Raw genomic sequence first — 57671 nt, 5'->3', positions numbered from 1 at the left:
CAGCCGGGGCAGAAGTCTCCGAGACAGTTCGCGCCTCGCTCAGCGATGCAGTCAGGGAGCGCTGGGTGACCACGACCTTGCCGATCTGACGGGCCTGCTGCATATAGCGGAAGGCTTCCACCACCTGGCTGGCATCGAAGGTGGTGTAGGGCAGTGGCGCCAGGGTGCCATCCTCGAACAGCGCCATCATCTCGCGGAACAGACGCGTGGTCAGGCCCGGGCATTCCTTCATCAGCTGATCGGAATCGATGCCGAAGTAACTCAAGTTGTTGCGGAACGGACGTAGCCCCATCGGGGTATTCTCGTAGAAGTCGCGTTTGCCCAGCTCACAGAAACGCCCGAACGGCTTGAGTACGCGCAGGTTCTGGGCGATGGCTTCACCGGCCAGCGAATTGAGCACCACATCGACGCCACGGGCATCCACGGATGGATCGCGCTGCTGACGCTTGGCGAGATCGGTCAGGATGTCTTCCGCGAAGCCGTGGCTGCGCGAGTCATAGACGTTCTCGATGCCCATCAGCGCGAGGAAGTCACGCTTGGCCGGTGAGCCGACGGTCGCGAACACCTCGGCGCCCAGCCACTCGGCGATCTGCAGCGCCGCGATGCCCACGCCGCCGGCGGCGCCGTGAATCAGCACCTTCTCGCCGGCTTCCAGACGCGCCAGATGCTTGAGCGCGTAGTAGACGGTGAAGAAGGTGGTCGGGATGGTCGCCGCGGCTTCCAGACTGACGCCGTGGGGCACATGAGCCAGAGCGGTATCCGCGATCACCAGACGGTCCGAGAAGCTGGCCGGGCCGAAGCCGACCACGCGCTCGCCGACCTTGAATTCGGCATTGGCGCCAGCCTGAGCGACGACACCTGAGAACTCGAGCCCCAGGCTCGGGCCGGAGAAGCCGTGTTCGATGGCCTCATCCGACAGCAAACCGAGGGTGTACATGACATCGCGGAAGTTGAGGCCGGTCGCCTCGACACGCACTTCCACTTCACCGTCTGCCACGGCGGGCAGCATGCGTGGCTGCCATTCCAGATTGCGCAATTGGCCGGGCTGGCTGAAGCCGAGGCTGACGCCGTGTCGCTGAGCGCCTGACGACTGCGAGCCTGAGATCTGCGAGAGGGAGCTCTCGCTACCAGCGGCCTGCTGAGGCGCCGCTACCTGGCGCAGACGTGTCGCGAAGCGCGCGCCAGTGGCATCCAGCACCACTTCCTGTTCATGGTCTGGCGCTTCGAGTTCCTGTACCAGCGCGTCGAACAAGGCCGGCGTGCTGGCGGCGTCGTGCTCCAGCGTCGGCGTATCCAGCAGGCGGATGGCCAGCGACTGGCTCTCGTTGGCCAGACTGCGTGCAAAGCCCCAGCTGGCCGCATCCGCTGGCGTCGTCGCTGCGGGCGCATTCTCTGTCTGCCACAGCGTCGCCACGTCATGGGTCAGCACCCACAGGGTTGGGGCGGGACGGCTGTCGTCCTGCTCCTGGGCGCTGTCAAAGGCCTGGGCGATCTGTGCCAGCAGCTGCTGACGCGCACATTGGAGGGCATTGGTGCTATCCGTACCGTTCTGCTCATCTGTCGCCGCAGCACCGGGCAGCGCGATCAGGTGGTCAACGTCGCCAAGCTGCTCGATCAATGCGCAGGCGTCCGCGGGCAGGCTGGCTGACAGGCGCTCATGGCTGACCTGATGACCGCGCGCGGCCAGCGAGTCGCTCAAGCTTGTCAGCAATGCCTGATTCGCCGGTGCCTGCGGGCTATCCAGCAACGCGATGGAGAGCGTGGTGGCTTGGTTTCCCACTGGCTCACTTGCCGCCGCCTGGTCTTCAGCGGTTTTCGCAAGAGCCGCAAGTGATGTCTGAGCCGCGAGCGGTGCCTGAGCGGCAAGCGTCGCGGACAGCCACCAGGCGCCTGATGTTTCAGTACCCAGGTGATCGCTGGCCAGACTATCGCTGGTCAGGTTATCGCTGACAGGCGCCGGTGAATCGATATCGAGGCCCAGCTGGGTCAGGAGACGTTGCCATTGCGCGATGCCCGGATGACTGCGCAGCTGCTCGCCATCATCGAGGGCCAGAATCGGGCCAGCCCAGGCCGCCGGTTCACAGCCACACAGCAGCAGCTGCGCGCCGGGTGCCAGACGGGCGATCAGCGCTGTCAGCAGCTCGCGCGCCTGTGACGGTGCCTCGAAGTCCAGATGCACGATGGCGAGCTGAGTCTTGCCAGTCGCGGCGGTATCCTGGAAGGCCTCGCCCGCGATCACGTCGATCAGCGGCAAGTCATCCTGCAGACGATTGGCTTCACTGAGGGCGCCGGTACTGGCGGCCACGAAGCGATAATCAAGCAACCCATAGTGACCTTTGCGTGCATCCGCCTCGCGCAGTGTCGCGAGGCGCTGGCCCAGCCAGGGGCCGCCGGCACCCAGCTCCAGCACATCAAGGCGCTGGCCGGCCGGCAGAGCGGCAAGTGCGCTGCTGATGCGCTGATCGAGCTGGGCGCTCAACCACTGCCAGCCGGCATTGCCGACCGCCGTCTTGAGCAGCGTCGGGATCAGCGGCTGGCGCAAGTATTCGAGCGCGGCACTGGCGTCCGTCGAGAGCAGCGCCTCGCGGTCTGCTGCCGCTTCATCGTCCTTGCTATCCGGCGTGGTCCTGTCACCCAACGGAGTGCCGTCCAACGGCATGCCGCGATTAAGCCATTCGTCCAGATGCAGACGCAGGCGACCGGCGGCGTGCGTCAGCGGGAACTGGCCCGGATAGTCACGTACCAGCAGCTGCCAGATGTCATTGGCGGCGGGCAGGTCCAGCGAGTTGATCTGCCAGTCGCCGCTGTCGAGTGCTTCCGTCAGGCCTTGTGATTCAGCCCAGTCGAGCAGGGCACGGCTGAACAGTGGACAACGGCGCTGCCAGCGCGACAGCGCCTCGTGATCGAGATGAGCCAGTTCCGGGTCGCCCGGTGCGGCGTGACGCAGCAGGGTCTCGTGGACGCTGGCGAGCATCAGGCTGTCGAGCAGCGGCTCCAGCTCATCGCGGAAGCATTGGCTGTCTGCCAGCGGATGAGTGGTGTCGTCGCTGCAGGCAAGCTCGGGCGCCATCGCCTCGGCGACCAGCGACTCCAGCGCCAGGGCGGCGGCAGGGCGCGGACTCAGCGGATGCGGTGCGGCAGTCAGTTCGATATCCAGGTAATCCAGATGCGCCGTGCCATCACGTCCCAGGCGTACGGCGCGGAAGCGGGCCTCTTCGGCAACCGCTACGGCGCGGCCTTCGGCGTCGAACAGCTCGAAGTCGGCGCACAGGGAGTGCGGGCCACGCGAGCGCAGCACCACACGTGCGGTGACGATCTGTGAGGCGCGTACCTGCTCACGCACCTGCAGGCGTCCGACGCGTACCGGCACGAAGGCCATGCCGTTGCTTGCCGCCATCTGGCCCTTGAGCACGCCCAGCAGCGGAATGAACAGCTGGAAGGCGCTGTCGAGCACCCCGGGGTGCAGGTGGAAGTCGGCGTCCTGGCTGGCCATTTCCTCGGTCAGCGAGAAACGGGCCAGCACCTGCGGACGCGCAGTGCCCGCTGCGTGATGGTCGGTGCCCGCGTCGATCCAGATCTGCTCGGCGGCGCGGAAATGCGGGCCGTAATGCAGGCCGAGTTGCGCGGCAGCCGCCACGTGCTCATCGCGACCGAAATCGGCGGCGCGAGTCGGCATGACCGGGGCGGCTCGCTCCAGCAGGCGTCCACGCGTGGCGGTGAAGGCGCGCGCCACGGCGTGCAGATTCCACTTGTCGGCATCTTCGGCGCGTGTCTCACGACTCTCCAGACGCATGGCGCCATTGGCGCTGTCCAGTGACAGACGGGTCAGGCGCAGCGTGCTGTCATCGAGCAGCAGCGGGGCACGAATCTCGAAGTCTTCCAGGTCCAGCACATCAGGTAGATAGTCTGCGTCGGCGCTGGCGGCCTGCCATTCGTGGGCGGCGGCCAGGCACTGCTCCAGATAGCCGGCCCCCGGGAAGACGGCGCTCTCGCCGACCTGATGATCGGCCAGCCACGCGACCTTCTGGGTATCGAGCTGGGCTTCCCAGGTCAGGCGTTGCTGGGCGAGACGATAGCCGAGCAGCGGGTGCACATAATGACGGTCCAGCAGCCGCTGGCTTTCGCTGGTGGTCTGGATCCAGCATGGGCTGCGTTGCCACGGGTAGCCTGGCAGCTCGACGAATTGACCGGCGACCGGGAACAGCTCGGTGATGTCGACGGCGCCGGAGACCAGTACGCGACCGCGCAGATGCTCCAGGGCGTCTACCCCGGCATGGCGACGGTCGAGACTGGCGAGTACCTGGCCGGCGGGCGCCTCTTCACTGCGCGCCTTGAGAATGTCGTTCAGATAGCTGCGCAGGATCGGGTGCGCGCCGATCTCGACCAGCAGGCGATGGCGGCCGAGGGCAGCGTTCTCTTCCGTCTCGGCGTGCCAGTTGACCAGCGACGTGACGGCGGCCTCGAACATGACCGGCTGACGGATGTTTTCCCACCAGTAGCGCGCATCCAGCTGCTCGCCGGCAATGACGCTGCCGGTGACGGTGGAGATGAACGGGGTATGCGTGGCGCGGGGCGTCAGGCCGTCGAGGGATTCGAGCAGGCCAGGCTTGATCGGGTCCATCGCCGGGCTGTGGAAGGCGTAATCCAGTCCCAGCACTCTTGCGAAGGTGCCCTGGGCGGAGAGCTCCTTGCTTAGCGCTTCCAGCAGCTCACGCTGACCCGCCAGGGTGGTGCCACGCGGGCCATTGATGCCGGCCAGTGACAGCGAGGCCCACTGCGGCTGCTCCAGCCATTCGCGCATCTCGCACTCGCCGAGACCGACGGCCATCATCGCGCCAGTGCCACGGGTGCGCCCCTGATGATAGCTGCGCTGGAAGATGACGCGGGTGGCCTGTTCAAGCGTCAGTGCGCCACTGGCCCAGGCGGCAGCGACCTCGCCGACACTGTGGCCGGTCACGGCAGCGGGGCGGATGCCACGCTCGATCAGCCACTCGGTGACCGCGACCTGCAGCGCGAACAGCGTCGGCTGGGCAATCTCGGTAGCATCCAGGCGGTTCTCGCCTTTCTCGCTCAGGCTGCCGTCCAGTTCCTTGAGCAATTCGAAGCCATTGAAGTCACGGAAGGCGGCATCGAGGCGCTCAAGACAGGCGCGCACGCTGGCGGACTCTTCCATCAGGGCACGGCCCATGCCGGCCCACTGGCAGCCATTGCCGGAGTACACGAATACCGGGCCACGCTCCTGTACGGGAGTCGGGGCATTCGGCGTGGCGCGCGGTGATGCACCATTGTCACTGGCGCTCGGCAATGACGGCAGACGGTCCGCCAGAGTGATGCGCGGATGGTCGCCGAGATCCCCTTCGCTACCGAGGGTATCGAGGTCCTCAAGCAGGGTGGTGAAGTTATCCGCGCTGAGCAGGGCACCATGCACATGATGCTCACGGCGGGCAGCCAGCTGCCAGGCGAGATCGTAGAGGCTGGGTGCCATGTCGTGGGCGGCGAGCTCACGCAGATGCTCTGCCAGTTCCAGCGCGGACTGCTTGAGCGCTTGTGGGGAGCGGGCGCTCAGGCGCAGCGGCGGGGTCTGTTCACCTTCAGCAGTCGGTTGCGCTACCGATTGTTCGGGGGCACTTTCCAGCAGCACATGGGCATTGGCGCCGCCGAAGCCGAAGGAGTTGACTCCGACCACCAGACGCCCGTCTGCCTTGAGCTTTCGCGGCTGGGTGACGATATCCAGATTCCACTCGTCAGTGCGAATCTTCGGATTCAGGCGCTGGATCTTGATCGTCGCCGGCACTTCACGATGCGCGATCACGCCTAGTGCCTTGGCCAGGCCTGCCACGCCAGAGGCGGTTTCCAGGTGACCCATGTTGCTCTTAATCGAGCCGATCGGCAGAGGGGTAGTCCGCTTCTGACCGATGGCGGCACCGATGGCGCGGGTTTCCAGCGGGTCACCGACCGCGGTGCCGGTGCCGTGGGCCTCGAGATAGTCGATCTCGTCCGGGCTGATGCCGGCCTGCTCGCAGGCCTGTTCCATCAGCTGGATCTGCGCCGCCGGGTTGGGCACGGTCAGGCCGGACTTGTAGCCATCGGTATTGACCACGGAAGAGGCCACCACGGCGAGGATACGATCGCCATCGGCGATGGCCTGGTCGAGATCCTTGAGCAGGAAGACGCCGCCGCCCTCGGAGCGTGCGTAGCCATCACCGGCTTCATCGAAGACCTGACAGCGGCCGGTCTTCGACAACATCGTGGCCTTGGAGAAGATCAGGAAGCCGTACGGATGCAGATGCAGGCTGATGCCGCCGGTCAGCGCCATGTCAGTCTCACCGCTTCTGATCGACTGGCAGGCCTGGTGGAAGGCGACCATTGAAGAAGAGCAGGCGGTATCCAGCGACAGGCTTGGGCCGTGCAGGTCGAAGGCATACGACAGACGGTTTGAGGCCACGCTGGAGGTATTGCCGGTCGCGGTATTCGGGCCGATGGCGCTCAGGTCATCCGCCATGCGGTAGGAGTAATCCAGGCTCGCGATGCCCATGAAGACGCCACAGCGTGAGCCGCGCATCTTCTCGGCGGGGATACCGGCGTGCTCGATGGCTTCCCAGCTCATCTCCAGCAGCATGCGCTGCTGGGGGTCCATGCTGGCGGCTTCGCGCGGGCTGATACCGAAGAAGGCGGGGTCAAAGCCCGTGATGTCGCCCAGCGAACCTGCGGCGAAGCTATAGCTCATGCCCGGGGCTTTCTTGTCCGGGTGCGAGAGAGACTCCTTGCTCCAGCGGTCGTCGGCGACTTCGGTCACCATGTCCTTGCCGGCCAGGAGGTCGTCCCACAGGGTGGCCTGAGTGGTGCCGGGGAAACGGCTGGCTGCGCCGATGATGGCAACGCGTCGGGTCATGACAAGCTCCTGAACTTCTGAGTCACGGCACTGTGGCGAGCATGTTTCGCAGTCGCCTTCAGCAGCGCACTTCCTAATGTATCGATATTGATGACGCGCGGATCGCCCTTGCGGCATTGCTCGTCAGTCTTGAAGGGCCCTTCACAATCGAGGGCCCACTCCATCAGCTCCGGGTCCTTGTCGCGCACGGCCGCCATGGTCTGGCGGGCGGTGTCGTCGGACTCCGGCAGAGCGCTGGACCAGATGAAACTGTCGGTCACGCCATTGGGCTCGCCCAGGGTCGTATAGACCTCGGGCATGATCGGCACATGGTCTCCATAGAAACACAGCAGCCCGCCGCGCGGCAGTCGCGCCAGCGCGGTGGTGAGCTGATCGATCATCGCATCGGCATTCACCAGATGCCGCAGATAGATGCCCAGTTCCTGGCACTTCTCTGGCAGGTCTCCGTCATACCACTCCGGCAGACGTGCGCTGTCGAAAGTTTCCAGATGCAGCGGGCCATGATTCTCCATGGTGATCACCTGGATGAACAGCGGGGTATCGCCGGCCTCCAACAGGCAGTCTTCCACCTTGGCGGCCACGGCGGCATCGCTGATGTACTGGCCGCTCTTGTCGGCATCGCTGAAGTGGGCGATGTCGAGGAATTCATCGAAACCGAGCTGTTTCAGCACCTGGTTGCGCAGGTAGAAGGTGCCGGGATAGGGATGGATGCACAACGTGCGATAGCCCATTGCCTTGTAGCTGGCGGCGAGATTCGGCACGGCGCGATGCGCCAGCTGATGGTAGGGGTTGAACTGGTGCACGCCGAGTTCCTCGGCGGTCAGTCCGGTCAGGAAGGCGGTTTCGGTGCGTACGGTGTTGGCACCCCACGCCGGCACGGCCAGACGACCGCACGGCAGTCCCTGGGCCAGGGCGGTGAAGTGGCAGCGGTCCAGGTTCGGCAGCAGATCGTCACGTACCCGAGGATAGACGCGGCGGGCGTCGAAGAAGGATTCGCTCTGCACGCTGACGACATGGGGCAGCGCCTTGATGGCGTCCTCGTCATCGAGTTCGCGCAAGGTATCGTCGAGTTCGCGCTGTGCCTCCTCCAGGGGATTTCGCAGTGGCGCCAGTGGGCGGCGCGCCAGACGCGCATAGGCCAGCAGGTAGGGCACCATGCCCAGCTCGCTCAGGTCGAACTCGGGTACCAGCATCACCTTGCTGGCCAGACGGTTGCCCAGGGCGTAGACCAGGAGGCTCGCGCCGAGCAGTACGCTGATCAATGGCACCAGCCATAGAGCGGCATTGCCTGAGTAGGTGGCTGAGAAGCCCAGTGCGGGTTCGAGCCAGAGTCCCAGGCCGATCGCCAGCGCCCCTGCCGTGGTCGCGGCGATGGTCAGCCCGATGCCGAAGAAAGGGATATACAGGCGCGGGTGCTTGATGGCGTCGGTGAAGTACTCGAAGTCCTGGCTGAGGAAGGGTTCACGCAGCGACACGTACTTGGTGTGGCTGACCTGCAGCACCACCAGCCACAGCGCATTGACGACGATCAGCGAGAACCAGGGCCGCTGGGTGATCAAGGTGCACAGTGACCAGCTGGCGCACCAGTACCCGACATGTGCCAGCCTGGCACTGACGGGGCGACGCCAGAATGCGGCTGGCGGTGTCGTCATCTGTTTCAGCAGCAGATGCTCAAGCCCCAGCGTCAACCCGAGGCCGACCAGCAGTGGCCCGGCCATGAAAGACACAAACGCAATGACAAACTCCATGTAATGCCGACCTCGTTAGCCTCTGCCGTCGCAGGGGCTGTGTAGTGTCCGGTCGAGTACTCGACCCTGATCAAGATCCATGGCGACGAGGGGAGTGACAAGTCGGCCCCTCGCCGCAGTATTTTCAGGTGCTCTGGTGTCCAGATCCTGATCGTTCCAGCGTGTTCAACTATCGCTATGGCGTTCCCTGCACTCGCTATGGCGTTCCCATCACTGTCTATCCCATCGATTCTGCACGATGTACTCCAGTGGCAGGTACTGGGGTATTACGCTAACTCATTGTCATGACAATGGAAAAACGCTGAGCCATCGCCTGCTGCTCATGACGGCCTGGCTCACGACTCAGGTGCATGGTTAATGAAGACGCAAGCCTGCACCGTGGCGCGTGGGAAGCATGTCCCAATCAATGAGTGTAATTGAACCACCCGAGCAGGCGCTGGGAGATTCCGGCGGGCAGGACACTCAACCACCAGCACCCGAAGTTGAGCGGGAAGGGGAAGCTGATACGCGCCCGGTTACGCGCCGCGCCCTTGAGGATGCGGCGTGCGGCCTTCTCGGGTGGCATTTCGAAGGGCTTGGGTCCTGGCATGGCCTCACACATCGGCGAGGTGACATAGCCGGGCATGACGACGGTGACCCCCACGCCATGGGGCTTGAGCCAGCTGCGCAGGCCTTCGCCATATGCCTTGACCGCTGCCTTGCTGCCGCTGTAGCTGGGCGTCAATGCCAGTCCATGCCACGCCGCGAGGGAGCTGAGCAGTACCAGCTGCCCACTGCCGCGTTGCTTCATCGCCATGGCCAGATGATGGGCCATGCCCAGTGTGCCGATCACGTTGGTCTGCAGCAGGCGGCGTGAATCCTCCCAGCGCTCTCCGTTGCCCTGGGGGCCGATATCGGTATTCATGCCGGCATTGGCGATGGCGATGTCCGGCACGCCGCGCGCGCAGACTTCATCCAGCCAGGTGAGCAGGGTCTCTTCATCACACAGATTGAGTACCGTGCATTCCACCTCGGCACCCAGCTTGCGGCAGTCGCTTGCGATCGCATCGAGCTTGCGCTGCTTGCGGCCGGTGAGGATCAGCGTGGTGCCCGTCTCGGCATAGGCGCGCGCCAGGGCGCCGCCGATCTCGCCCGTGGCACCGGTGATCAGGACGCGCCGCAGGCGGCTGGCATCCTGCGCTGCTTTCGCACTGGAGTCGCTCTCTGCAGGTCGATGATCTGCTGGTCGATGATCCGCTCGGTGAGTGCCGGCGGCGCGCTCAGCGTCGGTAGGCTCTGGCTGCTGGGGGGGCATGGCCGTCATCTTTGGTCTCCTTGAATCCCGACACCGAAGGTCGGCAGTTCCCTTGCGTTTCTCGTTATGGTCGGGTGAGAGAGGCTGCCATCATTGGCGTGTCTCACCGATGTTGCGTGGTCCAGCAGTCTTTTCGCATGTTCAGCAGCGGCTCAACATGTTCTCCAATGGCGAGCGTTCGGCGCAGAGTATCTTGGACGCGCCCAACACGGCCAGTTGCATGCCCGGCTTGCAGTAGAAGCCGCCATTGAGCTGCACGGTATGAATCACCGTATTGCGGAAATGTCGGAAGAGCGTGGTGTCGGGGCGCTGGCCCTGGGTCCAGAAATCATGCAGCGAGCCCTGGAAGGTCAGGCCGGGCAGGTTGAAGATCGGGTCGCCCATGCAGTAGGTCGGGCAGCGATACTGCAGTGCCACGTTGCCGGTCGTGCTGTTGACCGTGATCATGCCCTTGGCCTGCTGCAACAGCTTCTCCAGGTTGCCGCTCTCCAGGTAGACGATACGCCCGATCAGGTCGTAACGGCGCTCCAATGAGCGAATCAACCCCGGGTAATCCACCAGCCCCATGTCGAGGGGGTGGTTCTTGATGACCAGGCGCGCACCGCGTGGCGCATTCAGGGCGAAGCTCTTCATCACCCGCTGGATGACTTCCTGCATGTTGGCGAAGCGCGAGTGATGACGTATCTGGGCATCGGTATTCAATTGCAGCGGCAACATGTAGTAGGGCGCGCCACTGCCCATCAGCTGATCGATACGCTTGGCATCACGCCGCTTGTACCAGCGCATCAAGGGCAGCCGTGTCGCGTAGCCCGCGTATTCCTGCACGGCGTGGATGCTGTGTGGCCGATAGCGCGGGAAGAGCAGCGGATTGGCCGCGCCCGCCAGGTGGTAGGTGATGTCATGGCGCGCACGCTCGCTGAAAGGCGCCTTGAAACGTTGCGGCGTGGGGGCATCTTCAAGGTGCTTGCCTGCCTCACGGAACCAGTCGGGGTCGCGTGGCAGCAGGGAGTGGCCATTGACGCCTTCGCGTTCCAGTGTCACCCAGTAGGGGCGAAAATAGCCCTCCTCGAACACGTGGGTACGAATACCGAGATATTCCGCCTTGAGCACGGCATCACGATGTACCGGGCGACGGTCGCCGAACAGCACCTGATCCGTGACGTGGTGCTTGCGCCAGAGTTCGGCGATCCAGTCACCGAGGTCCTCGAGCTTGCCGCGATAGGCATACGCCTTGTCGTGGCGCCAGTAGAAGCTGTCGCCGCTGTTGAAGTTGACCTTGATGACCTCATGGCCATCCTGCTTGAGCTTTTTCGCCAGATGCAGGAAGAAGGGCGAGCACACTCCCTGAAGCAACATGAAGACACGCCTGCGGCCGCCCCCCGGTCGGATGTGAGCCGACGGTGGCTGCGCTGGAGGAGTGTGCAATTCAGCGCCACGCGAGACGTCGGGCTGAACTGACGGGCGTGTGAGAACGGCATCATCCGACATCTTGAGCAGACGCAGCTTTTCGATCGCGCTAGCCACGGAGGTTGCCGACGAGAGTCCTTGTCTCCCAATGCTCTCTTGCGCTCGTGCGTCCGAGGGCATGAGGGCGGAAGCTGGAGTGGTGAAAGGCAATGCCAGACGTCCATGTGACATGATTCAGTGCTTCCCGATGAATAAGGCGCGATAGCCTCGATAAAGACGGGTTTTCCAAGGCAATGCAGGCATCAAGGTGCCTCTGCGAAGCTTGTCACGTTGTTGTTCCAGGATCGTGACGACTGTCTCGGCATTGCATAAGTGACCGTGCTCAGGGGCCACATACACGGGGTACTCGATCAAAGCGCCAGCCACCAGAGCATCCACACTCAAGGTTCGTGTCCGTCTTGGGCAGACGATCTGGTCATTGGTCAATCCCCAGCCGGCATAGAAGGGCAGGCCATGGGTCGTGACGGGCACACCTCGTATCAGGGCTTCAAAGCCGGCGAGCGAGCAGAGCGTGTGAACGTGATCGACTTGCTCAAATAACCGACTGATATTGCCGCTGATCAATTCGAGATCGTACGCCCCGCCTTCAGTGGCCACCTTGCCATTACGTCCCCCTGTCACAACGTCGGGATGCGGCTTGTAGATCACGTAAGCTTCAGGATGCAATTCCCGCGCCGCCTCAAGCAAAGCCTGGTTGGTACGAATGCCGGGGCAGGCATGGCGTATCGAGGCATCTGATTCCACCTGACCGACGACCAATATCACCTCACGGCCCTTGGCCATCGCGCGAAGGTCCGGCAAGTCATCACCTTCCGAATTGTACTTGCTCAATCCCAATCTAATCAGACGCTCGCGCAATTGGCGCGCGCGGCCTAACTCGGCATCGGTGAAATCATGATGCATCAACCACTGCTCCAGTGCGCTTGAGCGACTGGCGTCAAAATGCATGCCGAGCGGATCGAGGATCAATGAAAGTGGCCGCGTGAGATCCACCCCCAGGCCGACTGAGCGCAAGAAGCCGTCCTCGATTCGCCACAGAGCGCCCCCTTGTGCAATGACCGAAGCTTCCTGCTCTGTTGTAGTCCTACTCGCCCAACTCAGTACCCTGGGAGGGTGTGCTGCCTGCTGTTTGCACTGCCACAATGCTTGCGGATCATGCGCGGTGGCAGCACCAACTTTCTTCTGCAGCCTTTGCAGTGCGATGGCGTCGCTTTTGACGAAGTCGCAGTGCGCCAATGGCCCGAGGAAGCCGGGCAGGAAGTTACGCTTCCAGCGCGAGTATCCCGGCGCTATCCAGTCGCCTGCCAATCTCTCGGCCTGGCGCTTTTGATCCGCCAATAACTGGATGATCTCTTCGAGGGTCGCGGCCTGCTGGGTATAGGGGTTGGCATAACGGCTGTATTCGAGATAGGCCGCGGCAAACACCTGATACAGCGTGCGTGACTGGCCTCTGCGCGGGGATTGCTGTCGGTCATCCGTCAGGCCCCAGCCGGCATAGAACGGCATGCCGTGGCAGGTCACCGGCAGGCCTGCCATCAGGGCCTCGAACCCAAGCTGGCTGGTCACGACATGGACGCCATCGACCTGTTCGAACAGGCACCAGGGATTGATGTCGTCACTCAGTAGCGTGCAGCCAAGCTTGCGTGCTTCCTCCAGTAGATAACCGCGCTTCTTGCCGGCGATCACATCCGGATGCACCTTGACCCATACCTCGGCTCCCTCGATGGCGCAGGCCTCCCTCAGCATGGCAAGGAAAGTCTCCGGGCTGGCCATGCCGCCCACGACAGACACATCCTCGGCAGTCTGGTCCACGACCAGAAGTCGCTGCATGGCAGGCTTTCGGGCTGGCAACTTGCGCTCTGGCGCATGGTTGTACTTGCTCAAGCGATGCATGCGCAGGCTTTCGATGGCCGCATGTGCTCGGGCCAGCAATGCCTCTCCCTGGCGCGTCGGCGCTTCCTTGATCAGTTGCTCGAGATCGCTCGGTTGGCGCGCATCGTAATAGATGCCCTGGTGATCGACCACCATCGCCATGCCAGGGTAACCGGCGCTTGCCAGGGTCAGAGAGCGCAGGAAACCATCCTCCAATGCGACGTAGGGCAATCCATGTTCAAGCGCATATTGGCGCGCGCGTTTCGCCGTAGGTTTATGTCCCCAACCGACGACACGCATGATAGTTGTCGAGGAGTGTTGATCCGCGAATTCCGTCGCGGTATCTATCCCTTTCGATGCTGCGAATTCTGTCAAGGAATCCGTGCCAGTTGTCGCAGGATGTTGTTCTTTTCCTACATTTTTTTCGCTCAGTGTGCCTGTCCGGGCACGTCGCTTGGCAGCGGAAGATAAAGTCTTGAAGGCGAGTAAGTTGTCATTGTTCTGACATGAAAGGGGTGTACGCCCTCTTTTCAGTGGCAGCAACTCGGGAATGAAGCAGGCAAGAAGAGGCTGGCGAAAAATACCGGAGGAAAAACAAAGTGATGCCCCAGAGGTCGCGTCATTCGTGACGGCTGGTGTTTCTTTCCGCGCGTGAGAGGCGCAGGGCAGGGCACGCATGAGAAGCTCCCATCCTTGGTTCATTGCCGCCTTCAGCATGCAGGGTGTCCGTTTCAGATAAGAAAAGTGACTGCTTACTCGTGATGCTCAGCACGCCTGGTGAGACCGTCGTGTGAGACCGTTGACTCAGAGTCCGCAAATAGGGAAAGTACGCAAAGTGACGAACGAATTCAATCAAGTCTTTGCTCGCGATATTGGTAGCAGGCAAATGATTAACCTGTGCTTTATTTTGTTTGTCAGCTTTTTCACTGCATGCTTCAGCAGTAATAGCTTTACTGCTAAAGTGCCACGCTCTGCGATGCATTTTCATTAATGCTTGAGCTTCATATGAATGTGAAGCGCAGGGCTTGACCAGTAAGAAGCGGCAGGACGCCAAGGGAACGCTAGTAGATGGAAATCGCGCAGCACATGGATGCTTTTGTCACCCTGGTGGTGACGGTAGGAGTGTTGGCAGGGCTTGTCTGGAATCGTTGGCCGGCGGAGTGGCTGATGATGGCCGCTGCCGTGTCGTTGATTTTGCTGGGCGTCATTTCTCCGGCGACCTTCCTGGCTGGGTTTGCCAATCCGGGCATCATGACCATCGGGGCACTTTTCGTGGTTGCCGCCGGCGTACAGGAAACCGGTGCGCTGCGCTGGATGCTGGAGCGCCTGCTCGGGCGCCCCAGCTCTCCTTCTTCAGCATTGGCACGCCTGATGCCGATTACCTCCCTGTTGAGTGCCTTCCTCAACAATACTCCTGTCGTCGCACTCTTCATCGGCCTGGTGCAGGGCTGGTGCGCGCGCATGAAGATCTCTCCCTCTCGTCTGCTGATGCCGATGAGCTACGCCGCCATCCTCGGCGGTACCTGCACCCTGATCGGCACCAGTACCAATCTGGTCGTCGACGGCCTGCTGCAGTCCCAGGCCAATCTCCCCGGGCTCGGCATCTTTGATATCTCGGCGCTGGGCGTTCCTGTCCTGATCGTCGGTACCCTGTGGATGGTGCTGATCGGCTGGCGTTTCCTGCCCCAGCGCAAGGGCTTGGTCGAGCAGCTCGGCAATGGCCGCGAGTACTCCGTGGCCATGCGAGTGGCTGACAAGGGGCCGCTGCACGACAAGAGCATCGAGGAGGCGGGCCTGCGCAGTCTTCAATTCGGCTATCTGGCCGAGATCGAACGCTCCGGCAAGCTGCTGTCCATGGTCGGCCCTGACACCATTCTCCAGTCCGGTGATCGCCTCATCTTCGTCGGTGTGGCAGACACGGCGCATGAAGTGCGTGTGTTCCGCGGGCTGGAGAGTGATGCGGCAGGCCTGGATCTGGATCATCACCAGCGGCGCATGGTCGAGGCCGTCATCGCCCCGAGCTCCCCCGTCGTCGGCATGAACGTGCGTGAAGCGCGGTTCCGTACTCGCTATCAATCCGTGATCCTCGCCGTGTCACGTGATGGTGAGCGCATCAACAGCAAGGTCGGTGACATCGTGCTGCGCCCCGGGGACACCCTGCTGCTGGAAGCCGCTGCCGATTTCACGCGTCTGCATCGTTATAACCGCGAATTCCTGCTGGTCAGCACCCTGGACGGCAATGGCATGCCCAACCTCACCAAGGCGCCCATCGCACTCGCCATCATGAGTCTGATGATCATCACGCACCTGGCGGGGATGGTCGAGCTGGTCGAGGCCGCCGTGGCAGCCGCCATTCTGATGGTCTTTACCGGCTGCCTTCCGGCCTCGCAGGCGCGTGCCAGCATCGATGGCAGCGTGCTGGTCGTCATTGCCGCTGCCTTGGGACTGGGCCAGGCGATGACCGACAGTGGTGCCGCCCAGATGGTCGCTGATCAGCTGATGCAGTTCGGCGGTGGTTCTCCCTTCCTGATGCTGGTGCTGGTCTATCTCACCACGACACTATTTACTGAAATCATCACCAACAATGCCGCCGCGGTGTTGATGTTTCCGATCGCGATGGCAGTCAGCGAGCAGTTGGGGGTCTCATTGATGCCCTATGCGATCGCCATCATGTTCGCGGCTTCTGCGAGTTTTCTTACCCCGCTGGGTTATCAGACCAACCTGATGGTGATGGGCCCCGGGGGGTACAAGGTCTCGGATTACATGAAGGTCGGGTTGCCGATGAGCCTCATCGTCGGCGTCACCTCGGTCGCTCTGATTCCTCTTATCTGGCCGTTCACTGGCTGACCCTCGCTCCGCTGCGTCTGGCCGCTGCCGGCGAGCGTTACTCATTTCATCGTCAGCCTGGCTGGCGAATTCACACTGACAGGAAGGCACATGACGGATACGACAGCGAGCACGACCGACAGCACGACACGCGCCATGTTGAATGCGCTGGAGGCCATTGCTCGCAGGGCGGGCGCTGCCATCATGGAGATCTACGAGAGCGGTGACTTCACGGTCGACATGAAGTCGGATGATTCCCCGCTGACCACGGCAGACCGCGCGGCGCACGCCGTCATCGTGGACGGTTTGAAGGCCATGGATGCCGAGTTCGGCGCCACACCGATCCTGTCCGAAGAAGATGCGGACATCAGCTGGGACGTGCGCAGTGACTGGACGCGTTACTGGCTGGTTGACCCGCTGGATGGCACCAAGGAATTCATCAAGCGCAATGGCGAATTCACCGTCAACATCGCGCTGATCGAGCAGGGCGTGCCGACCATGGGCGTCGTCTATGCGCCGGCCATCGATACCCTCTACGTGGGTGCCCAGCAGGGCGAAGGCCTGGCGTCCATTGCCGAGAAGCAGATCGGCGAAGGTGAGCGCCAGACCATCGCGGTCAGCAATGTGCCGAGCAGCACCGATAGCTGGCGCATCGTCGGTAGCCGTTCGCATCAGACCGAAGATTTCAAGGCATTCGTTGCCGACTTCGCGGCCTGCGATATCGTTGCCATGGGCAGTTCGCTGAAGCTGTGCCTGGTCGCCGAAGGGGCAGCGGACCTCTACCCGCGCCTCGGCCCGACCTGTGAGTGGGATACCGGCGCGGCACATGCGGTGGTCGAAGCAGCAGGGGGTCAGGTGCTGCATGCCGAGACCCGCCAGGCACTGCGTTACAACCAGCATGACAGCGTGCTGAATCCCTATTTCATCGTGTGCGCCAGACCGGCAGCCCCCTGGGCGTGATGCGCGACTGCGTGGGATGCGCCACGGCGTCACAGGACTGACGTCTGTACATGTCAGTCTGATGTCAAGGATACGTGGTCTTCTTCAGGATGTGCGGCTTCGTCTGCGAGTGAAGAGGGCAGGAACAACTAGCAGAGTGATCTCAAGGAATCTGTAATGACAGCATCGTCCACGGCTGAAAAACTCGGTATCACACCGGAACGTCAGACCCACCTCAAGCAGCTCGAGGCCGAGTCCATCCACATCATTCGTGAAGTGGCGGCCGAGTTCTCCAATCCGGTCATGCTCTACTCCATCGGCAAGGACTCCGCCGTGATGCTGCATCTGGCGCGCAAGGCCTTCGCGCCGGGCGTGCCGCCGTTCCCCCTGATGCACGTCAACACCACCTGGAAATTCCAGGAGATGATCAAGTTCCGCGATGAGATGGCCGCGGAAGTCGGCATGGAACTGATCGAGCACATCAATCAGGAAGGCGTCGAGGCGAACATCAACCCGTTCGAGCACGGCAGCGCCAAGTACACCGACATCATGAAGACCCAGTCGCTGAAGCAGGCGCTGGACAAGCATGGTTTCGATGCAGCCTTCGGCGGTGCGCGTCGTGACGAGGAAGCTTCACGCGCGAAAGAGCGTGTCTACTCCTTCCGTGACCAGTACCACCGCTGGGACCCCAAGAATCAGCGTCCGGAGCTGTGGAACATCTACAACTCCAAGATCAACAAGGGCGAGTCCATCCGCGTCTTCCCGCTCTCCAATTGGACCGAGCTGGACATCTGGCAGTACATCTACCTCGAGTCCATCAAGATCGTGCCGCTCTACTACTCCGCCGTGCGTCCGGTGGTGAAGCGTGACGGCCTCGACATCATGGTCGATGACGACCGTCTGCCGCTCAAGGACGGCGAAGTGCCGGAGATGAAATCCGTGCGCTTCCGTACCCTGGGCTGCTACCCGCTGACTGGCGCCGTGGAATCCACCGCCGCGACCCTGCCGGAAATCATCCAGGAAATGCTGCTGACCCGTACCAGCGAGCGCTCCGGTCGTGCCATCGATCACGATCAGGCAGGCTCCATGGAGAAGAAGAAGCGCGAAGGCTACTTCTAAGCGGCGGGCGCATCAGTATTGCGTTAGCCCGCAACGGCTACTGCACGATGTCAGGCAAGCAAGACTCAACGAAATTGACAGGACACGGGATGTTCGCAGCGCTGGAAGCCTCATGGGAGGCTCGCGCCGGACAGTCCGGGTTCAGGGAGAATGACAGTGTCACACCAGTCAACGATGATCGCGGAAAACATCGAAGCCTATCTCAAGGAACACGAGCAGAAAGATCTGCTGCGTTTCATCACCTGCGGCAGCGTGGATGACGGCAAGTCGACCCTGATCGGTCGTCTGCTTCATGACTCCAAGATGATCTACGAAGATCAGCTGGCCGCCATTACCCGCGATTCCAAGAAGAGCGGCACCACCGGCAAGGTGGATCTGGCACTGCTGGTCGATGGTCTGCAGTCAGAGCGTGAGCAGGGCATCACCATCGATGTCGCCTATCGCTACTTCTCCACCGACAAGCGCAAGTTCATCATCGCCGATACGCCGGGGCACGAGCAGTACACCCGTAACATGGCCACCGGTGCCTCCACCGCGAGCCTGGCGATCATCCTGATCGATGCGCGTTATGGCGTGCAGACTCAGACCCGCCGCCACAGCTACATCTGCTCGCTGCTGGGTATTCAGCACCTGGTGGTCGCGGTCAACAAGATGGATATCGTCGACTACTCCCAGGAACGCTTCGACGAGATCGTCGCGGACTACCAAGCGTTCGCCAAGGACCTGGAAGTCCCGGATATCCGTTTCGTGCCGCTGTCCGCACTGGAAGGCGACAACGTCGTCTCCCTCAGCGCCAATACCCCGTGGTATGACGATGCCGCCTACGAAGCGCGTCCGCTGATGGACATCCTCGAGACCGTCGATGTCACCGAGGACAGCAACCTGACCGACCTGCGCTTCCCGGTGCAGTACGTCAATCGTCCGAACCTCAACTTCCGTGGCTATTGCGGCACCCTGGCTGCCGGCACCGTCTCACCGGGCCAGCAGATCAAGGTACTGCCGTCCGGCAAGACCTCCACGATCGAGCGCATCGTCACCTTCGACGGCGATCTCGACATCGCCTGGCCGGGCCAGGCTGTCACGCTGACACTGACCGATGAGATCGACATCTCGCGCGGCGACATGATCGTGGCGGTGGATTCCGACATGGAGCCCTGCACCGCGTTCACCGCGGACGTGGTGTGGATGCACGAGAACCCGCTGGTGGTCGGCAAGGAATACGAGCTCAAGCTCGGTACCTCCAGCGTCATCGGCCGCGTCGGGCGCATCATTCACCAGACCGACGTCAACACCATGGCGCGCAATGAAGCGGAGAACATCCCGCTCAATGGCATCGCCCGCGTGCAGGTCGAGCTGACCCAGCCGCTGGCCATGGACAGCTACCAGCGTTCGCCACATACCGGCAGCTTCGTGTTCATTGATCGCCTGTCCAACATCACCATCGGTGCGGGCATGGTCAAGGAGACCCTGAGTGCCAGCAACATCGTGTGGCACGACATGGCGGTCACCAAGCAGCGCCGTGCCGAACGCAACAAGCAGAAGCCCTGCATCATCTGGTTCACCGGACTGTCCGGCGCCGGCAAGTCCACCGCCGCCAACGCGCTGGAGCGTCAGCTGTTCGCCATGGGCTACAACACCTACCTGCTGGATGGCGACAACGTACGCCACGGCCTGTGTGGGGATTTGGGCTTCAGCGAAGACGACCGCGCCGAGAATATCCGTCGTGTCGGCGAAGTCGCCAAGCTGATGGTCGATGCCGGCATGATCACCCTGGTCAGCTTCATCTCGCCGTTCCAGGCCGATCGCCAGACCGTGCGCGATATGGTCGGCACTGACGAGTTCATCGAAGTCTTCGTCAACACGCCGATCAGCGTCTGCGAAGAGCGTGATCCCAAGGGCCTGTACCGCAAGGCGCGTGCCGGTGAGATCAGTGACTTCACCGGTATCAGCTCGCCGTACGAAGCGCCGGAGAACCCGGAAATCGAGATCAACACGGGTGAACTGAGCCTCGAGCAGACCGCACTCAAGCTGGTCAGTCAGCTCAAGCACTACAACGTCATCGGCTGATGCATTCACGCCGATCAGCCCTCGCCGCAAGGCGGGGGCGTTTGCCGTTTCAGGACTTCCATATGACTTTATCCCGATTCAAACAGCGCTTGCCGCATGTCGTGCGTCTCGCGGCAGTCGCAGGCCTGGCAATGGCCATCACTGGTTGCGCAACCTCCTATCCGGAATCCACCGGTGCCGGCAGCACCAACCTGGCCAATCTGACCGGCGCTGCGTCGCTGCCGGCGGATGTCTCGTCATTTCTCGACAGCGCGGCCCCCGGCAGCGTGATTGCTGTGCCGACCAGCCCCTGGGGCAGCAATGTCGAGGTGGTCGCCCATGAGCGCTACTTCGCGGCCAGCGGGCGTATCTGTCGCGAGCTGACGGTCTCCAACAGCCGTGACCTGCCGAGCAAGGAGCTGGCCTGTCGTACCAGCAATGACGGCAAGGCCGGCGAGGGCACCTGGGTGACCCAGCGACTGGTGACCGGTCTGCTGGAAGAGGCGCGCTGACGCGCTTGCGGCAACTTCTCGCTGACAGGCCCGCACCGCGACACGGCATGAACCGACGACAACAGGGAACAGGCTGGCGTGACCGGCACTGACATTCCTGATCAACACTGCACCATTCTTGCACTACGAGGGGCCTAGCCCGATGACAATTTCCAGATTCTTGCTCCGGGCCGGGTGCCTGGTGGCGGTAGCGTGCCTGAACGCCAGCCCTGCCATGGCAGCCGGCCTGGGCGGTGGTTCCATCCTGTCCAGCGACGACCAGGCCTCCAGCATTCCGCAGAAGACGGACAGTGTGGAAGACAAGGCGCGCGCCGACTGGCGCAGTGGCACCTACGGCCCGCTGACCTCACGGGAGCAGACCGACCCCGACTCTCTGCCGCCGTTCGGCGAAAACCTCTTTACCGGTGGTTTCCGCGGCATGATGGCCGATGGCCTCAACAGCAGCTACACCATCAAGCCAGGTGATCAGATCACCCTGCGCGTCTGGGGTGGCGTGGAGATGGAGTCTGTCCTGCCGGTGGATGCGCAGGGCAACATCTTCCTGCCGGGTATCGGCCCGGTGAGAGTGCAGGGCACCACCAATGCTCAGCTGGACGGCAAGGTGCGTGCTGCCATCCAGGAGGTGTATCCGGAGAATGTCAGCGTCTATACCAATCTGCAGGGCGTACAGCCGGTGGGCGTCTTCGTCACCGGTTACGTCAAGAATCCGGGTCGTTATGCCGGTACCCCGAATGACTCCATGCTGTATTTCCTGGATCAGGCCGGCGGTATCGACCAGGCACTCGGCAGCTACCGCAAGATCAAGATCAAGCGCAACGGCCGCGTCATCAACACGGTCGATCTCTATGACTTCCTGATCAACGGCGAGATCGCCCGTCCGCAGTTCCGCGATGGGGATACCGTCGTCGTCGAGGAGCGTGGCCCGGCCATCAGCGTGGTGGGAGATGTCGAGCGTGATTACCGCTATGAACTCACCGACTCGCGCCTGAGCGGGGAAGACGTGCTGAATCTGGCGCGCCTCAAGTCTGGTGTCTCGCACGTGCTTCTGCGCGGCTCGCGTACGGACGGCCCCATCTCGCGCTATCTGCCGGTGGCGGAATTCCGTGGCGCTGACGTACGCGCCGGGGATGAAGTACTGTTCAGTGCCGACCAGCGTGACGAGACCATCGTCGTGCAGCTGGAAGGCAGCTTCTATGGCCCCTCACGCTATGCACTGCCGCGCGATGCTCATCTGGGCGAATTGCTCAACGCCGTCGGCGTGCCCAAGGGGCTGACCGACTACCAGAGCGTGTCCATCCGCCGCGAAAGCGTCAAGGAACAGCAGGCGCAGGCACTGCAGGACAGTCTCAAGCGTCTTCAGGCCACCTATCTCGGCGCGTCTTCCTCGACCACCGAAGAATCCGAGCTTCGTGTCCAGGAAGCCGCGATGATCGAGAAATTCGTCGAGCAGGCCAAGAAGGAAGAGCCGACCGGGCGTCTGGTCGTGGCACGTGACGACGGCAACATCGCCGACGTGCGTCTGCAGGACGGCGATGTCATCACCATCCCGGAAGTCAGCGATTCCCTGCTGATCAGCGGCGAAGTCGTGGTGCCTCAGGCCGTGGTCTACACCCAGGGCATGACGGTGATGGACTATATCAACAGTGCCGGTGGTTTCACCCAGCACGCGGATGAAGACCAGATTCTGGTCGTGCGCCAGAACGGCGCCGTACGCCGTGCCGAGGAAGTCGAGCTGCGCTCGGGTGATCAGATTCTGGTACTGCCGGAACCGCCGACCAAGAACCTGCAGCTGGCCACCAGCATTACGCAGATTCTCTATCAGGTCGCCGTCGCCACCAAAGTCGCGATAGACCTCTGATCATGGCCAGTGACATGAACGGTGACATGAACCCTCCATCGAATCACTCGACAGGTGACAACAAGAGCGGGCCCAAGGCCCGCTCCGCCTGGGCCGTGACGCGCAGTGTCTGGTTCGCCATGTTCATGCGTGAAGCCATCGGCCGCACCATGACCGATCGCATGGGCTGGTTCTGGATGATTGCCGAGCCAGCATTGCTACTGCTCGTGATGATCGGCATTCGCAGCTTCATTCGGGGTGACAAGCTCATCGTCAATGCCCCCTTCATCCCCTGGATGCTGGTCGGCATGATGGGCTTCTTCCTGATTCGCGAGGGGATGATGCAGGGCCTGGGCGCCATCAATGCCAACAAGGCGCTATTCGCCTATCGACAGGTGCATCCCATCGACGGCGTGCTGGTACGCAACGTGCTGGATGGACTGATCCGTACCGTCATCTTCCTGCTGTTCATGGTGGGAGGCCTGATGCTGGGCACGGATTTTCGCCCTGACAACGGCTTTCAGGCCTTTGGCGGCTGGTTGTCACTCTGGTTGTTCGGGCTGGGGCTCGGCCTGGTGACGTCCGTACTGGGCTCGCTGGTCCCTGAGGTGAGCAAGATCATCCGCATGCTCAACATGCCACTGCTGATTCTGTCCGGCGTTATCATGCCGCTCAACCAACTGCCGCATTACCTGCTGGAATACCTGATGCTTAACCCCATTGTGCACGGACTGGAATATATCCGTCACGGCTTCTTCGAGGGTTATCAGGTGGTACATGGCACCAGCATGACCTACTTCTGGGCATGGACGTTGTCTTCCCTCGCGCTGGGGCTGTTGATGCATGTGCGATTCAAGGAGCGCCTGAAAAGCCAATGATTGAAATCCAGAATCTCTCCAAGCGCTATTACCACTCGCACTACAGCCAGAGTGATGATCACTGGGTGCTGAAGGATATCAATCTCATCATTCCGACAGGTGTCAGTGTCGGGCTGGTGGGGGCCAACGGCGCGGGAAAATCGACGCTGCTGCGCTTGATTGCCGGCATGGATACCCCCCAGAAGGGGCGGGTGATACGCCACTCCAAGGTGTCATGGCCGATAGGACTGGCCGCCGGTCTACAGAGCAGCATGACTGGGCGCCAGAACGTCAAGTTCGTCGCGCGCATGCATGGCACTGAATACGACATCAACAGCATCATCGAACGCGTGCAGGACTTCGCCGAAATCGGCCCGGCGTTCGACGAGCCGATTCGCACCTACTCCTCTGGCATGCGCTCGCGTCTCAACTTCGGGCTGTCTCTGGCCTTCGATTTTGATGTCTATCTCTCCGATGAGGCGACGGCTGTGGGGGATCGCTCCTTCAAAGCCAAGGCCTCCAAGGCCTTCAAGGACAAGGTCGGCCAGGCCAGTCTCATCATGGTCTCGCATGGGGAAGGCATCCTGAAGGAGCTATGTCAGGCCGGCATCTATCTGAAAGAAGGGCGGGCCTACTGGTATGACAGCGTTCATGACGCCATCAAGGCCTATCACGCGGACAGCGATGGCCCTCAGCTCGACAAGATGACGCTGCAGGCACTGCAGAAGCTGCGCAAGGAACGTCGCGCCGTGATGGAGGATGCCAAGCTGGCTCGGGAAGCCGCGGAAACCCTGCCGCCGCGTGAGAAGAAACCTTACGGTGATGCCCTGCGTGCCGCGCGGGAAGCATTGCGGGAAGTGCGCGAGGAAATCGAATCCCGCCAGGCCAGGGCTTCGCGCACCACCGAAGACGCTCAAGGCGAGTGACCTCTCGCCTTGAGCAAGGGCCACACAGAAACGTTCAGCACCCGCCGCCCTCAAACGCACGCAACACACGACTCCCATCGATTTCACATCATTGCCGCCGGTGCACTCGGTGAGCGCCTTCAACGGGAATACGCATGACCTCATTTATCAAACGCTATCCGCAATGGGCCGTCGTTCTGCTGTCCATTGTGCTCGTCGGTTTCTACTGGCTGGTATGGGCGGACGACCGCTATGTCTCCAAGGCGACAGTGGTGCTGGAAAGCCCACAGGTCAGCGCGTCCAGCGAAGTCAGCTTCGGCTCGCTACTGTCCGGTAGTCAGACCGACAGTGACCTCTTGCTGCTCCGCGAGTACCTGATGAGCGTGGACATGCTCAAGAAGGTACAGGAAAAGCTCGATTTTCGGTCTCACTACAGCCAGCACGGTGATGTCTTTGCCCGCCTGGGGGATGCCGATGCACCGATCGAGGAACTCCATGACTACTACCTGAAGCGCATCTCGGTGGAAATGGATGAGTACTCCGGCGTGTTGAATGTCGAGGTACAGGCCTGGACACCGGAATTCGCACAGAAATTCGCCAAGCTGCTGCTCGAGGAAGGCGAACGCCACATGAATGAGATGGGGCAGCGTTTGGCGGAAGATCAAGTTGAATTCCTCGACAAGCAGGTTTCCCTGCTGGAAGACAACTTCGAGCAATCCCGGCAGGACCTGCTGGATTACCAGAACAAGAATGGCCTGGTCTCCCCGACCCAGACAGTGGAAAGTCTGAACACCGTCGTTTCCTCACTGGAGGCTCAGCTGGCCACCTACAAGGCACGTAAAAGTGCTTTGGGGAGCTATCAGAGTCAGCGATCCAGTGAGATGGTGCGCGTCGAAAGCGAGATCAACGCTCTCAAGAAGCAGATTGACCTGGAGAAGGAACGCCTGGCTCGCCAGTCTGGCAATGCGCTAAACAGTGTCTCCAGCCAGTACGAGACACTGCAGCTGCGCGCTGACTTTGCCAAGCAGACCTATTCCAATGCATTGGCGGCACTGGAAAACACCCGGATTGAAGCGGCGCGTAAGCTGAAGCAGGTGAGTATTCTTCAGAGCCCGATCTTGCCGGAATACCCGGAACAGCCGGAACGTCTTTACAACGTGACCATCTTCGGACTGGTCATGATCTTCCTCGGCTTCATCTTCAGCATGCTGGTCATGATCGTGAAAGATCATAGAGACTGATAATCGCTATAGGTTTTAAAAAGGGAACGAGAGAATAAAGATGGATATTAAAAAAGGTTATGTAAATGGGGTTGATGTGAATGAATTCGAGTCTTTGGAAAGCGAAGAAAACTACCAGGAAACATTAACTCAGGACTACGATTGGCTCATTCTCGAACCTTATTTCGATAGGGAATATTATGTAAGTACGTATTCAGACATCGACCCACAATACGTGGATCCTTTGGAGCATTATTACCACTATGGTTGGAAGGAGGGTAGAAACCCTTCTCCGGTATTTGATACCAGTCAGTATCTAGAAAATCATCCTGATGTACAGGAGGCTGGAATTCATCCTTTGGTTCACTATGTGTTGTTTGGCGAGACCGAAGGCCGAGCGATATTTCAAGTGAAGGATGATATTCAAGAGTCGATAATGGAAGATGACCCCAGTGATGCATCTTCCAATCTCCCCTCTGATTTATTCGAGACCATTAGTCGTCATATTGACAATGATTATTATTATCGTAACTACGATGATATACGCAACAACTCGATAGACCCTGTAGAGCATTATGCACTATTTGGATGGAAAGAAGGAAGGAACCCATCTTCGGTTTTCAATACCAAGAAGTATATCATTGATAATGACTTGATAAAGTTGGATGTTAATCCTCTATATCATTATATAAAGAATAAAGACGACGTTGATTTGAAAGTCAGTCCATCCAGAGACAAGGATAGTCTCGGTCGTATTGTGCTTGGTAAACACTCTCAATCTTCATTGATTACCCATTCCGGTATCAACACTTTCTATCCTTCTGAAGCCTTTTCGCCGACGGATTCTTTCAATAAAGAAAAGATGAATATCCACTGGGTCATACCTGATTTCAGTAAAGGTAGCGGTGGTCATATGACAATCTTTCGCTTTATTCGTTGGTTTGAGCTGTTTGGACATGAATGTACTATCTGGATAGTCGATCCACAGGTACATAAAGATGAGAACTCAGCGTATGAAGATTTGATCAAGCATTTTCAGACGATCAAGGCTTCCGTCAGATTTGTGACTAGGAACTGCTATCCTGAAGTGGGTGATGCAGTCATTGCGACTGGTTGGCAAACCGTCAATGTGGTGGAGCATTTACAGGGCTTCAAAGAAAAATTTTATTTTGTACAAGACTTCGAGCCTTATTTCTACGCGCGTGGTGCACAGTCTATCTTGGCAGAGGCTACTTATCAGAAAGGTCTTAATTGTATCTGTGCAAGCCCTTGGCTCAAGCAGAAAATGGAGTCCTATGGATTATGGGCAAGGGAGTTCATGCTAGCCTATGATCATTCGATCTATTACCCGCAACTGGTAAGTAATGATACTGACGGCAAGATCAAGATAGCGGTTTATTCACGTCATTTCACGGAGAGGCGTGCTGTTGAACTTGCCTATGCAGGATTGGAATTACTCGCCAGTCGGCGAGATGATTTTGAAGTCCATCTCTATGGTAGTGATATTTCACAAGAGCTGGCGCCATTCGATTGTATTGTGCATGGCGTATTGAGCGCACCCGAGCTTGCTGACCTGTATAACTACTGTGATATAGGGGTTTGTTTCTCAGCTACCAACTATTCCCTGGTCCCTCAAGAAATGATGGCCTGTGGGCTGCCTTTGGTCGAACTTGATGTTGAAAGTACCAGAGCCATCTATCCCGAAAAGGCTGTGACCTTTGCCTTGCCTTCAGCGGCGGGTATCTGCAACGCGATCAATGAGTTGATGGATGATCCCGGGAAAAGGAAAGAGCAGGCCCAGACGGCGATGCAATGGGTAGAGCGCTTCTCATGGGAGGATTCTGCACAACGGGCAGAGAAGGCAATCATTGAAAAACTGTCTGAGAAATGGTCTTGCAAGGTCGTGCCTCCAAGCAATGACATCAAGGCCAGTGTCATTATTCCAGTTTATAATGGAGGGGATTTACTCTTTGACGTACTTGATAAAGTCTGTGCACAAAGAGCCCCTTGGAACTTTGAAGTCATTGTCATTGACAGTAGTTCAAAGGATGGGTCTCCAGATCGATTGGCAAAGGATGAAAGAATTACTTTTGTCTCGATTGATCAATCTGAATTTGGTCATGGGAAAACTAGAAATTATGGCGTAGAAATCTCGAAAGGAGAATACATCGCCTTTCTTACTCAAGATGCCATTCCGTATGATGAATACTGGCTTTATAATCTTGTCGCGATGCTGGATCATTATCCTGATGCAGCAGGCGTATTTGGTAAGCATATTGCACATGATGATGCGAATGAATTCACCAAGTTGGAGTTGAAGAATCACTTTGATAACTTTGAACAACAACCGTTATATGTTTCACGCCATCTAGACGAAACAAGGTTCGACACTGATGTGGGGTGGCGTCAATTCTTGCACTTCTACAGTGACAACAGCTCATGCTTGCGTCGTTCACTCTGGAATGAAATCCCTTACCGTGATGTGAAGTATGGTGAAGACCAGATTTGGGCATCAGATATCATTCAATCTGGATATGCAAAGTTGTACTGTCCTTCTTCAGTAATCAAGCATTCTCATGATTATGATGAAAAGCAAACATTCGATAGGTCAAAAATAGATGGGGATTATTTTAACTTCTTCTGGGGTTATCGAGTTGTACCAGAGACAGAAGAGGAATGTGAGCAGCTCATCGTGAATCTAAGTGATCAGCTTAAAGACTTTGCCCAGAAAAACAATATTTCAGATGTTGCTTTAATTGATCAACAGTTGAAGAATATACAGGCTAAAATAAGTGGGCTTTATGTAGGCATGAAAGTTAAGCTCTCATTATTCTCTGATCAAAGCCTTGAAAAAAGCAAATTCTAGTGGAGCGACTATGAAAAGGCTTATAATACATATTGGTACTGGAAAAACTGGGACTACGTCGATCCAAGATTTCCTGTATAATAATAAAAGTTTGTTGCTGAACCACGGGGTTAATTATTGTTCTGCCGGCATGACCGGAAATAATCATCACCTACTCTGCAGGAATTATTCTCGTGGCGATGATGTTGTTTATAACAGTATTACCCAGTCGTTGCTTGATTTGAAAAGTGAGATTCAAAAAAGTCAACATAATATCCATGTTATAAGTAGTGAGTACTTTCCTGGTCTGCTAGATAATGAAGTTTTAGAGTTGAAGCAGCTTCTAGAAAATGTCTGTTCTGTAGATATTATCCTTTATTTACGAAGACAAGATTATTTTTTAGAGTCATGGTATTCACAAGTAGTCAAGGCATTTCCTCGTAAATTTGATATTGATTTATTAAGAGCTAATATTGAAAAAGATGGTATTTTTGATTATGAGTCTTTAGTAAAAAGATGGGATATTTTCGATGGGAAGTTACTAGTAAATTCATATGAAAAGTCATCGTTCAAAGGCGGTGATCTTATATGTGATTTTTTGGATAAAATATCATCAAGTATTCCATATCAGATTTTCAAAAAGAATGAAACTTACAGTAATTTAAGCCTTAGTATTGAACAGGCTCAATTGAAGAACGAATTATGTGAAAGGGCAAATGAGGAACAGTTGTCAGTACTGTCCAAGCCAATTCCGTTGATGTTCAAGACAGAGAGACATTATCTTGATAGAAGCTCAAGGCTTGAACTCGTAAACAGCTATAAGTCTAAGAATGACTGGGTGGCAATTAATTATCTCGAAAGAGGTAATCTTTTTTTAGATACAGAGTTCTCGAATTCATCTTTTGATGGAGATTTTCTAAACTCTGAGTTTACACATGCCTTTATATTGTACTTAAAGTACGAAAATCCTGAGGCTTATGAAGCTTTAAGTCCGTTGTTATGCTTCTACTTCAGAAGCCAATATGATAAAGCTGTACTTAATCGTGATAACTCTGCACGCCTTAAAAGTCTTTTTCTAGCTAGTTATTTTAGGCCAGCTGGACCAGATGTTAAAAGAAAATATAATTTACTAAGGGAGTCTCTTTCATGAGAATTGCGTATTGTGTGTATGACTCAAATGATCTACAAAACTATTCAGGTATGGTGGATAGAAACAATAAAAACTTCGATCAAATACGAAAGATTTGTAGTGCAAATTTTGGTAATCTAGTATTCAAGTATGGCGCAAGAAAACTTTTTTCAGATAACGTATCGCTTTGCTATGTCACCTATAATGATAATGTTGAGCTTTTGAAAGGAAAGTTTGATCTTTTAGTGCTCCCGGAAGCAAATTTGGTAAACCCTAACGTTAACTATCAGAAACCTGCAAATTTTATAAAAGAGTTAGATATCCCCGTTCTAATTTACGGCGTTGGTGCACAAGGTGACCTGACATCCAGTACGGAAGATTTTATGAATCTTATGCCTGGTACAGTTGATTTCCTAAATCAGGTAGCAAGGCGCACTGAGACAATTTTCTGTCGAGGAAAATTTACAAAAAATATCTTGGCTAAGCTTGGTATTGATAATGTCATGGATGTGGGTTGTCCTAGCTATATGATCAACCCTAGTCCGACACTATGGTCCGATTTGAAGAGTAAAGATATCTCTCGGATCGGAGGTACTGAGGGTGTTTATCATCCATCGAAACGTAATCCGATGATGGACAGGTTTGAACGTAAATTATTTGAACTGGTTACGTTGACCAATACTGATTATATTGGCCAGTGTCAAAATACAGTATTAAAAACAGGATTAGGTCTGTATGATGAAGTCTCTGATCGCGATATCAATGGGTTAAATCGATACTTGGCGCCCGCTCAATCAATAGAAGAATTCAAGGATAATATTAGAAAGGTTTGCAAAGCTTATGTGAAAGTCGATGACTGGATCTGTAGCCAAAGAAAGCTGGATGCTGTTATCGGCACTAGAATTCATGGGAATATGACTGGACTTCAAGCAGGTATATATTGTATGCCGGTGGTTCACGATAGTCGATTGCTAGAGCTTTGTGAAAGTATGAGCTTCCCGTATCTTACTTTGGAAGAAACGGCCTCAATTGATTTAGTTGATGATTTTAAGTCAGTGTTCATTTCCAAGTATGCCAAATTCGATCATTCTGAGGCAGATGATCGCCGTTCAGAAATAGCTAATATTTACCGAACTTCTATTATCGAGCTTGGTTTAACTCCATCGAACGGTTTGAACTCTATCGCTAGAGTCTGATGTTAAATAAATTAGGTGCAACTATCGTGAGTACTAAAACTTTCTTGGTTACCGGTGGCGCCGGCTTCATCGGCTCTGCGGTCGTCCGTGAGCTGATTCGCTCAACTCAACATATCGTCATCAATCTGGATGCATTGACCTACGCCGGCAATCTCGAATCCTTGGCGGATGTCGCGGATTCTAAGCGATATCACTTCGTGCAGGCGGACATCTGCGATGGCGAGAAGATGAAAGCTGTTTTTGCAGAGTTACAGCCGGATATCGTGATGCACCTGGCGGCCGAGAGCCATGTGGATCGCTCCATCGATGGTCCGGCGGATTTCATCGAGACCAATATTGTCGGGACTTACCAGCTGCTGGAAGCGGCTCGTCAGTATTGGAAGGGCTTGAAGGAGTCGGATGCCGAGAAGGCTGCCGGCTTCCGCTTCCATCACATCTCTACCGATGAGGTGTATGGCGATCTGGAAGGGCCGGAAGATCTTTTTACCGAGACAACCGCCTATGCACCCAGCTCCCCTTACTCGGCCAGCAAGGCGAGCTCTGATCACCTCGTACGGGCCTGGCAGCGTACCTATGGCCTGCCGACGTTGGTGACCAACTGCTCCAACAACTATGGCCCGTTCCATTTCCCTGAGAAGCTCATCCCGCTGATGATTCTCAATGCTCTGGCGGGCAAGGCGTTGCCGGTCTACGGCGATGGCAAGCAGGTGCGTGACTGGCTGTACGTGGAAGATCATGCCCGTGCACTGATCAAGGTCGCGACTGAAGGCGAGATCGCCGAGACCTACAACATCGGTGGCCATAACGAGAAGCAGAACATCGAAGTCGTGAAGACATTGTGTTCCCTGCTGGAAGAACTGGTACCGCAGAAGCCGGCCGGCATTGCCAAGTATGAAGACCTGATCAAGTACGTGAGTGATCGTCCTGGCCACGATGTGCGTTATGCCATCGATGCCGCCAAGATCGAGCGTGAGCTGGGCTGGGTACCGCAGGAAACCTTCGAGACCGGTCTGCGCAAGACGGTCGAGTGGTACCTGGCGAATGAAAGCTGGTGGCAGCGTGTTCAGGACGGCAGCTATCGTGGTGAACGTCTGGGTACCGGGAGCTGATGATGACGACGTCCACACGCTTTGGCCGCATTCTGATTCTGGGTGGCAATGGCCAGGTCGGGTTCGAGTTGCAGCGCAGCTTCGCGCCCTTCGGTGAGGTGCGTGCTCCGCGCCGCAGTGAAGTCGATGCCAGCGATCTCGATGCTGTCGCTACATTCATTGACGCCTGGCAGCCCCAGTTGATCCTCAATGCGGCTGCCTGGACAGCAGTCGACAAGGCCGAGGAGGAGCGTGAAGGCGCCATGCGCCTCAATGCTGAATTGCCGGCCTTGCTGGCTGCCAAGGCGACTGCATTGGGTGCCAGCCTGGTGCATTACTCATCGGACTATGTGTACCCGGGCGATGGTGAGCAATTCTGGCAGGAAGATAGCGCGACTGCGCCGCTGTCCGTCTATGGCGAGAGCAAGCTGGCAGGTGATGAGGCCGTGTTGGCGAGCGGTTGCCGCCACCTGGTATTCCGTACCAGCTGGGTATATGCCGCGCGTGGCAACAACTTCATGAAGACGATGCTCAAGCTCGGTCGTGATCGTGATGCGCTGAACATCGTCAATGATCAGATCGGTGCGCCGACGCCGGCCCGCTTGATTGCACAGCTCAGCTGTGAAGCGCTGCGTCAGAACATCGACAACGGCCTGTACCATCTGGCCCCGCAGGGCACCACCAGCTGGCATGGCTTTGCCCAGTCCATCTTCCGCCTGGCGATCGAGCAGGGCGAAACCCTGGCGATCGACCCGGAAACCCTGGGTGGCATTCCAACGGCGGAATATCCTACTCCCGCTGCACGTCCGCTGAATTCGCGTCTTGCGCTGGCCAAGCTGGAGACGGCACTTGGCCTTCAACTGCCCGATTGGCAGTCCCAGTTGGCGCTGACGCTCAAGGAACATCTGGATCGCTGAGTTCGGCGTTCATGTGATATTGATAGACCATTCTCAGCGTGTGCCAGTCTGCGACACCTGATTTTCTCTGTGTAAAACGCTACACGTCGATACGACAAGGATTTTTGATATGGCGCGCAAGGGCATCATTCTCGCCGGTGGTTCCGGTACACGTCTGCATCCGATCACTCGTGGTGTTTCCAAGCAGCTGCTGCCTATCTATGACAAGCCGATGATCTTCTATCCGGTATCGGTACTGATGCTGGCCGGTATTCGCGAGATTCTGATCATCTCCACGCCGGAAGATCTCCCGCAGTACGAGAAGCTGCTGGGCAATGGCGAGCAGTATGGTCTGCGTCTGGAGTACGCTGTGCAGCCAAGCCCGGATGGCCTGGCACAGGCCTTCATCATCGGTGAGGAGTTCATCGGTGATGATTCGGTCTGCCTGGTGCTGGGTGACAACATCTTCCACGGTCAGCACTTCTCCGAGCAGCTCAAGCGTGCTGCCGATCAACCGAGTGGCGCGACGGTCTTCGGTTACCTCGTGCAGGACCCGGAGCGCTTCGGCGTGGTTGAATTCGATGAAGATGGCAAGGCCATGTCCATTGAAGAGAAGCCGCTGAAGCCCAAGTCTCCCTACGCAGTGACTGGCCTGTATTTCTACGACAACGATGTGGTCGAGATCGCCAAGGCCGTCGAACCATCCGAGCGCGGCGAGCTGGAAATCACCAGCGTCAACAATGCCTATCTGGAGCGTGGTGATCTGCGTGTCGAGCGACTGGGTCGTGGCTTCGCCTGGCTGGATACCGGTACCCATGACAGCCTGCTGGAAGCCGGCCAATATGTGCAGACCATCGAGCATCGTCAGGGCTTGAAGGTGGCATGTCTCGAGGAAATCGCCTGGACCAACGGCTGGATCAGCGACGAGCAGCTCGAAGAGCAGGGCACCGCACTCAAGAAGACCGGTTACGGCCAGTACCTGCTGAAGCGCCTGGATGACAAGCGCCGTGGCAACTACTGAGCTCGACACCTGAGCCAGGGTGCCGTGGCCGGGTACGCATGCAGTGAAGTCAATGCTGATGTACCCGCTTTCCCGCAGTCGTCGCCAACAAGGCGAGGGCTGCGGGAATTTTCATGGCGCGACCCCCACGCCTGCGCGCTATCGAGACTGAGCCTTGTCGTGCCCTGGGCCGGCAGGGCATCGAGTCCTGTGATTGTTGAAGTGATATCTGTCCCCTACAAGGAGCAATTCCCGCATGAATTTTGAAAAACTCGCCATCCCGGATGTCGTGCTGCTGACCCCGCAAAAGTTCGGTGACGAGCGCGGCTTCTTCATGGAGACCTTTCGCCAGAGCGAATTCGTCGAGCACTGCGGTGATTACACCTTCGTGCAGGACAACCACAGCAAATCCCGTCAGGGCATTCTGCGTGGCCTGCATTACCAGCTGAATCAGCCACAGGGCAAGCTGGTGCGTGTGACTCAGGGGGAAGTCTTCGATGTGGCCGTGGACATGCGCAAGAGCAGCCCGACGTTCGGTCAGTGGGTCGGCGCCCATCTGAGCGAAGACAATCAGCAGATGCTGTGGGTACCGCCGGGATTCGCCCATGGCTTCTATGTCATCAGCGAATCCGCGGAATTCCAGTACAAGTGCACGGATTATTACGCACCGGGGGATGAGTACTCACTGAAATGGAATGACACCAGCGTCGGGGTCGAATGGCCGCTGGTGAACGGCGAAGCGCCGCTGCTCTCGGGCAAGGATGAAGCCGGTGAATCTTTCGAGTCGGCCGCTGTCTTTGAATGACATGAAAGGCTTCATGCCAGTCAGGAAAATCTCCAGCTCGCAGGCTAATGGATTGGTGAAAAGATGAAGAATACTCGTCAGGCACTCAGGGAATTCGGTGCCAGTTTCATGGGGCCGGCCTTCCTGGTGTATGCAAAGGCAGTGGAAGCGCAAGGTGCGGGACGAGTACCGGTATGTCTGGCCCGTGAGGGCTGGTGCTTCGAGCGTCTTCTGACGCAGCTGCAGGCACGTAACCTGGTGACATTCGAGCACTCACCACGGTATCTCAAGGTCTCTCGTACGCTGCTGTTCCGGGCCAATCTCGGGGAAGCCTTCCTCTGGCCCCTGGCGCTTGGCAATGATTTCGAGGGCGGCATGCTGGACCTGATGCGCAAGCGTTTCGGCTTGCAGATGCATGAGGCCTTCAGCGTACTGCCAGCCGAACTGCTGCAGATGCACGTCAAGCTCCCAGAGCAGCAGGAAGATGTCGTCACATGGCTGACACCGCATCTCGAGCGATTGAAAGCGCTGGTAGCACCGACACGACAGGGCGTGATGGCCTATCTGAAGGCGCTGGGTCTGACCGAAGGGGCTGCGCCGGTCATGCTGGATCTGGGTTACTCCGGCACGATCCAGAAGCTGCTGACGCGCATGCTCCAGCGCGAGACCTTTGGTCTCTACTATGTGGCGACCAAGCCAGGCAAGTCCTTGCAGGGCGGGGCGACAGCCAATCTCGCCGGTGTCTTCCGTGAGGGCGTCAGCTGGGGCGACGGTTATCAGATGCTGGATCGCTCGTTGCTGTTCGAATCGCTGATGACGGCGCCGCATGGACAGGTGGTGGATGTCCGTCAGGACAGTGATGGTGGCTTCGAATTCTGCTATGGCCGCCAGGCGGCGACACAGCGTCACTTCCAAGACATGCAGGAAGTCTTCGATGGCGCCATCGAGCAGGTGGCGGAGTGGTTGGCGGCGGGGGTCAGCTTCACGCCGGAGGAGGTCGAGCAGATGTATGAAAACTTCGCGACACGACAGGGCGCCATTCCGCAATGCGCGTGGCACCTGTTCTTCGTTGACGATGACTTTTCGGGCAATGGCATCTTGAATCCGTTAGCCCTTTTCAACATCTGATCGAGAGTTTTCATGAACCCCCTCAATATCTTTATCAATCACAATTCTGCATCGCTTACCAAGACACAGCGTCGGGAATTCGAGCAAGCCGAAGCCCTGGGCCTGTTCGATGCCAGCTGGTATCAGCAGCGCTATGGTCAGAAATTCTCCTCGCCGGCACATGCCTTCAAGGATTATCTCCACAAGTCACGCTTCGCGCCGATTCACCCTTCACCGGCATTCGATGGGGAAAGCTACCATCGCATGTACATGGATGTGTTCTACGACCAGCAGAGCCCGCTGTTTCATTACCTGAAGAATGGCAAGCGTGAAGGGCGCCAGCACGTACCGCTGACACCCCGCTGGGTACCACAGAACCGCATGCCTCTGGATGTGACTCTCACCGAAGCAGCCAGCCAGTTAAAGATGGCGGTCTGTCTGCATGTCTTCTACGAGGATTTTCTGGAGCGCTTCGCCCATGCGCTGGATGACATGCCAATCCAGGTGGATGTCCTGTTGACGCTTGCCAAGGGGGTGAATGAATCCCTGGCACGCAAGACGTTCGAGAAGCATGCCTGTGTCAGACGTGTCGAGATTCGTCACGTGCCCAATCGTGGGCGCAACTTCGGGCCGCTGCTGGTCGAGTATGGCGATGTGCTTGCGCAGTATGACCTCTTCTGTCACCTGCACTCCAAGAAGTCACTGTATTCAGGACGGGAACAGACCCAATGGGCGGATTATCTGACGGAATTCCTGCTGAGTGACAAGTCCGTGGTCAAGCGGGCACTGAATGCCTTTGCGGAAGATGAGAGCCTGGGGGTCTATTACCCGACGACATTCTGGATGATGCCCAGCTGGGTGAATCACCAGACCATGAACAAGGGCTTCATGCGTGAGTGGCAGCAGGCGCTGGATATCGAGCACGTCAGCGACTTCCTGAGCTATCCCGCAGGCGGCATGTTCTGGGCCCGCCCACAGGCGCTTGAGGGCATCATCGGCAAGGGTTGGAAGTACGAAGACTTCCCCGATGAACCCCTGCCCAACGATGGCTCCAAGCTGCATGCCCTTGAACGCATTCTGGGCACTCAGGCCGAAAGTCTCGGGTATCGGCAGTTCTTCTATTACCCGTCCGGTGGGGAGTTCACGGTAGACCAGAGTTACATCACCGCGAGTTATCATGGCTCCATCGAGCAGCACATGCCGGCCATCCAGGCACATCAGATCATCAGCTTCGATGTCTTCGATACGCTGGTGCGTCGCGAGTTCACCGTACCGGACTATGCCAAGCTCAAGCTGGGCAAGTGGCTGGTGGAGCAGGGAATCGCCACCTCTGCCCATGATTTCGTGAAGACACGCAACGAGGCGGAGTTCACGCTGCGCAAGCGGGCCAACTTCCAGGGTGACATCCGGATCGACGCCATCTATGACGAACTGGCGGAGGTGTACGCGGTCAGCAAGGGCGTCGCCCAGGGCTGGATGCAGCGGGAATTCGAGCTGGATCTCGCGATGATCAAGCCCAAGGACGAGATGGTGGAGCTGTTCAATCATCTCGGCTCTGCAGGGCATGTGCTGTGGGTCATCTCCGATACCTACTACACGCGTGACCAGGTGGGCCTGATGCTGCGCAAGTCCGGTATCTCGGCGGCTTACCGTCTGATGGTGTCCAGCGAGGAAGGCAAGCGCAAGGACAGTGGCACCATGTGGGCGATGGTCAAGGAGGACCTAGCAGGTGAAGAGGGACGGCGCCATCTGCATATCGGTGACAATGTCGTGGCCGATGCACAGCGCCCTGGCGACATGGGCCTGGCGACCTTCCATATTCTTCATCCGATGGACAAGTGGCGCGCCCTCGGAATGCCGGACGTCCTGAGGGGCGATGAGGCACTTGATGAAGCCCAGATTCTGAAATGGGGCGCTCTGGTAAGCCAGATCGGCCGCAACCCGTTTATTGGTGAATGATGAAAAAAGACACACTGTACCTTCATGTCGGCTGGTCCAAGACGGGGACTTCTGCGGTTCAATCGCAGATTCAGGCGCAGCACGAGGATTTCCTGGCCAAGGGGATTCTCTACCCGCAATCGCTGCAATGGCCGGACCATTCCCACCATCCGTTCGCCTTGTCATTCAAGGGCAGTGGCGCCTATCAAAGTGACATGTCACCCGCAGAGGCCCTCGAGAAGCTGCGAGTCGAGATGCAGACCAGCCCGGCTCCCAGCGTGCTGCTGTCTTCCGAACTGTCGCCGATGTATTTCAACAATCCGCGCTTCAAGGAATTCGTCGCTGAGCACTTCGAGACGGTCAAGGTCATCTTCACGGTGCGCCCGCAGTCCGAATTGCTGCTGTCGCTGTTCAATCAGCTGGTGAAAGACCCCAACATTCGCTACGAGGCGTCTCTGTTCACCCTTGCCATGCGCAATGTGAGCTGGTTGAACTACTTGAATCACGTTCGTCAGTGGGAAAGGCACGTCGGCGGTGAGAACCTGTCCGTCATTCCCTATAGCCGCAAGGTGGTACAGGATTTCTTGGCATCTTTCGGCATCGAGTATCGTGCCGGTGCCAACCAGGCCGATGAGACCGCCATCATCAACCCCTCACTCCCGACACGTTGTCTGCCGCTGGTGCAGCGATTCGGCCGTGGCCAGATGGGCAATGCGGAATTTACTCGTCGCAGAGACAAGATCATCTCTCTCGCCAAGTCGCTGGATAGCGAACAGGACAAGCATGTGCTGTTCACGGTGGCGGAGCAGCAGGCCTTCGATGCCCACTTCAAGCAGGGCAATCAGAAGCTGATTGAATGGTTTGATCTGCCAGCCGAAAGCCTCAACAAGTCCGGCTATGAGCCGATCAAGGTGTTGCCAGCGGCAACTTTTACGCCGGGAGACCTGGCATGAAGCTGGTTCTTCATCCCGGTCATTCCAAGTGTGGTTCCACGACGATCCAGAAGGCGATCATCAAGAACCGCAAGCTGCTGGAATCGCATGGCTATGTCATCCCTGACCCGCAGATGCGTACCAATGGCGATGACGGTTTCAATCCCAACGGAGAGACGCCGCGTGCCTTCTTCCGTCATGCGATGGAGCAAAAGGACCTTGCACCACTGAAGGCCAGTCTCGCGCGGATCAAGAAGAAATACGGCCATACCTCAAAGACTGTCTTGATCAGTGCGGAGAATCTGGTCAATCAGCTGGGGTCGCCGTCTGGCTTGAATATCCATCGCCTGCTGCGTGATACCTTCGATAGTCATGAGGTGATCTACTACATTCGCCGCCAGGACCAGTTCATCATGTCCGCCTGGCAGCAGTGGGGCTACAAGAAAGGCCTGTCGCTGCAGGCCTTCGTTGATCAGGCCTTGAAGGGCAAGAATCCCAATTATCGTGTGATTGCCAGTGCCTTCAGCAATCTCTATGGCAAGGCGAATGTCACGGTGGTGCCATTGCTGCGCGATAGCCTGATAGAAGGTGATCTTGTCAGTGACTTCTTCGCACGCCTCGGGATTTCCACTGGTGTGCAGAAGCCGGCAGACTCCATCGACAACAAGAGTCTGAATCCGTATCTGTGTGAGGCGCTGTCGAAGGTCAATCATATCTTCCGTGACATTCATGATGAGAGCATCAAGCACAAGCTGGAAGAGCATGCTTCTGGTCATGCCGGCTTGTATCTCCGCGATGATGGTTATCTCTCGCATGAGTCAAGAGCGCGGATCCTCAACGAGTATTCGAAAGACAATCAGTTCATTTCTGACAACTTCGTGGGGAATGATGGCTGGTGTCATTATCAGAAGAAATCAGTGTCGCCTTCCTCTGCCTCCCTGTCTGAGGCTCTTGATGTCATGACGTTGACGTTTTCAAAAATTATGAGTAAGGATTGCTGACATGCTGAATGTGACATGGTGGAGAAGCCCGGAAGGGATGAATAACCTGGGTGATGAAATTACCTCTATCCTGCTGGAAAACCACTTTCAGGTTGAGCATTCCAAGACCAACATCTTCAATGCGGATGTGATCAGTACCGGAAGCATTCTCAACTGGGTCTACAACCGTGATGATTGGAAGCCAGGGCGTCGTCGTCTGGCTGTCGTGGGCTCAGGCCTGATGAAGCCTGTCGCCAATATCGAGAGGAAGAACAAGGCGAATGACTTCCTGGATATCCACTCCGTACGTGGCTATCTCACCAAGTCGCTTCTCGGGGCCAAGGGCAATGATGTCACCATCGGTGATCCCGGACTTCTGGCGTCTCTGCTCGTCACGACCAGACCGGCCAAGAAGGTCAAGTTCGGGCTGATTCCCCATCACTCCAAGGTGGATGATCAGGCGTTCATCGCCAAGTTCTCTCAACTGGGTGATGTGCGTGTGATCGACTTCAGAACCAACGATCACGATGCCATCTTCACGCAGATGCTGGAGTGCGAAATCATCCTCAGTCAGAGTCTGCATGGATTGATCTTCTCTGATTCCCTTGGCATCCCCAATGTCTGGATAGATGCCGGTACGCTGCATGGTGGTGGTGAGTTCAAGTTCTACGATTACTTCTCTTCCATCGGTCGTGATTTCTCCCGCAAGTTGAGTGTGGCGAATGCGCCGCTACAGGCCTCGATGATTCAGGACACTCAGGTGCATGAGCTGAGTCAGCTGACCTTGCGGGATATCCAGTCGGATATCATTGCCGCCTTCAATAAGGTGATGTGACACCTGTCTCCCTTCTGCGTGGTGAGGCGCCTTCCGTGATCATGGAGTACTAGTTATCTTGTTGAAGAAAACCTTGCGGACTGGCACGAGAGTGCCGGTCAATCACACTTTCAAGCACGATCACGCGCTCTTTTCCTTGACGCCAGAAGAGCATGAACCCCCCGTACATGTGTATCGCGGGAGCCAGGTCAGCGCCTGCCTGGAGAACCAGAAGGCGTTTCATGACGAGGGTAGCTTCGTCGATGGCATTTCCACTGCTCCCGGCAGGAAGAAGCTCTCCGCGAGAATGAAGGGGGAGCTTGAGCGCATTGACGGACGTATTCTGGATCTCGTGACCCCGGGCTCCAACCTCTATAGTCACTGGTTGTTGGACCTCCTTCCCAAGATCAAGATTCTGACGGAGGCGGGATATGATGTCGCCAATGATTTCGACAGAATCATCGTCAATTTCTATGGCAGTGCCTTCAAGCGTGAAAGCTTTCGTCTGTTGGGGATCGATGAGAGCAAGGTCTGGGATTACAGGACACATCCCAAGTATTTCATCGCGGATGAGCTGGTGACGGTGACGGCCCCCCGAACACGCCTGTATACCCCCACCTGGGTCGCTGATTTCGTCAATGATCTCTTCAGCCAGGGGGATGCGCAGGGCATGCCCTCCAAGGTGTACATCTCGCGTTCCAAGGGGAATACGCGGCGGATATTGAATGAAGCGGCCTTCATCGAGAAGATCTCGGCACTGGGGTACAAGACGTATTACTGTGAAGACCATTCCGTCGCCACAACGGCTGCCGTGATGCGCAACGCGACCCATGTCATAGCTCCCCACGGCGCGGGACTGGCCAATATCATCTTTTCTCGTCCTGGCACTCAGGTGCTTGAGCTGTATTGTGCACATCTTTCCCCGGAATTTTACAAGATGTCTCTCGCGCGCGGCCTTGATTATCGGGCCATGCAGATTCTTGGTGACAAGTCGCAGATAGTTGATGTTGCCAATATGGATTATGCCAATGACCGTGAATATTATCACTCAATGAACATGGTGATTGATTGTGAATTCGATATTTCAGGCCTTTGAGATATGAATACCCAGAGAGACACTCAATATCATGCTGTTTGTATAGCGAAGGATGAAGCTGCCTATTTGCATGAGTGGATATTTCATCACCTTCACTTTGGTTTTGACAGAATTTATGTCTATTTGAATAGAATTACAGATGACAGTATTTCAATAGCAAGATCTATCGCTGATGAGTACCCATCAGTTAATTTTGAAATAATCGATTGGATAGACTGGTGTCAACCCAGTGTAAGAAAGCATATTCAGGACATTGTATACTCTTATCATTTCTCAAAAGCGAAAAAAACAGATATTGATGTCTATACTCTTTATATAGATGCAGATGAGTATTGGACTCCTCTGGACTTTAAATCTACGATTCGAGAAGAACATTTGGCTATTGGCAAGCCGCAGATGGTTTCCTATGAATGGCTTTTGGAGAATGGTCATAACAAGCCTTTTTCATTATTGGGAGATACTCTTGCTTATCGTGAAAGTAGCTTGGTGAAAACACTCTACAAGAATTCGTTGACACCAAGATTATTTAGCGCGCACAAAGCAAGGATAAAAGGTGGTTATAAAGGAGTCATGGCGAACGGAAAACGATTTTCTGCACAGGACGAAAGAAGACAAGGAAGAGTCAGTTCAGAACAATCAGGACTGAAAAGAAGCTTCATTGTGCATAGAATAATGAAGTCAGAAATAGAATACTTATGCTCCCTCGTTCGTTCCAATCCAGATAGTGATTTATCGATCAAGATGAATCGGAATGGATATGTTGGTCAAAATCAAACTGGTGATGTGATCGAGTTCGATGCCTCTCTTGTGGATGCTTATCGACTGGCGCTTGCTCAATTTATCAGTGATTGTGGTCTCAGTAGCCTGATTGAACACGCTCGTATAAATTACCTGCACCAGAAATGCGTATTGTTGTTGAAGGTTTATCGGTTGGGTGATGAATACAGAGATAAATTGGAAAAGGTGTTCAGGAATATAAAAGACCCAGAAATGAAACTGTTGATGAAATATATTGATGATAAGTCAAAGAAAAAAACTGATAGAAAGCGCAGACTGTTTGAATATCTGCGGGATATTGCAGTAGGGGTCGAAGAAAAAGATATTGAGGTCGCACATTTCTTCATGACTGAGGCATTGAAACTTAACCCCAAAGGCCCATTCATGATCAAGAGAATGAAGCTTTATGAAGAGCGCCTTCATGCTTGACTCTATATTTATGAGTTTTAATTATGATTAAAAAGCTGATGAGAAAGGAGCGCGATAGTTGCTCTTCTGATTCCGAGACTATAACGCTCCACATAGGCTCACCGAAAGCGGGTTCTTCAGCTTTACAGAACTTCCTGTTGAGTTCGCGCAAGGTGCTCGAGAAACATGGCTTCTATTACCCGGAACACGGCATCGACAAGAATGGGGTATCAGGTGGGCATGGGCAATTGGGTGGCGCCCTGCGCGAGGGTGATCTTGAGGGCGCCCAGGCGTTGCTGGACAAGTGGCTGGCTCATGCACGCAAGAAGGGCTTGAAGCTGGTGCTTTCCTCGGAGTCTTTCTTCAATCAGGCTCAGGCGCTCCATACCCTGTTGCATGAGCATGCCCAGCTGGCTCCAGAGAACGTTCGTGTCGTTGCCTTCGTGCGTGCGCCGATCGATTACCTGATGGGTAACCACAATCAGGGCATCAAGCGTCATGGTGAAACGTGGCGTCTATCCAATCATCTGGCACCCGTGATGCGCAACGGAAAGCCCAGTCTTGCGGGGGTTCCACTGATCCAATGGGCAGATGCCTTCGGTGACGTCAATTGTCGTTTCTTGACCTACCGCAAACCCGAGGCCGACCAGCCACAGATCGAAGCGGTATTTCTGGAGGCACTGGGCCTGCAGGGGCCGGAGATCGCGAGATTGTTGCCTGAGCGCAAGATCACCAATCGTAGCTATGTCCGTTCGGCGCTCGAACTCAAGCGCGTATTGAATACGGTACTGGGAAAGTTGCCGCCCGAAATCGGCAGAGAGGTCGATTGGGCCTTGCAGGGATATTCTGACTTACATCCTGAGGAAGGCTCCCTCGGGAGTCAGGATATCCCCGAGACGCTGTACCAGGAGATCAACGCCATGTTTCTGGCGGCGATGGAGCCTGTCATGCAGCGCTTCGAGACGCTGGAGCGTGATGTGCTTTTCCCTCCACAGGCCCGCAGAAGCGCGCATTCTGCCGAGGAGAGAAATCCCTACCGGCCGCTGGCCTATCTCGAGGCCCAGTGTCCGCAAGAGCTGGAAGCCATCAAGCAGGAGGCAGTGACCCAATATCGCAATGGTCGTCAGGGGTATGCCTTTCTCAAGCTTCTGGACCTGTTGGGGCTCGACTTCGAGGAACCCGCCGCACAGACAGGCCTGAGCGCGCGTGCTCGCGGTATTATCGGCAGCAGCAAGATGAAGGAAGCTGACCGCCTCAGAGAGCTGGGGGCCTATTTTGAGCAGCAGGGGCTGCTGGACGATGCCCTGTTACTGCTGGAAAAGGCACTGGAGACTCGTCCCGGCGGCGGAAGCATCAAGAAGCTTCGGCGACGCATTGCCGACAAGCAGTCGGTGCTGGAACAGGTCAATGCCTCGGGCAGTGCGCCTGAAGACAACGCCTTTCAGTAGCGTCGCATCTCGAGGCTTCATGCGATGATTGATATCTCACCCGGTATCCCCGGGTGAGGTGTTACCTTGTCATCACCAGACAGCAGTCATGCCGTCACCTTTTACCCGTCATGGAAGAAAGCTTTGCCGATACCATCATTTCTGGAGGGGTCACAGCTACAATCCTCCACTGCAAAAGCCCCGACCTTTCTTTCGCTTCCCCTGCATATTCGTGTTCCTCGTTACCTGCGTATTGATCGAGATCTTGAGCCTCTGGAAGAGGGGGAGTGGCGCTCACTCTCCAGCACATCAGCCTTTTTCTGGGAAGGCCCAAAGCCGATACCCGGCTGGAACATGGTCGAGATTGACATGGAGCGCTCTATCACGGGCGCCGCTGCGGTCATCACTTTCCAGACTGACACGCGAATTCACACGGTAGAGCTGCCGCTGCGCGCGGGAAAGATCACCCGTCGCATGCTGCGTGTCCCACGCGGAGTCCGGCGTATTACTCTGTGCCCCATCAACGGGCGAGGGACTTTCCGGCTCAAGCATTTCAGACTGGTTTGGTTGACCCCCACCTTTGCCCGAGACCGTCTGATCCAGCGATTGGTCACGGCGCACCGACATTTCCGCGGCTTGCCAAAGCAGCAGGTCACCCGGGCTATCAAACAGGAAGTGCAGCAGACGGGGGAGCGCTGGTCAGTCGTGGCGCTTCGCCATTACGACAGTACCTTTATCAGTCTTTGCTCCAAGCACAATTACCAACAGTGGATCGACATGGTCGAATCACTGGGGCAAGGCCTCGTGAATGCGAAGGTGGCCGATCATATCGCGCCGGTGATCACCTCCGGCATGGTGTTCAGCCTTGGGATGATCGTCAATGAAGATATCGGCCGGGAAGCTTTCGGCGATAGCCTGACAAGCCTGATCGCGCAGACTCACCGACGTTGGCAGCTGGTGGTATCTGCCTCGGATACGGCCCTGAAGAAGCACGATTGGTTGGCTGCCTGCTGCGCGAGCGATGAGCGTATCACGTTACTGGCAGAGCCCGAGCAGGCCACTGGACGCTTCACGGATCCGCTGGCGGCTATCAGTAGAGCGGCAGTGGGTGACTGGGTCGGGTTGATGACGACGGGCGCCACCCTGTCTGCTGATGCGCTGACGTGCTTTGCGCGGCTGATGAAGGAAAAACCGCAGGCCGGTTTTCTGTATTGCGATGAAGACCGCATCGATGGCGACGGACATCGTCACTCACCGAACTTCAAGCCTGGCTGGAACCCGGATCTGCTGCTTTCCACACCGTATCTCGGGCATCTGGGGCTGTGGTCCCGTGAACAGTGGCAAGCCTGTCGAGGCTTTCTCGAGACAGAGGATATCCTGACGGCTACGACCACTGATCTCATCCATCTGTTGGCGCTGGAGATGATCGCGTCGACCCGCATGAGTCACCAGTCGCTGATATGGCGAGTGCCTCAGGTCCTCGTTCATGTGCCCGAGCGGCATCTTCTTCCGACAAAGACTTGCCCGGAGGATACCGGGACACGGCATCTGGCACGTGTCGGCGACTATCTCACCCGTCATGCTGTCACGGCAGTGGCCGAGCCTGGCAAGGTGCTGAAGGAGGCCAACGACGGAACCGGAGAAAATGTGCGCGTGCGATGGCGATTGCCGGAGTCACAGCCACTGGTCTCCTTGCTGGTGCCCACTCGGGATGGCGTCGAGATACTCAAGCCCTGTGTCGATGCCATCCTTGCGCAGACAGAATACCGACACTTCGAGTTGTTGATTCTCGACAATCAGAGCTGTTGTCCGAGGACACTTGAGTACATGCGTGACGTCGCCAGACGCGATGAACGTGTGCGCGTGCTGCGTTGGGATGCGCCGTTCAACTATTCTGCGATCAACAATTTCGGCGCCCGTGAGGCGCGCGGCGATATCATCGGTCTGGTCAACAATGATATCGAGCCGATGAATGGCGAATGGCTGACGGAAATGGTGTCGCAGGTATGCCGTCCGGACATCGGTTGTGTCGGTGCCAAGCTCTATTATCCCAATGGTACGATCCAGCACGCCGGGGTGATTCTAGGACTTGGCAGCATCGCCGGTCATGCGCATCGTTTCTTCCATCGTGAGGAGGATGGCTTCCAGGGACGGCTGAAATCGATCCAGAATCTGTCTGCAGTCACTGCTGCCTGCCTGCTGTTGCGTCGCTCGGTCTTCGAAGAGGTCAATGGCCTCAACGAGCAGCATCTGGCGGTTGCGTACAATGATGTGGATCTATGTCTCAAGGTGCGGGAGGCAGGCTACCGCAATCTCTGGACGCCCTATGCCGAGCTGTATCACCACGAGTCGATTTCACGCGGTGCGGATGACACACCCAGGAAACGTGCTCGCTGGCTGTCAGAGTGTGACTACATGCGCACTACCTGGGCGGAACAGCTGGACAATGATCCGGCCTATAACCCTAATCTGACGCTGGTGCATGAAGACTTCTCACTGCGTTGAGGTGTCTCACAGTTTGCGTCTGCCTGTTTTCAGAATTGCCGTTTCACAAGGAATGCCATGTCTCGTTCATTGCGCTTTCTGAAGGCTCCTCTATGGAGCCTTGCGCTGTTTACCGGTGCCAAGTCATTCGCCGCCAATCCTGTCATCGGTCATGAGGGACTGAATCGTCGTGGACTGCATGTCTGGCGGGTAAAGGCAGCGTCTCGAGTCATGCGCTGGCGAATGGCCATGCTCAGCCGTGGTGTGCCCAGGGATGAGCGTGAGGCTTACCTGCGTGAGGGGTATCTGTGCAAACAGGATTTCCTGTCGCCGGAAGTATTCGCTCAACTAAAGGTGGAGCTTGAGCGCGTGCATGAGCACGGCCCTGGCGAGGTGCGGGAATGCTGCCAGGGTGATACCCGCACCCATCGTGTCCTGCTGGACCCGGAGACCCTGAGCGAGCTGCCGGTAGCTCGGCAGGTGCTGTCGGACACGCGGTTGAGGCGCTTGTTGCGATTCTGTGCAGGACACCGTCGTCTGCCCATCGTGCATCTCGAGAAGGTCTTCAATGGCGCCAGAGAGAGTGATGAGGACGACCCGCAGAAGTCGCTGCACGTGGATACCTTCCAGCCGACCATGAAGTTCTGGCTGTATCTGGAGGATGTCAGCGAGCGCAACGGGCCCTTCATGTTCGTGCCGCAGTCCACCCAGCTGAACCAGGGGCGCCTGGACTGGGAATATCACATGAGCCTGACGGCGCGTGGTCATGCCAATCGTTATACCCAGCGTGGGTCATTCCGGGTCGAGGAGGGCGCATTGGCCCGCTTCGGGCTCAATCCCCCCACCTTGTTCAAGGTGCCTGCCAACACGCTGTTGATCGCCGATACCTTCGGCATGCATGGGCGTGGCCCCGCCGAGGCGGGCAGCTCGCGTCTGGCGCTGTGGGGGATGAGCCGCACCACGCCTTTCCTGCCGTTGCCGGGGCTGGGGGGGGAATGGCTCAATCGCCTGCAGTACCGTGTTCTCAAGGCAGAGCGTGCGAGGGATGACAGGCGTGCCGCAGCACGCGGCGTCGAGTCGTCCTGGCATGTTGTGTCACGTGACTCCTCGCGTGCGCAGGACCCGTTCTGATGTCGGCTGAAGCTTCATCCTTGGCAGGCGTGCGGTGGATCGTTCTCAGTGATGGTGCTCGACCCACCGAGGACATCTACTTTCTTGAGTCGGCTGCACCAGCACTTCGCCAGCAGGGGGCTTTCGTCGAGCGTTTCGACACACGCCGCTACCACCTGCCGACGCGATGGGCTTTACGGCGCTTGTCAGGTGCCAATCTGTTGATCGTGCGCTCTCTGGGTGAGCGCTGGGTGCATCTGCTCGAACGGCATCGTGAACGTTTCGGGCGTATCATCTATCTGATCGACGATGATCTTGGTGCCGTGACCCGTACCAATGGCTTGCCTGCCGCCTATGTGGCGCGTTTGAGCGGTCTGGCGATGCGACAGCCCGCGTTGCTTGCGCTCGCGGATGAGGTGGTGGCCTGTTGTGAGGCGCTGGTGGAGCAGCTTGGGCGAGAGCACGCCAATGTCTCGCTGCTGACACCGCCAATGCTGGCGTCAGCAACGAAGCCGGCCGATTTCACTCAGCCTGACTGGATCATCGGCTATCACGGTACGCGTGCGCATCGTGATGACATCGCACACCTGGCACCCGCACTCACGTCGGTGATGGAGTCGCATCCCCGGGTACGCCTCGAAATTATGATGGGACGGCATGTGCCGGATGCTCTTGCCGGCATTGACCGGCTGGAAGCGCCAGAGGCTTTGCCGTGGAAGGCCTTCCAGCATTATCAGGCAACACGGTGTATCCAGATCGGCCTGGCTCCGTTGCTCGAGACTCCCTTCAATCGCGGCAAGTCATGGATCAAGTTTCTCGATATCTCGGCAATGGGTGGCGTCGGTATCTACAGCCGCAGAGCACCTTATACCGAGATAGTCGAGCACGGCGTCGATGGCTTGCTGGTGGATGATGATCCTGCTGACTGGCAGGCGGCACTCGAACGGTTGTTGGGAGATCGACAGGCAACCGAGATAATGTCAAAGCGGGCATTGCAGAAAGCCCGAGATATTGGCGCTGTACGGAAGTGTACGAACTTCTGGCGTTCGCGATGATTTCAGCGAGATGACTCCAACCCACAAGGCCCGCAGCTAACCCTGCGGGCCTTGTCGTTTCCGGGTCTGGAGCCTTTCAATCCGTCACTGCCAGCGGCGATTTGTCGTCCAACGCAGTTAACACGTTGATTACATCCGCTACATGCCAGCAAAATTTGAGTGGTGTGATGCCCAGAAATCATTAAGCTCAAAGTAAGCGTCCCAGAGTCAGTGTGTGCTCTCGCTCGCGCTTGTTTGGCGGTAACGCCGAACGTGCCGGGACCATGAATGCCTCGAGTAAAGGAGACTGACATGACCGCCTTCCCGACCACTCCTCGTTGGATCGTACTCAGTGATGAAGCCCAGGCGCTGGAAGATATCTACTTCTTTCTGCCTGCCATGGCCGCGTTGCGCAAGGAAGGCACACGTGTCGAGCGTTTTGAAACCCGCCGCTGGAAGTTCTCGCCCAAGCTTGCCCAGGCACGCCTCACCGGCGCCTGCCTGCTGATCGCGCGAAGCCTGGGGCGAGAATGGATCGAGATGCTGGAAGCACACCGTGAGCAGCACGGTCGTATCTGCTACCTCGTCGATCATCTGTATTCGCCTGAGCCCTTGGCAGCGGAGCAGGGCACCTCCACCTCTGAAGCAGGCGCTGAGTCTGAAGCGGCTCAGTTGCAGCAGCGCTTGTTCGCGCTGGCGGATGAGGTCGTCGTGGTCAGCGAGCAGCTGGAGGCCGCTCTGGCGAGTCTGCGTCCCAAAGTCAGCCTGTTGACGCCGCCACTGACCGGCAAGCTGCCGGATCTGCATCATCTCGAGCAGAGCGACTGGTGCATCGGCTTTCACGGCACTCTGGCGCATCGTGAGGACATCCTCACATTGGCCCCCGTGCTTCGCGATATCCAGACGCGGCATTCGGACAGTGAGGTGGAACTGATGATGGGTCGCCACCTGCCGCTGGCGCTCAGCGATATTTCCCGCCTCAAGACGATGGAGGCCGTCAGTTGGGAGGCCTTTCAGGATTATTGCTCGCGGCGTCGGATCGCCATCGGCTTGGCGCCCTTGATGGAAAACTCCGATAACCGTGCTGCTTCCTGGCTGCGATTTCTCGACATCACCCGCATGGGCGGGGTGGGTATCTACAGTCGCCGGGCGCCCTATGCCGATCTGATCGAGGATGGCGTCGACGGCCTGTTGGTCGGGGATGATCCAACAGAGTGGACAGCCGCCCTCGAGCGCCTGCTGGGCGACCGTGACGCAACGCGTGCCATGGCGCACAACGCGCAACATAAAGCCCATGAAGTAGGTGACCCGCTGCGGGTGCTGGATTTCTGGCGCGCGCGTTCGACGGTGGCGCGCCCACGCTAGAGTCGTTTTGTGGTCTGCTTCAGATAGCCGAAACGAAATAGCCCAGACGAGAAAGCCGAAACGAGATGGTCTGATCGAAATCGCCCGACCCAATCACTGTTTGCTCAAGCGCCGCGCCCCTCAGGGCGCGGCGCTTTGTTATGATCTAGCCACCTGATTCGTTCTGAGTCATTTGTCCTGTTGAAAGGAGTGCTGCATGGCCACCCCCGAGTTACCCGATGACTTGCCTGGCGAAGCGGCGCGCTCGTCGCAGAAGGGTGTCGAGGTGGCGCACAGCCAGCGTCTCGCGAGCCCAGCGGTCGCCCGCAATCGTGACGTGATTCTTGATGTCCTGCGGGATGTGCTGGCACAGCGGCGTCAGGTGCTGGAACTGGCCAGTGGCAGCGGCGAGCACGCGGTACATTTCGCCCACGGGCTCCCCCATCTGGAGTGGCAGCCCAGCGATGCCAGCCCGCGTGCGCTGGAATCCATCGCGGACTGGCGCGCCGAGGCCGCCTTGCCCAACCTCAAGGCGCCGATCCCGCTGGATGTGCAGGCCGAGTGGCCTGAGGTGGCTTGCGATGCGCTGGTGGCGATCAATCTGATCCATATCTCACCATGGCGGGTCACCTCCGAGTTGATGGCACGGGCAGGGCGACTCCTCCCGGTGGGCGGCGTGCTGTATCTCTACGGCCCTTACAAGCGAGAAGGTCAGCACACGGCACCCAGCAACGAAGGCTTCGATATCCAGCTCAAGAGCCGCAACCCACTATGGGGCGTGCGCGATCTGGAAGCCGTGATCGAGGAAGCGAAGCGTAACGGCCTGACGCTCGACAGGGTGGTCGAGATGCCGGCCAACAATCTGAGTGTGGTCTTTCGGCGTTAGCGTTAGCGGTCAGTGGGCCGTCAGAGAGGGTGAGTACACCTCATGTGACCCACTCACTACGACATGCCCCGTCCTGTCGCCAGGTCGGGGCATTGTCGTGTATGGGCGAGGAAAATGCGGTTCTAAGGAAGTGCGCAAGCGCTTGAATCTCCAGCTCAGCTTCAATAAGGGCCGCTATCTTTCTCTCTATGTAAGTATTTATGCTGCCAATCTGACTGACATCAAACGGGGAATATTACAGACCTTCTGCTGCGCGGCGAATGCTATCGGAAATCCCGCTTGCGTAAATTGCATGCAACGGGGAGACGTTAGCGGAAGCGATCGCACCGGCCTGGCAGGTGATTCAGCGGGCAGAGTCGAGGAAGGTGGCGTTTACCGGGGCTGACGACTCCAGGCGAATGCTTCACAAAAGGTCGCATATCAAGCCAGCCCGACGTCAGTGACTCATGCGTCGGGCGTCTCGTTACCGTCGTCTTCCTCGAGCGAGCCTTCTACTAGAGGGTATGAGAAAGGTTGCGGGTCGTGAGTGGCAGACCTTGCGTCACTTTCCATGGTAAAGGGCAGGAGGGCTAACAACAGGACCGCCGCGAACAGAGAGAACAATGAATCGAAGTGTTTCATGCGCATACCCCTCTAGACCGTGAGTGTGTCTACAGAGCCTATGCCGCCCGAGGCGTGATTGCCTTTCGATAATCTCGATATGGGCTAGTGGCGCAGCCGATGTCATCCCCCTTTCAGGCGTAGTGGTCGAGGTGTCAGCGAACGTCGGGTTCCCGCTCGGTATCATTCCAGTCGATCACGTGGCTGATGATCTTCCAGCCGGCCTTGCGTGCCGCCTTCTCGGCATGGATGCGCGCTTCCATTCGCGAAATGCTGTCGGTCTGCACCGTGAAGGGCACTTCCAATGCCAATCGCTTCTGCTTGACGCCAAGCGTTACCCGCAGTCCCTTGAGGGGAGTGGTGGTCTCTCTGGCGCGTGGTGCTTCAGGACGCGCACGAGTAGCGGACGCTCGGGAGGTTGAGCTGGCGGCTCTGTTGGTACTGCGCACGAACTTGTCGAGTTCGCGTTTCATGCTTTCTTCGAATTGGTCGACTGACATGTCACTCATCTGGGTAACCCCGTTTGATCAAAGGAATTCACATCTGAAGCAGCAGGGAGTCAACACACATAGGTGGTGATGACTTGCGAGATTTCGGTAAGGCGTGTCTTGCCGGTAAATTCAAATCTCACCGTACCGAGTGCCGAGAAATAGATCGTGAGCTCTGAATCAAGATCAAAGGTGCCGGAGGTTTCGATGGAATAGGTTTCAATCTTCTTGTACGGGAGGGAGGTGAAGTCTTTCTTGCTGCCCGTCAATCCTTGTACATTGACAGCGATAATACGCTTGTTGGTAAACACGACCCCGTCACGCATTGATTTATAGGCTGAAATGATTTCTTCGCCATCGATCATCAGGTCATTGACGCGCTCGGCATATTCATCGTTCTGTTTGAGTTTAAAAAAGCCTTTATTATTGAAATCTATCATTGTGTTACCTTGTGATTCGATAGTGCTGCCATCTGGGGATACTTCGATAACGCATGAGCAGAGGCCATCCCTCGGCCTCTGACGGGACATGCGGTTTTTTCAGTATCACGACTAGAATAATCCATCCCGCACCAACGGAGTAGCCCCGTGCCCTGACACCAGAGCTCCGAGGCGATCAAGAGTGCTGCATGGCAGTGCAAGAAGGGAGAACGTCGGAATGCACACCTGCCGCTCTGGTCAGCATGAAGCTAGCCGCTCGATCTCGTAGGCCATCTTCCTTCACTTGCCCTTCACTCAGACGGCCAGACCTCCTCGAGACTTTGCAGGGCAGCTTCGACACAGGGTTCGTGTTGCTTGTCGTGACGCCATACCACACTCAAGGCGCAGGGCAGGCGGGTGTCTGGCACGATATTGAGGCCACGTTCCTGGCGCTCGGCCAGCGCCAGTACATCGCGGGCCAATGTCAGCCCGACGCCGGCGCGTACCAGGTCCAGCATGCAGACTTCCTGATCCACCTGCGCGACGCGATGGGGAATGCACTGACTGTCGCGCATGGCATGCGCCAGCAGGCGTGAGTGGACAGAATTCTCAGGCGTCACGATCCACGGCAGGGCGGCCAGGGAGGGCCAATCAGTCTCGGTCAGGCGCGATGACCAACCGGTGGGGGCGAGAATGAAATAGTCGAAGAATGCCAGTTCGCGATAACAGAGTGAGTCATCGCGCGGGCCTTCTCCGGGTGGTGCGAGGTAGAAGCCGATTTCCAGCGCATTCTGGCGCAGCGCCTTGAGGACGCAGCCGCTCATGCCGTGGTGGAGTTCCGTCTCCAGATTGGGTGCACGCTCCAGAAGATGGCGCAGCAAGCTGCCCAGACGGATGAACTCCGGGTCGACGATGGTGCCGATACGCAGCTTGCCGCGTACTGTGCTGTGCAGTGCCGCGGCGGCCTGCTCGAAGCCACGTGCGCTGGCCAGGGTCTTCTCGGCACTGGGCAGCAAGGCCTGGCCATCGGCCGTCAACAACAGGCCATGGGGGTGACGCTCGAACAGGCTCAATCCCAGGCCTTCCTGCAATTGCTTGAGCTTGAGGCTGATCGCGGGCTGGGTGAGGTGCAACGCCTGCGCCGCTCGCGACACGCTACCGGTGCGCGCCACGGTGACAAAGGCATTGAGTCGGGACAGATCCTGCATCAGTGACATCCATGTGTTTGGCATTTTCCGGCCGGCGAGAGACGTGCTGCTGGCCCTGCATGACGCATTGTGGTCTGAATGCGTTCGCTGTCACCTATTGGCCATTGGTCGCGGTAAGCCGTCATCACTCGGGACAGGCCTTGAGATCGAAGCGCCTACCGCTGTCGGAATCCCTCCATTCTTTCTTGTTATAACTGATTGATTCTCAATGTTTAACTGCTTCTCCGGTTCTCAAGGAAAGCCGAGAAGTTTCTGAGCGCAATCGGATATCAGCAATCGTTATATCTCACCCAAGAATTACTCAATTGCACCCTGCGCGTGGCGGCGTAATTTCATGAACACCTGCTGATGGCATGTCCTCGTTCGTCGTTGACCAGGCGAACGTCATTGACCAGGCGAAGGACCTTCAGCGCCAGACATGTGCATGACACAGACTTATTCCTATAAAACACCGCCAGCGGAGATCAGCACCATGACGACAGCAGCCCACGCTATCCAGCATTTCATCAACGGCCAGGTGACCCGAGGCGATTCCAGCGCCACTCAGGATGTCTTCAATCCGGCCACCGGCAAGGTGACCGGTCAGGTCGCGCTGGCACGCAACAGTGATGTCGATGCCGCCGTGGCTGCTGCCGACGCCGCCTTCGCGGCCTGGGCCGACACGCCGCCGATTCGCCGCGCTCGAGTGATGTTCAAGTTCCTCGCGCTGCTCAACGAGCACAAGGATGCGCTGGCGGAGGCGGTCACCCGCGAGCACGGCAAGGTGTTCACCGACGCCCAAGGCGAAGTGGCACGCGGCATCGATATCGTCGAATTCGCCTGCGGTATTCCGCAGTTGCTCAAGGGGGATTTCACCGATCAGGTCAGCACCGGCATCGACAACTGGACGATGCGCCAGCCGCTGGGCGTCGTCGCCGGCATCACGCCGTTCAACTTCCCGGTGATGGTACCGATGTGGATGTTCCCGGTCGCCATCGCGGCAGGCAACAGCTTCGTGCTCAAGCCGAGCCCGCTGGACCCCAGCGCCTCGCTGATGATGGCGGACCTCCTCAAGCAGGCGGGCCTGCCGGATGGCGTCTTCAACGTGGTGCAGGGCGACAAGGGTGCCGTCGAGGCGCTGATCGATCATCCCAAGGTACGTGCACTGTCCTTCGTGGGCTCGACCCCGATCGCCAACCTGATCTATGAGCGCGGCGCACGCCACGGCAAGCGCATCCAGGCGCTGGGTGGCGCCAAGAATCACATGGTGGTGATGCCGGACGCCAACCTCGACAAGGCGGTGGATGCCTTGATCGGCGCGGCCTACGGCTCCGCCGGCGAGCGCTGCATGGCCATCAGCGTGGCGGTGATGGTGGGCGATGTGGCGGACACCCTGGTGCCGCGTCTGGCCGAGCGTGCCCGCGAGCTCAAGATCAAGGATGGCATGAATCTGGACGCCGAGATGGGCCCGATCGTCACCCGTCAGGCGCATGAGCGTATTTGCGGGTATATCGAGAAAGGCGTCGCGGAAGGGGCCGAGATGATCGTCGACGGGCGTGAGTTCACCGGCAACGACATCGGCGGCGACAGCACTGAAGGCTTCTGGATGGGCGGCACGCTGTTCGATCACGTCACCCCGGACATGACGATCTACAAGGAAGAGATCTTCGGCCCGGTGCTGGCCTGTGTCCGCGTGCCGGACGTCGCGACCGCCATCCAGCTGATCAATGACCACGAATTCGGCAACGGCGTGAGCTGCTTCACCGAGAGCGGCAGTGTCGCGCGTGAATTCGGGCGGCGCATCCAAGTCGGCATGGTCGGCATCAACGTGCCGATTCCGGTCCCGATGGCCTGGCACGGCTTCGGCGGCTGGAAGAGCTCCCTGTTCGGGGATACCCACGCCTACGGTGAAGAGGGGGTGCGCTTCTATACCAAGCAGAAGTCCATCATGCAGCGCTGGTCGGATTCCATCGATGCCGGTGCCGAATTCGCCATGCCGACGGCCAAGTAAGTCGCTCGCGACTGCGGTCATCTGCACTGTCGCCATCTGCATCGTAGTCATCTGCATTCTGGTTACCTACCAGCATACGCCAGCTGTCTGGAGAGGGACGCGCCATGTCAGACAACAAGAACAATCAGCATCGACCCCCGGGGGGCGAGCAGGACGCTCGCCCCGCCAAACCGGGAGACGATCTGTCGGAATTCGATTTCATCATCGTGGGGGCCGGTTCCGCCGGCTGCCTGATGGCCAATCGCCTCAGCGCCAATCCTGATCACCGCGTGCTGCTCATCGAGGCGGGTGGGCGGGACAACTATCACTGGATCCACATTCCGGTGGGCTACCTGTACTGCATCAACAATCCGCGCACCGACTGGCTGTACCGCACCGAGCCGGACAAGGGGCTCAACGGACGTTCGCTGATCTATCCGCGCGGCAAGACGCTGGGGGGATGTTCCAGCATCAACGGCATGATCTACATGCGCGGTCAGGCGCGGGATTATGACCACTGGGCCGAGGTGACCGGCGACAGCGAGTGGCGCTGGGAGCAATGTCTGCCGGCCTTCATGCGCCATGAGGATCACGCGCGCCTCGACGAGGGCGGGGATGCCGGCCCCGAGCATCGCCAGTTCCATGGTCACGGTGGCGAATGGCGAGTCGAGCGGCAGCGCCTCAACTGGGAGGTGCTGGACGATTTCGCCAGTGCCGCCGAACAGGCCGGCATCCCGCGCACCGAGGACTTCAATCGTGGCAGCACCGAAGGGGTGGCCTATTTCGAGGTCAATCAGCGTTCCGGCTGGCGCTGGAATACGGCCAAGGCCTTTCTGCGTCCGGCACTCAAGCGCGGCAACCTGACGCTGTGGCACTCCACCCAGGTCAATCGTCTGCTGTTCGCGGGCGGCGAGCAGGGCGCAGGGGATGGCACAGGAGCTGGCACAGGAGCTGGCACAGGGGCGGACGCAGTGAAGGACGCCTCCAGTCTGCGCTGCACCGGGCTGCAGGTGGTGCGTGATGGCAAGCTCATCAACCTCACGGCGAAGCGTGAGGTCGTGCTGTGTGCCGGCGCCATCGGCTCGCCGCATCTGCTGCAGGTCTCGGGGGTCGGGCCCAAGGCATTGCTGGAGCAACATGGCGTCGAGGTGGTGAAGGACCTGCCCGGCGTCGGCGAGAATCTGCAGGACCACCTGCAGATCCGCTCGGTCTACAAGGTCACCAATGCCAAGACCTTGAACGCCATGGCCAGCACGCTGCTGGGCAAGATGGGCATCGGCATGCAGTACCTGTTCAAGCGTTCCGGGCCGATGAGCATGGCGCCATCGCAATTGGGAGCCTTCACGCGCAGCAGCGAGGACTACGCCCACCCCAATATCCAGTATCACGTCCAGCCGCTGAGTCTCGAGGCCTTCGGGCAGCCCTTGCATCCCTTCCCGGCGATCACCGCGAGTGTCTGCAATCTCAACCCCACCAGCCGTGGCTCGGTGCGTCTGCAGAGCGCCGACCCGCGCCAGGCCCCGGCGATCGCACCCAACTACCTGAGTACGCCGGAGGACCGCAAGGTCGCCGCCGATTCACTGCGGGTCACGCGGCGCATTGCCGAACAACCCGCCTTTGCGCGCTACAAGCCCGAAGAGATCAAGCCAGGTGTCAAGTATCAGAGCGACGAAGAGCTCGCCAGGCTCGCCGGTGATATCGGCACCACCATCTTCCATCCAGTCGGCACTACGCGCATGGGGCGGGCGGATGACCCGCTGGCGGTGGTCGACAGCCGCCTGCGGGTGCGCGGTATCCACGGCTTGCGGGTGGCAGATGCCGGCATCATGCCGACCATCGTCAGCGGCAATACCAACTCGCCGACCCTGATGATCGCAGAGAAGGCCGCTGGCTGGATTCTGGAGTCAGCTGTCGGAGGAGACTGATACGAGGCCCTTCATGTCCCCAATGCGTCAGCCAGTGCTGATCGCTCAAGGCCGACTTGTTTGACCCTGAGTTGGCAGGGGGCAGCTTCCGGCGCATGAGAAGTGCTCAAGCGCTGAGCGTCTTGTGACATGAGGTGAACGTTGAGGTTTCTGCTCATGAGAGTGGCGCATCGGCTGGCATGACCCTCGTGATGCCAGGGGCGTAGAGACTGCCGCGTCAGGTGCTGGTTTCTGCGTGACAGTCTTTGCTCAT

The 57671-nt window shown here is 57.8% G+C and carries 39 protein-coding genes (1 of these 39 cut by a window edge); 31 read left to right on the top strand and 8 right to left on the bottom strand.

Annotated elements, in window-relative coordinates:
- From F8A90_RS17580 to F8A90_RS11010, 5 genes are all read right to left on the bottom strand, one after another.
- A protein-coding gene (locus F8A90_RS17580) for a type I polyketide synthase (protein WP_233593293.1) crosses the window boundary here: on the bottom strand, positions 1-6892 show its 5' portion. It extends 1283 nt beyond the left edge of the window; the window shows 6892 of its 8175 coding nt (coding positions 1-6892); it begins with the start codon at positions 6890-6892; the stop codon falls past the left edge of the window.
- Positions 6889-8640 carry an LTA synthase family protein gene (locus F8A90_RS11025; protein ID WP_200017175.1) on the bottom strand — a complete coding sequence of 584 codons (1752 nt, stop codon included), beginning with the start codon at positions 8638-8640 and terminating at the stop codon, positions 6889-6891. The genes F8A90_RS17580 and F8A90_RS11025 overlap by 4 nt, the downstream gene beginning before the upstream one ends.
- A 403-nt stretch (positions 8641-9043) precedes the next feature.
- Complete coding sequence (locus tag F8A90_RS11020; protein WP_233593292.1) at positions 9044-9943, bottom strand: SDR family NAD(P)-dependent oxidoreductase; 900 nt, start codon at positions 9941-9943, stop codon at positions 9044-9046.
- Between the two features lie 132 nt (positions 9944-10075).
- Entirely contained in the window at positions 10076-11290 is a 1215-nt protein-coding gene (locus tag F8A90_RS11015; protein ID WP_200017174.1) for a capsule biosynthesis protein, read from the bottom strand.
- A gap of 285 nt (positions 11291-11575) precedes the next feature.
- On the bottom strand, positions 11576-13990 hold the full coding sequence (locus tag F8A90_RS11010; RefSeq protein ID WP_233593291.1) for a capsular polysaccharide biosynthesis protein: 2415 nt from the start codon (positions 13988-13990) through the stop codon (positions 11576-11578).
- 369 nt (positions 13991-14359) lie between these two features.
- Between F8A90_RS11010 and F8A90_RS11005 the strand changes: the two genes are divergently transcribed.
- From F8A90_RS11005 to F8A90_RS10865, 29 genes are all read left to right on the top strand, one after another.
- Positions 14360-16120: an SLC13 family permease gene (locus F8A90_RS11005; RefSeq protein WP_200017173.1), complete on the top strand. Its 1761-nt coding sequence runs from the start codon at positions 14360-14362 to the stop codon at positions 16118-16120.
- Positions 16121-16210: 90 nt separating this feature from the next.
- Positions 16211-17059: a 3'(2'),5'-bisphosphate nucleotidase CysQ gene (gene cysQ, locus F8A90_RS11000; RefSeq protein WP_233593290.1), complete on the top strand. Its 849-nt coding sequence runs from the start codon at positions 16211-16213 to the stop codon at positions 17057-17059.
- 156 nt (positions 17060-17215) lie between these two features.
- Positions 17216-18157: a sulfate adenylyltransferase subunit CysD gene (cysD, locus tag F8A90_RS10995; protein ID WP_200017172.1), complete on the top strand. Its 942-nt coding sequence runs from the start codon at positions 17216-17218 to the stop codon at positions 18155-18157.
- A 150-nt stretch (positions 18158-18307) separates the two neighbouring features.
- Entirely contained in the window at positions 18308-20224 is a 1917-nt protein-coding gene (cysN, locus tag F8A90_RS10990; RefSeq protein WP_442778866.1) for a sulfate adenylyltransferase subunit CysN, read from the top strand.
- A 62-nt stretch (positions 20225-20286) separates the two neighbouring features.
- The gene (locus F8A90_RS10985) at positions 20287-20715 is read left to right on the top strand and encodes a DVU3141 family protein (protein ID WP_233593289.1); all 429 of its coding nucleotides are present in this window, start codon (positions 20287-20289) and stop codon (positions 20713-20715) included.
- Positions 20716-20929: 214 nt separating this feature from the next.
- Complete coding sequence (locus tag F8A90_RS10980; protein WP_233593288.1) at positions 20930-22573, top strand: polysaccharide biosynthesis/export family protein; 1644 nt, start codon at positions 20930-20932, stop codon at positions 22571-22573.
- Between the two features lie 26 nt (positions 22574-22599).
- A complete protein-coding gene (locus F8A90_RS10975; protein ID WP_200017169.1) occupies positions 22600-23430 on the top strand; it encodes an ABC transporter permease in 831 nt (276 codons plus the stop codon).
- Positions 23427-24335, top strand: a complete 909-nt coding sequence (locus F8A90_RS10970; RefSeq protein ID WP_200017168.1) for an ABC transporter ATP-binding protein — start codon at positions 23427-23429, stop codon at positions 24333-24335. The genes F8A90_RS10975 and F8A90_RS10970 overlap by 4 nt, the downstream gene beginning before the upstream one ends.
- Before the next feature lie 134 nt (positions 24336-24469).
- A complete protein-coding gene (locus F8A90_RS10965) occupies positions 24470-25555 on the top strand; it encodes a chain-length determining protein (RefSeq protein ID WP_200017167.1) in 1086 nt (361 codons plus the stop codon).
- A 40-nt stretch (positions 25556-25595) separates the two neighbouring features.
- Positions 25596-28400 (top strand): rhamnosyltransferase WsaF family glycosyltransferase, encoded by a 2805-nt coding sequence (locus F8A90_RS10960; protein WP_200017166.1) that lies wholly within the window; start codon positions 25596-25598, stop codon positions 28398-28400.
- Positions 28381-29529, top strand: a complete 1149-nt coding sequence (locus tag F8A90_RS10955) for a hypothetical protein (protein WP_233593287.1) — start codon at positions 28381-28383, stop codon at positions 29527-29529. Before F8A90_RS10960 ends, F8A90_RS10955 begins: the two co-directional genes overlap by 20 nt.
- On the top strand, positions 29526-30704 hold the full coding sequence (locus tag F8A90_RS10950) for a polysaccharide pyruvyl transferase family protein (RefSeq protein ID WP_200017164.1): 1179 nt from the start codon (positions 29526-29528) through the stop codon (positions 30702-30704). Before F8A90_RS10955 ends, F8A90_RS10950 begins: the two co-directional genes overlap by 4 nt.
- Before the next feature lie 26 nt (positions 30705-30730).
- Complete coding sequence (gene rfbB / locus F8A90_RS10945; RefSeq protein WP_233593286.1) at positions 30731-31813, top strand: dTDP-glucose 4,6-dehydratase; 1083 nt, start codon at positions 30731-30733, stop codon at positions 31811-31813.
- Between the two features lie 2 nt (positions 31814-31815).
- A complete protein-coding gene (gene rfbD, locus F8A90_RS10940; RefSeq protein WP_200017162.1) occupies positions 31816-32709 on the top strand; it encodes a dTDP-4-dehydrorhamnose reductase in 894 nt (297 codons plus the stop codon).
- Positions 32710-32818: 109 nt separating this feature from the next.
- A complete protein-coding gene (gene rfbA, locus F8A90_RS10935; RefSeq protein ID WP_200017161.1) occupies positions 32819-33709 on the top strand; it encodes a glucose-1-phosphate thymidylyltransferase RfbA in 891 nt (296 codons plus the stop codon).
- A 235-nt stretch (positions 33710-33944) separates the two neighbouring features.
- Positions 33945-34493, top strand: coding sequence for a dTDP-4-dehydrorhamnose 3,5-epimerase (gene rfbC / locus F8A90_RS10930; RefSeq protein ID WP_200017160.1), 549 nt, complete (start codon positions 33945-33947; stop codon positions 34491-34493).
- Between the two features lie 63 nt (positions 34494-34556).
- The gene (locus F8A90_RS10925; RefSeq protein WP_200017159.1) at positions 34557-35600 is read left to right on the top strand and encodes a hypothetical protein; all 1044 of its coding nucleotides are present in this window, start codon (positions 34557-34559) and stop codon (positions 35598-35600) included.
- A gap of 12 nt (positions 35601-35612) precedes the next feature.
- On the top strand, positions 35613-37538 hold the full coding sequence (locus F8A90_RS10920; RefSeq protein ID WP_200017158.1) for a rhamnan synthesis F family protein: 1926 nt from the start codon (positions 35613-35615) through the stop codon (positions 37536-37538).
- Complete coding sequence (locus tag F8A90_RS10915; RefSeq protein WP_200017157.1) at positions 37538-38470, top strand: hypothetical protein; 933 nt, start codon at positions 37538-37540, stop codon at positions 38468-38470. The genes F8A90_RS10920 and F8A90_RS10915 overlap by 1 nt, the downstream gene beginning before the upstream one ends.
- Positions 38467-39450 (top strand): hypothetical protein, encoded by a 984-nt coding sequence (locus F8A90_RS10910; protein WP_200017156.1) that lies wholly within the window; start codon positions 38467-38469, stop codon positions 39448-39450. Before F8A90_RS10915 ends, F8A90_RS10910 begins: the two co-directional genes overlap by 4 nt.
- A 1-nt stretch (position 39451) precedes the next feature.
- The gene (locus tag F8A90_RS10905) at positions 39452-40264 is read left to right on the top strand and encodes a polysaccharide pyruvyl transferase family protein (protein ID WP_200017155.1); all 813 of its coding nucleotides are present in this window, start codon (positions 39452-39454) and stop codon (positions 40262-40264) included.
- 58 nt (positions 40265-40322) lie between these two features.
- On the top strand, positions 40323-41339 hold the full coding sequence (locus F8A90_RS10900; RefSeq protein WP_200017154.1) for a glycosyltransferase family 61 protein: 1017 nt from the start codon (positions 40323-40325) through the stop codon (positions 41337-41339).
- 3 nt (positions 41340-41342) lie between these two features.
- Complete coding sequence (locus F8A90_RS10895) at positions 41343-42545, top strand: glycosyltransferase family 2 protein (protein ID WP_200017153.1); 1203 nt, start codon at positions 41343-41345, stop codon at positions 42543-42545.
- A 137-nt stretch (positions 42546-42682) separates the two neighbouring features.
- Entirely contained in the window at positions 42683-43972 is a 1290-nt protein-coding gene (locus F8A90_RS10890; protein ID WP_200017152.1) for a hypothetical protein, read from the top strand.
- A gap of 66 nt (positions 43973-44038) precedes the next feature.
- On the top strand, positions 44039-46456 hold the full coding sequence (locus F8A90_RS10885; RefSeq protein ID WP_200017151.1) for a glycosyltransferase family 2 protein: 2418 nt from the start codon (positions 44039-44041) through the stop codon (positions 46454-46456).
- A gap of 57 nt (positions 46457-46513) precedes the next feature.
- The gene (locus F8A90_RS10880; RefSeq protein ID WP_200017150.1) at positions 46514-47566 is read left to right on the top strand and encodes a phytanoyl-CoA dioxygenase family protein; all 1053 of its coding nucleotides are present in this window, start codon (positions 46514-46516) and stop codon (positions 47564-47566) included.
- Positions 47566-48600, top strand: a complete 1035-nt coding sequence (locus tag F8A90_RS10875) for a glycosyltransferase (protein ID WP_200017149.1) — start codon at positions 47566-47568, stop codon at positions 48598-48600. The genes F8A90_RS10880 and F8A90_RS10875 overlap by 1 nt, the downstream gene beginning before the upstream one ends.
- Positions 48601-48891: 291 nt before the next feature.
- The gene (locus F8A90_RS10870; RefSeq protein WP_200017148.1) at positions 48892-49944 is read left to right on the top strand and encodes a glycosyltransferase family protein; all 1053 of its coding nucleotides are present in this window, start codon (positions 48892-48894) and stop codon (positions 49942-49944) included.
- Between the two features lie 196 nt (positions 49945-50140).
- The gene (locus F8A90_RS10865; protein WP_200017147.1) at positions 50141-50809 is read left to right on the top strand and encodes a DUF938 domain-containing protein; all 669 of its coding nucleotides are present in this window, start codon (positions 50141-50143) and stop codon (positions 50807-50809) included.
- 755 nt (positions 50810-51564) lie between these two features.
- On the opposite strand, the gene F8A90_RS10860 is transcribed toward F8A90_RS10865, so the two are convergent.
- The 3 genes from F8A90_RS10860 to F8A90_RS10850 all read right to left on the bottom strand — a co-directional run bounded on the left by F8A90_RS10860 (position 51565) and on the right by F8A90_RS10850 (position 53524).
- A complete protein-coding gene (locus F8A90_RS10860; RefSeq protein ID WP_200017146.1) occupies positions 51565-51882 on the bottom strand; it encodes a hypothetical protein in 318 nt (105 codons plus the stop codon).
- Between the two features lie 86 nt (positions 51883-51968).
- Complete coding sequence (locus F8A90_RS10855; protein ID WP_200017145.1) at positions 51969-52337, bottom strand: PH domain-containing protein; 369 nt, start codon at positions 52335-52337, stop codon at positions 51969-51971.
- A 290-nt stretch (positions 52338-52627) separates the two neighbouring features.
- A complete protein-coding gene (locus F8A90_RS10850) occupies positions 52628-53524 on the bottom strand; it encodes a LysR family transcriptional regulator (protein WP_200017144.1) in 897 nt (298 codons plus the stop codon).
- 472 nt (positions 53525-53996) lie between these two features.
- On the opposite strand from F8A90_RS10850, the gene F8A90_RS10845 reads away from it, so the two are divergent.
- Together F8A90_RS10845 and F8A90_RS10840 are read left to right on the top strand one after the other, a co-directional pair.
- A complete protein-coding gene (locus F8A90_RS10845; protein WP_200017143.1) occupies positions 53997-55514 on the top strand; it encodes a CoA-acylating methylmalonate-semialdehyde dehydrogenase in 1518 nt (505 codons plus the stop codon).
- Between the two features lie 233 nt (positions 55515-55747).
- Positions 55748-57418, top strand: a complete 1671-nt coding sequence (locus F8A90_RS10840; protein WP_233593651.1) for a GMC family oxidoreductase N-terminal domain-containing protein — start codon at positions 55748-55750, stop codon at positions 57416-57418.
- The last annotated feature ends 253 nt before the right edge of the window (positions 57419-57671 follow it).

The organism is Cobetia sp. cqz5-12 (assembly GCF_016495405.1).
Taxonomy (GTDB): domain Bacteria; phylum Pseudomonadota; class Gammaproteobacteria; order Pseudomonadales; family Halomonadaceae; genus Cobetia.
The sequence above is the reverse complement of the archived record's forward strand: the minus strand, read 5'-3'. Positions and strand labels throughout refer to the sequence as shown.

What these genes read in the sequence shown, in the direction of transcription:
- rfbA (WP_200017161.1), top strand. Translation starts at nt 32,819, where the DNA reads ATGGCGCGCAAGGGCATCATTCTCGCCGGTGGTTCCGGTACACGTCTG.
- F8A90_RS11020 (WP_233593292.1), bottom strand. Translation starts at nt 9,943, where the DNA reads ATGACGGCCATGCCCCCCCAGCAGCCAGAGCCTACCGACGCTGAGCGC.
- F8A90_RS10895 (WP_200017153.1), top strand. Translation starts at nt 41,343, where the DNA reads ATGAATACCCAGAGAGACACTCAATATCATGCTGTTTGTATAGCGAAG.
- F8A90_RS10855 (WP_200017145.1), bottom strand. Translation starts at nt 52,337, where the DNA reads ATGATAGATTTCAATAATAAAGGCTTTTTTAAACTCAAACAGAACGAT.
- F8A90_RS10970 (WP_200017168.1), top strand. Translation starts at nt 23,427, where the DNA reads ATGATTGAAATCCAGAATCTCTCCAAGCGCTATTACCACTCGCACTAC.
- rfbD (WP_200017162.1), top strand. Translation starts at nt 31,816, where the DNA reads ATGACGACGTCCACACGCTTTGGCCGCATTCTGATTCTGGGTGGCAAT.
- cysQ (WP_233593290.1), top strand. Translation starts at nt 16,211, where the DNA reads ATGACGGATACGACAGCGAGCACGACCGACAGCACGACACGCGCCATG.
- F8A90_RS10850 (WP_200017144.1), bottom strand. Translation starts at nt 53,524, where the DNA reads ATGCAGGATCTGTCCCGACTCAATGCCTTTGTCACCGTGGCGCGCACC.
- F8A90_RS10860 (WP_200017146.1), bottom strand. Translation starts at nt 51,882, where the DNA reads ATGAAACGCGAACTCGACAAGTTCGTGCGCAGTACCAACAGAGCCGCC.
- cysN (WP_442778866.1), top strand. Translation starts at nt 18,308, where the DNA reads ATGACAGTGTCACACCAGTCAACGATGATCGCGGAAAACATCGAAGCC.
- F8A90_RS10910 (WP_200017156.1), top strand. Translation starts at nt 38,467, where the DNA reads ATGAAGCTGGTTCTTCATCCCGGTCATTCCAAGTGTGGTTCCACGACG.
- F8A90_RS11010 (WP_233593291.1), bottom strand. Translation starts at nt 13,990, where the DNA reads ATGCTGAAGGCGGCAATGAACCAAGGATGGGAGCTTCTCATGCGTGCC.
- F8A90_RS10880 (WP_200017150.1), top strand. Translation starts at nt 46,514, where the DNA reads ATGTCTCGTTCATTGCGCTTTCTGAAGGCTCCTCTATGGAGCCTTGCG.
- F8A90_RS10865 (WP_200017147.1), top strand. Translation starts at nt 50,141, where the DNA reads ATGGCCACCCCCGAGTTACCCGATGACTTGCCTGGCGAAGCGGCGCGC.
- F8A90_RS10985 (WP_233593289.1), top strand. Translation starts at nt 20,287, where the DNA reads ATGACTTTATCCCGATTCAAACAGCGCTTGCCGCATGTCGTGCGTCTC.
- F8A90_RS10950 (WP_200017164.1), top strand. Translation starts at nt 29,526, where the DNA reads ATGAGAATTGCGTATTGTGTGTATGACTCAAATGATCTACAAAACTAT.
- F8A90_RS10875 (WP_200017149.1), top strand. Translation starts at nt 47,566, where the DNA reads ATGTCGGCTGAAGCTTCATCCTTGGCAGGCGTGCGGTGGATCGTTCTC.
- F8A90_RS11015 (WP_200017174.1), bottom strand. Translation starts at nt 11,290, where the DNA reads ATGTTGCTTCAGGGAGTGTGCTCGCCCTTCTTCCTGCATCTGGCGAAA.
- F8A90_RS11005 (WP_200017173.1), top strand. Translation starts at nt 14,360, where the DNA reads ATGGATGCTTTTGTCACCCTGGTGGTGACGGTAGGAGTGTTGGCAGGG.
- F8A90_RS10965 (WP_200017167.1), top strand. Translation starts at nt 24,470, where the DNA reads ATGACCTCATTTATCAAACGCTATCCGCAATGGGCCGTCGTTCTGCTG.
- F8A90_RS10980 (WP_233593288.1), top strand. Translation starts at nt 20,930, where the DNA reads ATGGCAGCCGGCCTGGGCGGTGGTTCCATCCTGTCCAGCGACGACCAG.
- F8A90_RS10960 (WP_200017166.1), top strand. Translation starts at nt 25,596, where the DNA reads ATGGATATTAAAAAAGGTTATGTAAATGGGGTTGATGTGAATGAATTC.
- F8A90_RS10975 (WP_200017169.1), top strand. Translation starts at nt 22,600, where the DNA reads ATGAACCCTCCATCGAATCACTCGACAGGTGACAACAAGAGCGGGCCC.
- rfbC (WP_200017160.1), top strand. Translation starts at nt 33,945, where the DNA reads ATGAATTTTGAAAAACTCGCCATCCCGGATGTCGTGCTGCTGACCCCG.
- F8A90_RS10925 (WP_200017159.1), top strand. Translation starts at nt 34,557, where the DNA reads ATGAAGAATACTCGTCAGGCACTCAGGGAATTCGGTGCCAGTTTCATG.
- F8A90_RS10870 (WP_200017148.1), top strand. Translation starts at nt 48,892, where the DNA reads ATGACCGCCTTCCCGACCACTCCTCGTTGGATCGTACTCAGTGATGAA.
- F8A90_RS10915 (WP_200017157.1), top strand. Translation starts at nt 37,538, where the DNA reads ATGAAAAAAGACACACTGTACCTTCATGTCGGCTGGTCCAAGACGGGG.
- F8A90_RS10920 (WP_200017158.1), top strand. Translation starts at nt 35,613, where the DNA reads ATGAACCCCCTCAATATCTTTATCAATCACAATTCTGCATCGCTTACC.
- F8A90_RS10905 (WP_200017155.1), top strand. Translation starts at nt 39,452, where the DNA reads ATGCTGAATGTGACATGGTGGAGAAGCCCGGAAGGGATGAATAACCTG.
- F8A90_RS11025 (WP_200017175.1), bottom strand. Translation starts at nt 8,640, where the DNA reads ATGGAGTTTGTCATTGCGTTTGTGTCTTTCATGGCCGGGCCACTGCTG.
- cysD (WP_200017172.1), top strand. Translation starts at nt 17,216, where the DNA reads ATGACAGCATCGTCCACGGCTGAAAAACTCGGTATCACACCGGAACGT.
- F8A90_RS10840 (WP_233593651.1), top strand. Translation starts at nt 55,748, where the DNA reads ATGGCCAATCGCCTCAGCGCCAATCCTGATCACCGCGTGCTGCTCATC.
- F8A90_RS10845 (WP_200017143.1), top strand. Translation starts at nt 53,997, where the DNA reads ATGACGACAGCAGCCCACGCTATCCAGCATTTCATCAACGGCCAGGTG.